Source organism: Klebsiella sp. 10982, from assembly GCF_048589245.1.
GTDB classification, from domain to species: Bacteria; Pseudomonadota; Gammaproteobacteria; order Enterobacterales; family Enterobacteriaceae; genus Klebsiella; species Klebsiella quasivariicola.
In genome coordinates, this window is sequence record NZ_JBMAXV010000003.1 from 224,811 (window position 1) to 270,077 (window position 45,267).

General features: G+C 57.6%; 34 protein-coding genes and 1 tRNA gene (1 of these 35 cut by a window edge). 15 read left to right on the plus strand and 20 right to left on the minus strand.

The genetic code is table 11. The features are described from left to right. Together gyrA and rcsC are read left to right on the plus strand one after the other, a co-directional pair. Positions 1-2,369, plus strand: the 3' portion of a protein-coding gene (gene gyrA, locus ACKLKD_RS04230; protein ID WP_025711606.1) for a DNA topoisomerase (ATP-hydrolyzing) subunit A. The gene continues 265 nt to the left of window position 1, outside the view; the window shows 2,369 of its 2,634 coding nt (coding positions 266-2,634); its start codon lies off the left edge, out of view; the stop codon is at positions 2,367-2,369. A gap of 132 nt (positions 2,370-2,501) precedes the next feature. Then, positions 2,502-5,342: a two-component system sensor histidine kinase RcsC gene (gene rcsC, locus ACKLKD_RS04235; RefSeq protein WP_025711607.1), complete on the plus strand. Its 2,841-nt coding sequence runs from the start codon at positions 2,502-2,504 to the stop codon at positions 5,340-5,342. Positions 5,343-5,387: 45 nt separating this feature from the next. Here rcsC and rcsB read toward each other — a convergent pair whose 3' ends face one another. Together rcsB and rcsD are read right to left on the minus strand one after the other, a co-directional pair. Continuing rightward, positions 5,388-6,038, minus strand: coding sequence for a response regulator transcription factor RcsB (gene rcsB / locus ACKLKD_RS04240; RefSeq protein WP_025711608.1), 651 nt, complete (start codon positions 6,036-6,038; stop codon positions 5,388-5,390). A 15-nt stretch (positions 6,039-6,053) separates the two neighbouring features. Further along, positions 6,054-8,711 (minus strand): phosphotransferase RcsD, encoded by a 2,658-nt coding sequence (rcsD, locus tag ACKLKD_RS04245; RefSeq protein WP_080896923.1) that lies wholly within the window; start codon positions 8,709-8,711, stop codon positions 6,054-6,056. A 770-nt stretch (positions 8,712-9,481) separates the two neighbouring features. Here rcsD and ompK36 point away from each other — a divergent pair. The 6 genes from ompK36 to mgtE all read left to right on the plus strand — a co-directional run bounded on the left by ompK36 (position 9,482) and on the right by mgtE (position 16,852). Further along, complete coding sequence (gene ompK36, locus ACKLKD_RS04250; RefSeq protein ID WP_025711611.1) at positions 9,482-10,600, plus strand: porin OmpK36; 1,119 nt, start codon at positions 9,482-9,484, stop codon at positions 10,598-10,600. A gap of 103 nt (positions 10,601-10,703) precedes the next feature. After that, on the plus strand, positions 10,704-11,756 hold the full coding sequence (gene apbE, locus ACKLKD_RS04255) for an FAD:protein FMN transferase ApbE (RefSeq protein ID WP_025711612.1): 1,053 nt from the start codon (positions 10,704-10,706) through the stop codon (positions 11,754-11,756). Between the two features lie 73 nt (positions 11,757-11,829). Next, positions 11,830-12,894, plus strand: a complete 1,065-nt coding sequence (ada, locus tag ACKLKD_RS04260) for a bifunctional DNA-binding transcriptional regulator/O6-methylguanine-DNA methyltransferase Ada (protein WP_025711613.1) — start codon at positions 11,830-11,832, stop codon at positions 12,892-12,894. Then, positions 12,894-13,547 (plus strand): DNA oxidative demethylase AlkB, encoded by a 654-nt coding sequence (gene alkB, locus ACKLKD_RS04265; protein WP_087806189.1) that lies wholly within the window; start codon positions 12,894-12,896, stop codon positions 13,545-13,547. The genes ada and alkB overlap by 1 nt, the downstream gene beginning before the upstream one ends. Positions 13,548-13,621: 74 nt before the next feature. Further along, positions 13,622-15,265: a multidrug ABC transporter permease/ATP-binding protein gene (locus ACKLKD_RS04270; RefSeq protein WP_025711615.1), complete on the plus strand. Its 1,644-nt coding sequence runs from the start codon at positions 13,622-13,624 to the stop codon at positions 15,263-15,265. A gap of 150 nt (positions 15,266-15,415) precedes the next feature. Then, positions 15,416-16,852: a magnesium transporter gene (gene mgtE / locus ACKLKD_RS04275; RefSeq protein ID WP_080896925.1), complete on the plus strand. Its 1,437-nt coding sequence runs from the start codon at positions 15,416-15,418 to the stop codon at positions 16,850-16,852. Here the strand turns inward: mgtE and ACKLKD_RS04280 are convergent. After that, a complete protein-coding gene (locus ACKLKD_RS04280; protein ID WP_025711618.1) occupies positions 16,815-18,053 on the minus strand; it encodes a SulP family inorganic anion transporter in 1,239 nt (412 codons plus the stop codon). The genes mgtE and ACKLKD_RS04280 overlap by 38 nt on opposite strands. A gap of 280 nt (positions 18,054-18,333) precedes the next feature. On the opposite strand from ACKLKD_RS04280, the gene mqo reads away from it, so the two are divergent. Beyond that, entirely contained in the window at positions 18,334-19,968 is a 1,635-nt protein-coding gene (gene mqo / locus ACKLKD_RS04285; protein ID WP_087806191.1) for a malate dehydrogenase (quinone), read from the plus strand. Between the two features lie 54 nt (positions 19,969-20,022). On the opposite strand, the gene eco is transcribed toward mqo, so the two are convergent. From eco to ACKLKD_RS04310, 5 genes are all read right to left on the minus strand, one after another. Then, positions 20,023-20,514 carry a serine protease inhibitor ecotin gene (gene eco / locus ACKLKD_RS04290; protein ID WP_025711620.1) on the minus strand — a complete coding sequence of 164 codons (492 nt, stop codon included), beginning with the start codon at positions 20,512-20,514 and terminating at the stop codon, positions 20,023-20,025. Positions 20,515-20,663: 149 nt separating this feature from the next. Further along, complete coding sequence (locus ACKLKD_RS04295; protein ID WP_087806193.1) at positions 20,664-21,773, minus strand: AI-2E family transporter; 1,110 nt, start codon at positions 21,771-21,773, stop codon at positions 20,664-20,666. A gap of 192 nt (positions 21,774-21,965) precedes the next feature. Continuing rightward, positions 21,966-22,042: transfer RNA gene (locus ACKLKD_RS04300), tRNA-Pro, on the minus strand. A 76-nt stretch (positions 22,043-22,118) separates the two neighbouring features. Beyond that, on the minus strand, positions 22,119-23,879 hold the full coding sequence (yejM, locus tag ACKLKD_RS04305) for an LPS biosynthesis-modulating metalloenzyme YejM (RefSeq protein ID WP_087806195.1): 1,761 nt from the start codon (positions 23,877-23,879) through the stop codon (positions 22,119-22,121). A gap of 18 nt (positions 23,880-23,897) precedes the next feature. Next, positions 23,898-24,125 (minus strand): YejL family protein, encoded by a 228-nt coding sequence (locus ACKLKD_RS04310; RefSeq protein ID WP_004195346.1) that lies wholly within the window; start codon positions 24,123-24,125, stop codon positions 23,898-23,900. A gap of 186 nt (positions 24,126-24,311) precedes the next feature. On the opposite strand from ACKLKD_RS04310, the gene yejK reads away from it, so the two are divergent. Beyond that, a complete protein-coding gene (gene yejK / locus ACKLKD_RS04315) occupies positions 24,312-25,319 on the plus strand; it encodes a nucleoid-associated protein YejK (RefSeq protein ID WP_025711624.1) in 1,008 nt (335 codons plus the stop codon). A 25-nt stretch (positions 25,320-25,344) separates the two neighbouring features. Here yejK and ACKLKD_RS04320 read toward each other — a convergent pair whose 3' ends face one another. Beyond that, positions 25,345-26,100 (minus strand): DeoR/GlpR family DNA-binding transcription regulator, encoded by a 756-nt coding sequence (locus tag ACKLKD_RS04320; protein WP_087806197.1) that lies wholly within the window; start codon positions 26,098-26,100, stop codon positions 25,345-25,347. An 81-nt stretch (positions 26,101-26,181) separates the two neighbouring features. Between ACKLKD_RS04320 and ACKLKD_RS04325 the strand changes: the two genes are divergently transcribed. Then, entirely contained in the window at positions 26,182-26,778 is a 597-nt protein-coding gene (locus ACKLKD_RS04325) for an NUDIX domain-containing protein (protein ID WP_025711625.1), read from the plus strand. 79 nt (positions 26,779-26,857) lie between these two features. Here ACKLKD_RS04325 and rplY read toward each other — a convergent pair whose 3' ends face one another. Together rplY and ACKLKD_RS04335 are read right to left on the minus strand one after the other, a co-directional pair. Continuing rightward, a complete protein-coding gene (gene rplY, locus ACKLKD_RS04330; protein ID WP_020078271.1) occupies positions 26,858-27,142 on the minus strand; it encodes a 50S ribosomal protein L25 in 285 nt (94 codons plus the stop codon). 136 nt (positions 27,143-27,278) lie between these two features. Further along, entirely contained in the window at positions 27,279-29,036 is a 1,758-nt protein-coding gene (locus ACKLKD_RS04335) for a DEAD/DEAH box helicase (protein ID WP_080896929.1), read from the minus strand. 147 nt (positions 29,037-29,183) lie between these two features. Here ACKLKD_RS04335 and rsuA point away from each other — a divergent pair, with 147 nt between their 5' ends. The 3 genes from rsuA (at position 29,184) to ACKLKD_RS04350 (ending at position 31,771) form a co-directional block, all read left to right on the plus strand. Next, the gene (gene rsuA, locus ACKLKD_RS04340; protein ID WP_025711627.1) at positions 29,184-29,903 is read left to right on the plus strand and encodes a 16S rRNA pseudouridine(516) synthase RsuA; all 720 of its coding nucleotides are present in this window, start codon (positions 29,184-29,186) and stop codon (positions 29,901-29,903) included. After that, positions 29,900-31,096 carry a Bcr/CflA family multidrug efflux MFS transporter gene (locus ACKLKD_RS04345; RefSeq protein ID WP_025711628.1) on the plus strand — a complete coding sequence of 399 codons (1,197 nt, stop codon included), beginning with the start codon at positions 29,900-29,902 and terminating at the stop codon, positions 31,094-31,096. Before rsuA ends, ACKLKD_RS04345 begins: the two co-directional genes overlap by 4 nt. Before the next feature lie 330 nt (positions 31,097-31,426). Beyond that, positions 31,427-31,771 carry a YejG family protein gene (locus ACKLKD_RS04350; protein WP_025711629.1) on the plus strand — a complete coding sequence of 115 codons (345 nt, stop codon included), beginning with the start codon at positions 31,427-31,429 and terminating at the stop codon, positions 31,769-31,771. Between the two features lie 3 nt (positions 31,772-31,774). Here the strand turns inward: ACKLKD_RS04350 and yejF are convergent, their stop codons facing one another. The 9 genes from yejF to ACKLKD_RS04395 all read right to left on the minus strand — a co-directional run bounded on the left by yejF (position 31,775) and on the right by ACKLKD_RS04395 (position 43,428). Further along, complete coding sequence (gene yejF, locus ACKLKD_RS04355) at positions 31,775-33,364, minus strand: microcin C ABC transporter ATP-binding protein YejF (protein ID WP_087806199.1); 1,590 nt, start codon at positions 33,362-33,364, stop codon at positions 31,775-31,777. Between the two features lies 1 nt (position 33,365). Next, positions 33,366-34,391, minus strand: coding sequence for a microcin C ABC transporter permease (locus tag ACKLKD_RS04360; protein WP_080896932.1), 1,026 nt, complete (start codon positions 34,389-34,391; stop codon positions 33,366-33,368). Further along, the gene (locus ACKLKD_RS04365; RefSeq protein ID WP_008804006.1) at positions 34,391-35,485 is read right to left on the minus strand and encodes a microcin C ABC transporter permease YejB; all 1,095 of its coding nucleotides are present in this window, start codon (positions 35,483-35,485) and stop codon (positions 34,391-34,393) included. Before ACKLKD_RS04365 ends, ACKLKD_RS04360 begins: the two co-directional genes overlap by 1 nt. A gap of 9 nt (positions 35,486-35,494) precedes the next feature. Continuing rightward, complete coding sequence (locus ACKLKD_RS04370; RefSeq protein ID WP_087806201.1) at positions 35,495-37,297, minus strand: extracellular solute-binding protein; 1,803 nt, start codon at positions 37,295-37,297, stop codon at positions 35,495-35,497. 68 nt (positions 37,298-37,365) lie between these two features. Continuing rightward, complete coding sequence (locus ACKLKD_RS04375; RefSeq protein WP_087806203.1) at positions 37,366-38,928, minus strand: cyclic di-GMP phosphodiesterase; 1,563 nt, start codon at positions 38,926-38,928, stop codon at positions 37,366-37,368. 188 nt (positions 38,929-39,116) lie between these two features. Beyond that, complete coding sequence (gene mepS / locus ACKLKD_RS04380; protein WP_004201653.1) at positions 39,117-39,686, minus strand: bifunctional murein DD-endopeptidase/murein LD-carboxypeptidase; 570 nt, start codon at positions 39,684-39,686, stop codon at positions 39,117-39,119. Between the two features lie 426 nt (positions 39,687-40,112). Then, positions 40,113-40,826 (minus strand): phosphatase PAP2 family protein, encoded by a 714-nt coding sequence (locus tag ACKLKD_RS04385; RefSeq protein ID WP_025711635.1) that lies wholly within the window; start codon positions 40,824-40,826, stop codon positions 40,113-40,115. Positions 40,827-40,863: 37 nt separating this feature from the next. Then, positions 40,864-41,841, minus strand: coding sequence for a CobW family GTP-binding protein (locus ACKLKD_RS04390; protein ID WP_025711636.1), 978 nt, complete (start codon positions 41,839-41,841; stop codon positions 40,864-40,866). 120 nt (positions 41,842-41,961) lie between these two features. Beyond that, on the minus strand, positions 41,962-43,428 hold the full coding sequence (locus tag ACKLKD_RS04395) for a mannitol dehydrogenase family protein (protein ID WP_080896934.1): 1,467 nt from the start codon (positions 43,426-43,428) through the stop codon (positions 41,962-41,964). Positions 43,429-43,635: 207 nt separating this feature from the next. On the opposite strand from ACKLKD_RS04395, the gene uxuA reads away from it, so the two are divergent. Next, on the plus strand, positions 43,636-44,826 hold the full coding sequence (gene uxuA, locus ACKLKD_RS04400) for a mannonate dehydratase (protein ID WP_025711639.1): 1,191 nt from the start codon (positions 43,636-43,638) through the stop codon (positions 44,824-44,826). The last annotated feature ends 441 nt before the right edge of the window (positions 44,827-45,267 follow it).

Below are 45,267 nucleotides of genomic sequence, written 5' to 3' on the forward strand. Positions count from 1 at the left end.
TCGTGCGTATGGCGCAGCCGTTCTCGCTGCGCTACATGCTGGTGGACGGCCAGGGTAACTTTGGTTCCATCGACGGCGACTCCGCCGCGGCGATGCGTTATACCGAAATTCGTCTGGCGAAAATCGCTCATGAGCTGATGGCCGATCTTGAAAAAGAGACGGTCGATTTCGTCGACAACTATGACGGCACGGAGCGTATTCCGGACGTCATGCCGACCAAAATTCCTAACCTGCTGGTAAACGGCGCCTCCGGGATCGCCGTCGGGATGGCCACCAACATACCGCCGCACAACCTGACGGAAGTGATCAACGGCTGTCTGGCGTACGTTGATGATGAAGACATCAGCATTGAAGGGCTGATGGCGCATATTCCTGGCCCTGATTTCCCGACCGCCGCCATTATCAATGGCCGTCGTGGCATTGAAGAGGCCTACCGCACCGGTCGCGGTAAAGTCTATATTCGCGCGCGCGCGGAAGTGGAAGTGGACGCGAAATCAGGCCGCGAAACCATCATCGTGCACGAAATTCCCTATCAGGTGAACAAAGCGCGCCTGATTGAGAAAATCGCCGAGCTGGTGAAAGAAAAACGCGTGGAAGGTATCAGCGCGCTGCGTGACGAGTCTGATAAAGACGGGATGCGCATCGTGATTGAAGTGAAGCGCGATGCGGTCGGGGAAGTGGTGCTCAACAACCTCTATTCCCAGACCCAGCTGCAGGTCTCTTTCGGTATCAACATGGTTGCTCTGCACCATGGTCAGCCGAAGATCATGAACCTGAAGGACATCATCGCCGCGTTTGTACGTCACCGCCGCGAAGTGGTAACCCGTCGTACGATTTTCGAACTGCGCAAAGCGCGCGACCGGGCGCATATCCTCGAAGCGCTGGCCGTGGCGCTGGCCAACATTGACCCGATTATCGAACTGATCCGTCGCGCGCCGACCCCGGCAGAAGCGAAAGCGGGGCTGGTTGCCCAGGCGTGGGATCTCGGTAACGTCGCGGCGATGCTGGAACGCGCCGGTGACGATGCCGCGCGTCCGGAATGGCTGGAGCCAGAGTTCGGCGTGCGCGACGGGAAATACTACCTGACCGAGCAGCAGGCCCAGGCGATTCTGGATCTGCGTCTGCAGAAACTGACCGGCCTCGAGCACGAAAAACTGCTCGACGAATATAAAGAGCTGCTGGAGCAGATCGCGGAACTGCTGCATATTCTCGGCAGCGCCGACCGTCTGATGGAAGTGATTCGCGAAGAGCTGGAGCTGATCCGCGACCAGTTCGGCGACGAACGTCGTACCGAAATCACCGCCAACAGCGCTGATATCAACATCGAAGATCTGATCAACCAGGAAGACGTGGTGGTCACCCTGTCGCATCAGGGCTATGTGAAGTATCAGCCGCTGACCGACTACGAAGCACAGCGTCGTGGCGGTAAAGGCAAATCAGCGGCACGTATTAAAGAAGAAGACTTTATCGACCGCCTGCTGGTGGCCAACACCCACGACACCATCCTCTGCTTCTCGAGCCGCGGCCGTCTGTACTGGATGAAGGTCTATCAGCTGCCGGAAGCCAGTCGCGGCGCGCGCGGTCGTCCTATCGTCAACCTGCTGCCGCTGGAAGCCGATGAACGCATCACCGCCATCCTGCCGGTTCGCGAGTATGAAGAGGGCGTCAACGTCTTTATGGCGACCGCCAGCGGTACCGTGAAGAAAACCGCGCTGACCGAGTTCAGCCGTCCGCGTTCTGCCGGCATTATCGCCGTCAACCTGAACGAAGGCGATGAGCTGATCGGCGTCGATCTGACCTCTGGCCAGGACGAAGTGATGCTGTTCTCCGCGGCCGGTAAAGTCGTACGCTTTAAAGAAGACGCCGTTCGCGCTATGGGCCGTACCGCCACCGGCGTGCGCGGTATCAAGCTGGCGGAAAACGACAGCGTCGTTTCGCTGATTATTCCACGTGGTGAAGGTGCGATCCTGACGGTGACGCAAAACGGTTACGGTAAACGTACCGCGGCGGCAGAATACCCGACCAAATCGCGTGCCACCCAGGGCGTTATCTCGATTAAAGTCACCGAGCGTAACGGCTCCGTGGTCGGCGCCGTGCAGGTGGATGACTGCGATCAGATCATGATGATCACCGACGCCGGAACGCTGGTGCGTACCCGCGTTTCCGAAGTGAGCATTGTGGGCCGTAACACCCAGGGCGTGATCCTCATCCGTACCGCGGAAGATGAAAACGTGGTGGGTCTGCAGCGCGTCGCTGAGCCAGTGGATGATGAAGAACTGGATGCCATCGACGGTAGCGTAGCGGAAGGCGATGACGATATTGCGCCTGAAGCGGATACCGATGACGATGTCGCGGATGACGAAGAGTAATCGTCCCAGGTAAATGTTCTGAAAGGGCCGGGTATTCTCCCGGCCCTTTTTTGCATTTACATTGCGGCAAAGCCGGTTTACCGCTACCTTAACCCCATTCTGTTGAGTTCCTGACGGCCGAGCATCGCCACATTGAAATATCTTGCCTCTTTTCATACAACCCTGAAGGTTTCACGTTATTTGTTCAGAGCGCTGGCGGTATTGCTGTGGCTCCTGATTGCGTTTGTCTCTGTGTTCTATATTGTCAATGCGCTGCATGAGCGGGAGGCCGAGATCCATCAGGAGCTTAATCTCAATGCCGATCAGGCCCAGCGCTTTATTCAGCGTACGGCGGACGTGATTAAAGAGCTGAAATATGTCGCCGGCAACCGGCTGTCAGCGGGGGAGTCTGCGTCGGCCGGGCAAAGCAGCGATATTGCAGTACCTAACTTTGATCCCCTGTACCCCGATTCTGACTGTAGCGCGATGAGCGCCACCTGGCGTAATTCATTGCAGTCCCTGGCGTGGTTTATGCGCTACTGGCGGGACAATTTTACCGCTGCCTACGATCTGAACCGCATCTTTCTCATCGGTAGCGATAATCTCTGTATGGCCAACTTTGGCCTGCGTGATGTGCCGATTGAGCGCGATCAGGCGCTGAAAGTCCTGCATCAGCGCATCGAGCAATATCGCCATGCGCCACAAAATGAGCGCGGTAATAACCTGTTCTGGATAAGCCAGGGCGTTCGCCCCGGCGTGGGGTATTTTTATGCCCTGACCCCGGTCTATATGGCCAATCGTCTGCAGGCGATGCTCGGCGTTGAACAGACCATCCGCATGGATAGCTTCTTTACGCCCGGCAGTCTGCCGATGAGCGTGACGATCTTTGACGATAATGGCCAACCGCTGATTTCGCTGGCCGGTGCGGAAGGCAAAATTCAGAGCGAAGCGAAGTGGATGCAGGAGCGGATGTGGTTCGGCTACAGCGCGGGCTTCCGCGAGCTGGTGCTGAAAAAAAGCCTGGCGCCGTCCTCCTTGAGCATTGTCTATTCCGTCTCGGTAGACCAGGTGCTGGAGCGGATCCGCATGCTGATCATCAACGCCATCATTCTCAATATTCTGACCGGGGCGCTGCTGTTCGCGCTGGCGCGGATGTATGAGCGGCGTATTTTTATCCCGGCGGAAAATGACGCTCAGCGGCTGGAAGAGCATGAACAGTTCAACCGTAAAATCGTGGCCTCGGCCCCGGTGGGGATCTGTATTCTGCGCACCGTCGACGGCACCAATATTCTCAGTAACGAGCTGGCGCACAACTACCTGAACATGCTGACTCACGAGGACCGGCAGCGGCTGACGCAGATCATCTGCGGCCAGCAGGTTAACTTTGTCGATGTGCTGACCAGCAACCATACCAACCTGCAGATTAGCTTTGTCCATTCGCGTTATCGCAATGAAAACGTGGCGATCTGCGTGCTGGTGGACGTGTCCGCCCGCGTGAAAATGGAGGAGTCGCTGCAGGAGATGGCCCAGGCGGCAGAGCAGGCCAGTCAGTCGAAATCGATGTTCCTGGCCACCGTCAGCCACGAGCTGCGTACCCCGCTATACGGCATCATCGGTAACCTCGATCTGCTGCAGACGAAGGCCCTGCCGAAGGGCGTTGATCGTCTGGTGACGGCGATGAACAACTCCTCCAGCCTGTTGCTGAAAATCATCAGCGATATCCTCGACTTCTCAAAAATCGAGTCCGAGCAGCTGAAGATCGAGCCGCGGGAGTTTTCCCCACGCGAGGTCATGAACCATATCTCCGCTAACTATCTGCCGCTGGTGGTGCGCAAGCAGCTGGGACTGTACTGTTTCATCGAACCAAATGTGCCGGAGCAGATGTCCGGCGACCCGATGCGCCTGCAGCAGGTGATTTCTAACCTGCTGAGCAATGCGATCAAGTTCACCGACACCGGCTGCATTATCCTGCATGTTCAGTGCGCGGGGGATTATCTGCAGATTAGCGTCCGCGATACAGGCGAGGGGATCCCGGCGAAAGAGGTGTTGCGCCTCTTCGATCCCTTCTTCCAGGTGGGGACCGGCGTTCAGCGAAACTTCCAGGGGACCGGCCTTGGCCTGGCGATCTGTGAAAAGCTGATCAGCATGATGGATGGCGATATTGCCGTGGAAACGGAGCCGGGGATGGGCAGCCGCTTTACCATCCGTATTCCTCTGTATGGCGTGCGCAATACCTCGTCCGTATCGGCAGACGGTTTTGCAGGCAAGACCTGCTGGCTGGCGATCCACAATACCTCGCTGGCGATGTTCGTGACGTCGCTGCTGAGCCATCACGGTCTCACGGTACGCCCCCATGCTGGGGAAACGCCGAGCGCTGACGATGTTTTACTGACTGACGATGAAGCGCTGAGCGGCTGGCAGGGAAGGGCGATGGTCATTTTCTGCCGTCGTCATATCGGTATCCCGCAGGAGCGAGCCGCCGGCGAGTGGCTGCACAGCGTGACGACGCCGCATGAGCTGCTGCCGCTGCTGGGCCGTATTTTCCACGTTGCGCTCGCCAGCGCGGAAAACAGCCAGGCGCTGATGGCGCCGGAGGCCCAGGCTGGCAATAACGACGACATGATGATCCTTGTGGTCGACGATCACCCGATCAACCGCCGCCTGCTGGCGGATCAGCTGGGATCGCTTGGTTACCAGTGCGTGACGGCGAATGACGGGGTCGATGCGCTCAATGTTCTCAGCAAGCAGCATATTGATATCGTGCTCAGCGACGTCAACATGCCCAATATGGATGGGTATCGCCTGACGCAGCGCATTCGCCAGCTCGGGTTGACGCTGCCGGTCATCGGCGTAACGGCTAATGCTCTGGCGGAAGAAAAGCAGCGCTGTCTGGAGTCGGGGATGGATAGCTGCCTGTCCAAGCCGGTTACGCTGGATGTGCTGAAGCAAACGCTGACGGTGTATGCGGCGCGCGTGCGTAAAGGGCGGGAATAAAAGAGGCACTCCGTCTCGCCGGCGCGAGACGGAGAAAGCAAGGGATTACTCTTTGTCCGTCGTGCTCAGGGAGACGGAAGAGAGGTAGTTCAGCAGGGCGATGTCGTTTTCGACGCCCAGTTTCATCATCGCCGATTTTTTCTGGCTACTGATGGTTTTGATGCTGCGGTTGAGCTTTTTGGCGATCTCGGTCACCAGGAAGCCTTCGGCGAACAGACGCAGCACTTCGCTCTCTTTTGGCGACAGGCGTTTGTCGCCATAGCCGCTGGCGCTGATTTTTTCCAGCAGGCGGGAGACGCTTTCCGGCGTGAATTTCTTCCCTTTCTGCAATGCGGCCAGCGCTTTTGGCAGATCGGTCGGCGCACCTTGCTTGAGGACGATCCCTTCGATGTCCAGATCCAGCACCGCGCTGAGGATCGCCGGGTTGTTGTTCATGGTCAGAACAATGATCGACAGGTCCGGGAAGTGGCGCTTAATGTATTTGATAAGCGTGATCCCATCGCCGTATTTATCACCGGGCATGGACAGGTCGGTAATCAACACATGCGCGTCCAGCTTCGGTAGATTGTTGATAAGGGCCGTGGAGTCTTCAAACTCGCCAACGACGTTCACCCACTCAATTTGCTCAAGTGACTTACGAATACCGAACAGTACGATCGGATGGTCATCGGCAATAATTACGTTCATAGTGTTCATGTATAAGGCTACCTTCTACAGCAAGCTCTTGACGTAAGTGTCAATGTCGCTGATATATTTTTCTATGCCTTGCGCATCCTTTTCGCGAATCAGATGCTCAAGCGTTTCACATAACTGCTTGCCGGGTATCAGATTAAGCATAGCAAATGCCCCTTTGAGGCGGTGGGCGGTTTGCGCCAGAGCAGCAAAATCACCCGCTTCGATTTCAGTATACAATCTCTGAACATCATCCGGTACCGTATCGGCGAACAGTGCGTAATAGCCGCTGGCATGGAGTTCGGCGTTACTCTCGTTTCCTGAGGTGACGGGTTGAACCGCTTCCTCAGCCAGCTGCTGCTCAATAAGCTGCAGGATAGCCTCCTGCATTGCCGTGCTAATATTAAAGTTGACCCGCAATTGGCCCGGGCCGATCTTGCGTATCCCGACCTCATCATCGCTTAAAAGCAAGCCTGAAGCAGTAAGATTAGACGGATTATCCGTTAAATAAAGATCAAATGCTTGACTTGTCGCCCGGTCGTCCGGCGTGATGCAGGACGCCCCCCAGCTTTCCAGCTGGCGGGTAACAATCCGCCGCACTTCGCTGGAGGTGACATCCAGCAGGACAATCACGTCATCCAGCAGATGTTCGCCCGCCTCTGGCGCCTCTTCGCTGGCCGGCATTTTCAGATGCAGGGTATAGCGGGTTCCCAGCGACTCTCGCGTTTTAATCGTCAGTTGCCCGCCGAGCTTGCGCATCATGCGGTCGCACAGCCAGAAGGTGAGGGCGTTCGCTTTGCCGTACAGGTCGCTCTGGGTCTCGTTGAGATACGGGAAGTGCATATTGTCGATCTCGTTGGTCGAGACGCCATTGCCGGTGTCCAGAATGCGGAAGATCAGTCGATCGCCCGCCGATTCATCCTGGCAAACGTCGAGGGTGATCTTGCCAATAGGCGTGGTGGTGACCGAATACTGGATCAGCAGCACCAGCGTGCGCCGAAGCGCTTCACGGTCGCCGTAGCGCTGCTCGCCGGCCGGGAGCGCATTATTAATTAGCAGCTGCAGACCTTTGCGCTTCATCGCCGGCAGTACCTCCGGCACAACGTCATCGATCAGTTCCTGAACGGAGAACAGCGCCTGGCTGGTTTTCCAGGCATCACTTTCCAGCAAATTAGCGAGCTGAATGTCGTCGACCAGTTTGACCAGCTCATCGGCATGCTGCGCCAGCGTGCGGTGCTCCGCGCTGTTAAGCGCCGCCGCTTCTGCCGCCAGGCTCAGGGCGGGCTGCTTCAGGGCGCTGCCGATGTGCTGCATAAAGGCCGCCCGGCCCTGCTGGTTCTTCTCATACAAGCGCTGGGCCTGCTTGAGCTTTTTATTAACCAGCACTTCGCGGTCCTGGTCGCGGATAATCAGAATTTGGGTGCGCGGCGCCACCTGACTGCGGTACTGGCGGATTTCATACTGTTCATTGTTGACGGTGGCCTGGATCACCCCCTGGTGCTGGTCCGCCATGTTGGTAATGTTCTGCAGATTCAGGTGCGGAAGCAGATGATCGGCAATAGGGTTGCTGATAACCGTGCGGTTGGCTTCCTGATCGTGGACCAGCAGCCCCAGCGGTAGCAAAGAAACAATCTCTTCATTGATAGCGCGCAGCAAACGCAGTTCGCTGTTGGCGGCGGAGGGTAGCCCGGCGCCAGACGAATGGCTGCGTCCTTTATAGTGGCGAAAGGTGGTAAAGCCAAACAGCGCCAGCGCCAGCAGACCAATGTTGAGCAGCAGCGGCAGGAGAATATTTTGCAGCGATTCCAGCAGCATAGTGCTCATCGGTACCCTCCAGAGCAACTGCATACCGGTGGTGCTGATGTCGGTGGCGATTTCGACCTGCATGCCGTTAAAGGTGATCCCGATGTGGTCGGCGCTCTCTTTATCCGGCGTCGTCGCGAGATTTTGCGACGGATCGGGCTCGATACGGAAGCTGTCTATCGTCATGCCCGGTGGGATAAGATCGTTAATCGGCAGGTCAAAAGCGACCACCGTAGCCAGATGCCCGGGCTGGTTGAAGGTGGTGCGAAGGGTAAAGTAGTGCGCGTTCTGCCAGGCGAGATGGCGCAACGGCGAGAAGGTTTCGCGCTCATCAAGCGTATTGGCCTGCAGCAGCATCTCCGCGCGCCGTGACTCCACGACGCTACCGATGGTTGACTCTTTCACGCTTGAGGAGAGGTCCTTTAACGGCAGGGTGGAGACCAGAATCAGGCTATTGTCCAGACCGTTAAGATAATACATCGACCACGGGATGGTCTCCGCGCCCCACAAGATATCGAGATAATCGGACATTTTCTGCGTCATCTCGAGCGTCGAGCTGTCGTGGGAGCCGAAGATCAACGCTTCAGTTTTACGCCGGGGCTTCTCAAGGTAGTAAACGTCCTGCTTTAGCCGCGTCTCCTGCAGGCCACCGCTCGCGGCGTTGGCAGAGGTGGCGGCGATATTGTCATAGATTTGCCAGGTAGCGTAGCGCCAGGCGTCAATACGCTGGTGCAAGGCGTGGGTCACATCAACAACCTGATAGCTTTTCTCTTTCAGCCAGGCATTGACGGCGCTCTGAATCATCACCCCCATCGTCGCCAGCAGGACAATAACCATCAAAATAAAGAAGCGGCTGATGTTGCCGGGGATCAGGGAGAATTTTTTCGGGGTCATCTTGTGACTGAACGACTCATCATTGTTTGTAAACAGGATGTAGCGCCAGAGTAACTGGCAACACAGTAAGTGCCCATGCAGTATAAAGGCTAATGACGCAAATCTACACCACAGAATGGTGTTAGCCCTGTTTTGTCATCCAGGAATTATCTTAGAGACGCGCTGAAAATGAAATCGTCCGGCGAAGGCTGACGGAGGGCGATATTGGCAACGAAGCGGGGGAGAAATCGCACGAAATAACAAGACATTGGCGGAATAAGGGAGATTTACAGACTAATTGATTGATTAATAGTCGTTAGGGAATCATTTGTTGTAGCACAGTTAAATTAAAGTTGTGTAAAGAAGGGTAAAAAAAACCGGATGCGAGGCATCCGGTTGAAATAGGGGTAAACAGACATTCAGAACTGAATGACGGTAATAAATAAAGTTAATGATGATAGCGAGTCATATTTTAGTCGCCAATGATGATTTTGTTTTACCATTCAGTGCTATACGATTAACGAGTTTTATCTAATTGATTATAAACGCCTAAATATTTTTTTTGATTATTGATGCGTATTTCCCTGACCGTTTTGGGGTGAAAAAAGTTCCGCTGAATTTACAAATTGAAACATCTTGTGGGAACATTGAAACATCTTAGAAGTTTTAGTATCATATTCTTGTTGGATTATTCTGCATTTTGCAGCACAATGAAATAGCCGACTGATTAGAAGGGTAATCAGTAAGCAGTGGCATAATAAAAGGCATATAACAAACAGAGGGTTAATAACATGAAAGTTAAAGTACTGTCCCTCCTGGTACCGGCTCTGCTGGTAGCAGGCGCAGCAAATGCGGCTGAAATTTATAACAAAGACGGCAACAAATTAGACCTGTACGGTAAAATCGACGGTCTGCACTACTTCTCTGACGACAAGAGCGTCGACGGCGACCAGACCTACATGCGTGTAGGCGTGAAAGGCGAAACCCAGATCAACGACCAGCTGACCGGTTACGGCCAGTGGGAATACAACGTTCAGGCGAACAACACTGAAAGCTCCAGCGATCAGGCATGGACTCGTCTGGCATTCGCCGGTCTGAAATTTGGCGACGCGGGCTCTTTCGACTACGGTCGTAACTACGGCGTAGTCTACGACGTAACGTCCTGGACCGACGTTCTGCCGGAATTCGGCGGCGACACCTACGGTTCTGACAACTTCCTGCAGTCCCGTGCTAACGGCGTGGCAACCTACCGTAACTCTGACTTCTTCGGTCTGGTTGACGGCCTGAACTTTGCTCTGCAGTATCAGGGTAAAAACGGCAGCGTCAGCGGTGAAGGTACTTCTCCGACCAACAACGGTCGTGGCGCTCTGAAACAGAACGGCGACGGCTTCGGTACCTCTCTGACTTATGACATTTATGATGGCATCAGCGCTGGTTTCGCGTACTCTCATTCCAAACGTAACGGCGATCAGAACCGTTTGGATAAAGGCCGTGGTGACAACGCTGAAACCTACACCGGTGGTCTGAAATACGACGCCAACAACGTTTACCTGGCGACTCAGTACACCCAGACCTACAACGCAACTCGTTTCAGCGGCAACGGAGAGTCTGACTCTATTAGCGGTTTTGCTAACAAAGCACAGAACTTCGAAGTGGTTGCTCAGTACCAGTTCGACTTCGGTCTGCGTCCGTCCGTGGCGTACCTGCAGTCTAAAGGTAAGGACATCGAAGGCTACGGCGACCAGGACCTCCTGAAATATGTTGACGTTGGCGCGACCTACTACTTCAACAAAAACATGTCCACCTATGTTGACTACAAAATCAACCTGCTGGATGAAAACGACTTCACTCGTCGCGCTGGTATCTCTACCGACGACGTGGTTGCACTGGGCCTGGTTTACCAGTTCTAAGTTGCAAGCTGCATAACAAAAAGGCGCCTCTGGCGCCTTTTTTTATGTCTGGTTTAACCTCGCTGGTATACTCTTGTCGCCCTGGTAAGAGGAGCCTCGATTAATGGATATGACTTTCTTTCGCGCCGCGCTGCTGGGCGCCTGCGTTTTGCTTTCTGGCTGCGATTCAGCTACCCCCCCTGCAACCCCGACCTCGACGGCCACTGTGCTGGATGGCAAAACGATGGGCACCTTCTGGCGGGTCAGCGTGATTGGCGTCGATGAAGCAAAAGCCCAGGCATTGCGCACCAGGGTTCAGGCCCAGCTGGATGCCGACGATCGCCTGCTGTCGACCTGGAAAAACGACTCGGCGCTGATGCGTTTCAACCACGCGGCGGATACCCGTCCCTGGCCGGTGAGCGAAGCGATGGCGGATATCGTGACCCTGTCGCTGCGGATTGGCGCCAAAACGCACGGCGCGATGGATATCACCGTGGGGCCGCTGGTCAATCTGTGGGGCTTTGGCCCGGATAAGCAGCCGGTCACCACCCCCGACGCGCAGGCGATTGCCGCAGCGAAAGCACGCACCGGCCTGCAGCATCTGCAGGTTATCAATCAGAGCGGCAGGCAGTTCCTGCAAAAAGATATTCCCGATCTGTTTGTCGATCTCTCCACCGTGGGGGAAGGCTATGCCGCCGATCACCTTGCGCGATTGATGGAGCAGGAGGGGATCTCCCGCTATCTGGTGTCGGTGGGCGGGGCGCTGGTCAGCCGCGGGATGAACGGCGAAGGCAAGCCCTGGCGGGTGGCAATCCAGAAGCCGACCGATCGGGAAAACGCCGTCCAGGCGATTGTCGACATCAATGGCCACGGCATCAGCACCTCCGGCAGCTATCGCAACTATTATGAACTCGATGGCAAACGCATCTCCCACGTTATCGATCCGCAGACCGGGCAGCCGATAACCCATAAACTGGTCTCTGTCACCGTCATTGCGCCAACGGCGCTGGAGGCGGATGGTTGGGATACCGGACTGATGGTGCTGGGGCCGGAAAAAGCGCAGCAGGTGGTGCGCGAGCAGGGGCTGGCGGTCTATATGATCGTTAAAGAGGGTGAGGGGTTTAAAACCTGGATGTCGCCGCAGTTCCGCACTTTCCTCGTCGGCGAGAAAAATTAAAAAGCAAGATTGCGGTTTTTTTGCCGCGGGCTTCGCCGCAGACTGAGGATACACTTACAGCTGGAGACCCGTCATGAAACCGATAGTTATCGATACCGATGACCGCCGCTGGCAGGCGGTCTGCGAACGTGATACCCGGGCCGACGGTCAGTTTGTCTTTGCGGTACTGACTACCGGCATCTGCTGCCGCCCTTCCTGTCGCTCGCGGCGCGCGCGGCGGGAAAACGTGCGCTTTTTTGCCGACGTTGCCTCCGCCGTGGCGGCGGGGTTCCGCCCCTGCAAACGCTGCCAGCCGGATAAAGACGATCCGCAGCAGCAAAGGGTCGACAAAGTGGCGCAGGCCTGCCGGTTACTGGAGCAGGACGCCCCCCTGACCCTTGAGGCGCTGGCCCACCAGCTGGCGGTGAGTCCGTTTCATTTCCACCGTTTGTTTAAATCCGTCACCGGTATGACCCCCAAAGGCTGGCAGCAGGCGTGGCGGGCGCGGCGTCTGCGGGAAGCGCTGGAGCAGGGAAGTACGGTGACCCGCGCCGCGCTGGCCGCTGGTTTTCCCGACAGCAGTAGCTATTATCGCCAGGCCGATGCCGCATTAGGGATGACCGCCAGCCAGTTCCGCCGCGGCGGCGCCACTACCGTGGTGACCTGGACGACGGGCGACTGCACGCTGGGTCGCTGCCTGGTGGCGCACAGCGAACGCGGCGTCTGTGCGGTGCTGCCGGGTGATAACGATGCGGTATTGCTCGACGACCTGCGCCGGCGCTTCCCTAATGCCGAGCTGCGTGAAGGTGACCCTGAGTTTCGCCGCCAGATGGCCGAGATTTTCGCCCACCTTGACGACAGCCGACGGCCGGTATCGCTGCCGCTGGATCTGCAGGGCACCGCATTTCAGCTGCAGGTCTGGCAGGCGCTGCGACAGATCCCGGTGGGCGAGACCCGCAGCTACCGCCAGGTAGCGGAACAGATGGGGCAGCCGCGGGCGGTAAGAGCGGTGGCCGGCGCCTGCGCGGCGAATACGCTGGCGGTGATCGTTCCCTGTCACCGGGTGGTGCGTGAAGATGGCGCCCTGTCAGGTTATCGTTGGGGAATAGAGCGAAAAGCGCAGCTACTGGCGCGCGAGGCCCAACATGAGGAGGAGTAATGCTCGATCTGTTTAGCGATACCCCACCGTGGCAGGAGCCGCTGGCCCCCGGCGCGGTGGTGCTCCGGTGCTTTGCCCGCGAGCGCGCCCCGGCGCTGCTGCAGGCGATTGCCGACGTCGCCCGTCAGTCGCCGTTTCGCCAGATGGTGACGCCTGGCGGGTACACCATGTCGGTCGCTGTGACCAACTGCGGCCCTCTGGGCTGGACCACCGATCGTCACGGCTATCTGTACGCGCCCGTCGATCCGCTAACCGACAATCCCTGGCCGTCGATGCCTGCCGTATTCCGTGAACTGGCGCTTGAGGCCGCCGCGGCCGGCGGCTATCCGGGCTTTTCCCCCGATGCCTGTCTGATTAACCACTATCAGCCGGGCGCCAAACTGTCGTTGCATCAGGATAAGGACGAACAGGATCTGCGGGCGCCGATCGTCTCGGTCTCGTTAGGTCTGCCCGCTGTCTTTCAGTTTGGTGGTCTGCAGCGAAGCGACCCGCTGCAGCGGCTGCTGCTGGAGCATGGCGATGTGGTGGTTTGGGGCGGGGCATCGCGTCTGTTTTATCATGGTATTCAGCCGCTGAAAGCGGGGCATCATCCGGAAACGGGCGACTGTCGTTACAACCTTACCTTTCGTCTGGCGGGGCGTTCCCGCGATTAAAATAAGAATTATTCTTGATGTCACCGTCGAGCCGTTTAAACTGCTCGCTGTTTTGCTTTTGCGGATAGCCTGTTATGGAACTTCTCTCTCTCGTCTGGCGCCAGTATCGCTGGCCGTTTCTGGGCGTTATTGCTCTCAGCCTGCTCAGCGCTGCGTTGGGTATCGGCTTAATCGCTTTCATTAACCTGCGGCTGATCACGACTGTCGATATGTCGCTGCGGGTCCTGCCGGAGTTTCTTGGTCTGCTGGGGCTGCTGATGGCGGTGACCCTGGGCTCGCAGCTGGCGCTGACCACCCTCGGCCACCATTTTGTCTATCGTCTGCGCGGTGAGTTTGTTAAACGCATTCTCGATACCCAGATTGAACAAGTAGAGAAGATCGGCAGTGCGTCGCTGCTTGCCGGGCTGACCAGCGATATCCGCAATATCACCATCGCCTTTGTGCGCCTGCCGGAGCTGGTGCAGGGGATCATTCTCACCTTCGGCTCCGCGGCCTACCTCGCCTGGCTGTCAGGTAAAATGATGCTGGTGACTGCCCTGTGGATGGCGCTCACCATCTGGGGCGGTTTTGTGCTGGTGTCGCGGGTGTACAAACATATGGCCAGCCTGCGCGAAACGGAAGATAAACTGTATCACGACTATCAGACGGTGCTGGAGGGGCGTAAAGAGCTGACCCTCAACCGCGAGCGTGCGGAATATGTCTTTAATCAGCTCTACCTCCCGGACGCCCGGGAGTATCGGCACCATATTGTTCGCGCCGATACCTTCCATCTCAGCGCGGTTAACTGGTCGAATATTATGATGCTTGGCGCCATCGGGCTGGTGTTCTGGATGGCCAACAGCCTCGGCTGGGCTGATACCGCGGTGGCGGCAACCTATTCCCTGACGCTGTTGTTTCTGCGTACGCCACTGCTGTCCGCTGTCGGTGCGCTGCCCACCCTGCTCAGCGCTCAGGTGGCATTTAACAAGCTGCGCCAGTTCTCGCTTGCCCCCTACCAGGCCGACTTTCCCCGGCCGCAGGCGCATCCTGACTGGCAGACGCTGGAGCTGCGCGATGTCACCTTCCATTATCCGGACCAGCGCTTTGCCGTAGGGCCGCTTAATCTGACGCTAAAGCGCGGCGAACTGGTGTTTCTGATTGGCGGCAACGGTAGCGGTAAGTCAACGCTGGCGATGCTCCTGACCGGCCTGTATCAGCCGGTTTCCGGACAGATCCTCGTGGATGGCCAGCCGCTGGCAGCGGAGAAACCGGAGGAGTACCGCAAACTGTTCTCCGCGGTGTTTACCGACGTCTGGCTGTTCGACCGCCTGCTCGGGCCGCAGGGCGAGGAGGCCGATTCGGCGCTGGTGGCAACATGGCTGGATCGTTTGCAAATGACTCACAAGCTGCAGCTGGAGAACGGAAAAATCGCCGACCTGCGGTTGTCGAAAGGGCAGAAGAAGCGTGTGGCGCTCCTGCTGGCGCTGGCCGAGTCCCGGGATATCATTCTGCTGGATGAATGGGCGGCGGATCAGGATCCGCATTTCCGCCGCGAGTTCTATCAGGTCCTGCTGCCGCTGATGAAGCAGATGGGGAAAACCGTCTTCGCCATCAGCCATGACGATCACTACTTCCAGCACGCCGATCGTCTGCTGGAAATGCGTGCCGGCCAGCTCGCCGAACTCACCGGTGAAGAGCGTGAACAGGCCTCCCGCGATGCGGTGGCCCGCACGGCCTGACACTCGCCGTGCGCCCGGGGAAAAGCCCGGGCGCCGCTGAAATTTTCAGCGTCTACATCGCTGACGGTTATTATTTCCCCCTCCTCGCGCTATGCTTAAGGCTTCCGGCCCGCAGGCCGGCTCACTATTCTCAAAAGGATTGCCCGATCGATGTCCGTTTTGCATAAAAAAAGCGCCCGCTTGCGTGACGAAGAGCGCGCCCGTCTGATTTGGCTCTTGAGCACCGATAAAGCGGTGACCTCCGCGCTGCTGGGCAAACTGACGCTGGCCGAACGTTACGATGAAGGGACGCTGGCCGATGACCTGGCGGAAGTCGAGATCCTGGTCTCGCATTTGCCGCCGCCGGATCTCGCCGATGCGCTGGAAGCGCTCCCCTATGACGCCCGCACCGCGCTGTGGTGCCTGGTATCCGACGATAAACGCGGCGAGGTGCTGCTGGAAGCCTCAGAAAATGTCTGGGGCGATCTCATCGATAAAATGAGCGACCACGAGCTGCTGCAGGCCATGCAGCCGCTGGATATCGATGAACAGGTTTATCTGCTGCAGCATCTGCCGCGCAACCTGACCGGGCGGCTGCTGGCGACCCTGCCAGCCGAGAAGCGCGCCCGTATTCGCCAGATCATGCGCTACGCCGACAACAGCGTCGGGTCGATCATGGAGTTTGAGGTGATTACGGTGCGGCCGGAGGCTACCCTGGCGGCGGTGCAGCGCTATCTGCGGCGGCTGGGGAAAATGCCGGAGAACACCGATAAGCTGTTCGTCACTACCCGCAATAAGCTGCTGCTCGGCGAGCTGGAGCTGCAGACCATCCTGCTCAATGATGCGCAAAAGCGGGTGGGGGAGGTGATGGAGGGCGATCCGGTCACCTTTCAGCCGCACGAAGAGGCGGAGAAGGTGGCCCGTACCTTTGAACGTGATGACTTACTCAGTGCCGCCGTTATTGATGCTGACGGCAAGCTGATTGGGCGTCTGACCATCGATGAGATCGTCGATGTGGTCTATGAAGAGACCGATAACGATCTGCGCCGGATGGGCGGCCTGAGCGATGAAGAAGATGTCTTCGCCCCGGTCAGCAAAGCGGTGAAAACCCGCTGGGCGTGGCTGGCGGTCAACCTGTGTACGGCGTTTATCGCTTCCAGGGTCATCGACGGCTTTGAACACACCATCTCGCAGTTAGTGGCGCTGGCCTCGCTGATGCCGATCGTTGCCGGCATCGGCGGCAATACCGGCAATCAGACGATCACCATGATCGTCCGGGCGATGGCGCTGCAGCAGATCCAGCCCGGCAGCTTTACCTTCCTGATCCTGCGTGAAATGGGGGTCGCCCTGATTAACGGCCTGGTGTGGGGCGGGATTATGGGCGCCATCACCTGGTGGCTGTATGACGATCCGCAGCTCGGCGGGGTGATGACGCTGGCCATGATGCTCAACCTGTTAATGGCGGCGATGATGGGCGTGATCATTCCGATGGTCATGGTGAAGCTGGGTCGCGACCCGGCGGTCGGCTCCAGCGTAATGATCACCGCCATTACCGACACCGGCGGCTTCTTTATTTTCCTTGGTCTGGCGACGCTGTTTCTGATGTAGCCGGCGCTGTCGCCCGCAGGCGGCGGGGGATGAGCGCCATGGCGACAATCCCCGCCAGCACGCCGATCGCCAGATTGCTGGTTCCCACCGTCGCGGCGACGGTCACCAGCATCACCAGCGTTTCCGGCCACGGATTACGCGCCAGTTCGCTCGGGCGAATACTGTGCCAGCTAAAGGTTTTCACCGCCACAATCACCATTACGCCTGCCAGCACCGCCATCGGGATCTTTGCCATCACCGGGCTGAGCGCCGTCACCAGCAGGAGCAGCACCAGACCGGCGATAACCGTTGAGAGGCGGCTGCGGGCCTGGCCCATTTCCACGTTAACAATGGTCTGGCCGATCATCGCGCAGCCAGCAATACCGCCATAGCAACCGGCAAGGATATTGGCGATACCCAGCCCGGCGCTTTCCCGCGATTTGTTCGACGGGGTGTGGGTGAGATCATCCACCAGCTTAGCCGTCAGCAGGGACTCCATCAGACCGACAAAGGCGATGCTGAGGGCGCACGGCCAGATAATCTGCAGCGTGGTCAGGTTCAGGGGAACGGTCAGGGCGGTAAACCCCGGCAAGCCGCCGCTCATCGAACCTTCATCACCCACGGTCGGCAGCAGCTGGCCGGTGGTCGCGGTATAGAGGGTGAGGGCGACGATGGCAATCAGCGGCGCCGGGATCGCCTTAATAAAGCGCGGCGCCCACAGGACGATAAGCAGGGTCAGGACAAACAGACCGACGATTAACGGTTGTCGAGTCCAGAAATGCGGCACCTGGGCGAAGAAAATCAGGATCCCGAGGGCATTGACGAACCCGGTCATCACCGCCGGGGGAATAAAGCGCATCAGGCGCGCCATGCCGCACAGGCCAAACAAAATTTGAATAATACCCGCCAGAATGACAGCCGGTAAAATGTACCCCACGCCGTGTTGATGCACCATCGGGCCAATCACCAGCGCCACCGAGCCCGCGGCGGCGGTGACCATTGCCGGGCGTCCGCCGAGGACTGACATCGCCAGGCAGAGTACAACGGAAGCAATCAGGCTCACCTGCGGGTCTACGCCAGCAATGACCGAAAACGAAATCACTTCAGGGATTAAAGCGAGCGCAGTGAGCACCCCGGCCAGGACTTCGCGCGTCAGTAGCGACGGAGAACGCAGGATCGGACGCAGGTTGCCGGACGCGGCGGGTTCAGAAATAGGGGGCATAAAAAAAGTTCGCAGCTTATAAAAAAGGAGGCGCGGTGGCAGGTTCGGCTTCCGTGCGGTCTGTCACAAAACCAGGGATGATAGCGCGGAATCCGCCAGGGTACCAGTACAAAAAGTGATTTGGTGTATACATTTATTAAACATTTTTATAACGGATCTCAAAACAGAACTTAAAATTTAAACAATATTTAAATTTTTGAGCTTCGGTGGTAACGTGAGAGGTGAGAATCGTATCACCTGCGCTAAATAAAAACAGCGAGTAAAGTAAGGCTCAAATCCGATGAATAAAAAGATGGCCGTACCACGCTCACAGGCGGTTGGTCCCAACAGCACTCGGACCGACACCCGCCATGAGCAAGAGACGGATGTATTGTTGATTGGCGGCGGCATTATGAGCGCCACACTGGGAACCTGGCTGCAGGAGCTTGAGCCAGACTGGTCTATTACCATGGTTGAGCAGATGTCCAGCGTGGCAGAAGAGAGCTCAAACGGGTGGAACAATGCGGGTACCGGCCACGCGGCGCTGATGGAGCTGAACTATACGCCGCAGACCGCCAACGGCATCAATATCGACAAAGCGGTCGACATCAACGAAGCCTTCCACATCTCGCGTCAGTTCTGGGCGCATCAGGTGACACGCGGCATCCTGAACAAACCAAAATCTTTTATTAACAGCGTGCCACACATGAGCTTTGTGTGGGGCGAAGATAACGTCAATTTCCTGCGTGCGCGCTATGCGGCGCTACAGCAGAGCGAGTTGTTCCGCGGTATTCGCTATTCTGAAGACCATCAGCAGATCAAAGCTTGGGCGCCGCTGGTGATGGAAGGCCGCGACCCGCTGCAAAAGGTGGCTGCCACTCGCACTGAAGTCGGGACTGACGTCAACTATGGCGAAATCACCCGCCAGCTGATCGCCGGCCTGCAAACGCATGATAATTTCTCCCTGCAGCTGGGCACCGTGGTGCGTCGCTTCAAGCGTAACGCCGACAAGAGCTGGACGGTCACTCTGGCGGATGCTGACAACCGTCGTCAAAAGCGAGTCATTAAAGCGAAATTTATCTTTATCGGCGCCGGCGGCGCGGCGCTGACGCTGCTGCAAGAGACCGGCATTCCACAGGCCAAAGAGTATGCGGGCTTCCCGGTCGGCGGCCAGTTCCTGGTTTGTGAAAATCCGGAGGTGGTGAACCACCATCTGGCGAAGGTTTACGGCCAGGCCGAAGTGGGGGCGCCACCGATGTCGGTGCCGCACATCGATACCCGTATTATCGACGGTAAACGCGTGGTGCTGTTCGGGCCATTCGCCACCTTCTCGACCCGCTTCCTGAAGAACGGTTCATTGTGGGACCTGCTGGCCTCGACGAATACCTCGAATATTCTGCCGATGCTCAACGTCGGCCTGGATAACTTCGATCTGGTGAAATACCTGATTAGTCAGGTGATGCAGAAAGATAAAGATCGTCTGGCCGCGCTATGTGAATACTATCCGGAAGCACGGAAAGAAGACTGGCGGTTGTGGCAGGCCGGTCAGCGCGTGCAGATCATCAAGCGCGATGCGAAGAAAGGTGGGGTACTGCGTCTGGGCACGGAAGTGGTCAGCGATGACGAAGGCACTGTCGCCGCGCTGTTGGGCGCGTCGCCTGGCGCCTCCACCGCGGCGCCTATCATGCTGCAGCTGATGGAGAAAGTGTTCAAAGACAAAGTCAACTCGCCGGAATGGCAGGCCAAGCTGAAGGCGATCATTCCGACTTACGGTATCCGCCTTGATGGCAACCCGGTGGAGATCGAGAAAGCGCTGGCGTGGACCAGTGAAGTGCTGGAGCTGAAATATGAGCCAGCCGGGGCGATGGATGAGGCCCCGCAGGTGGAGCTTAAGCCGCTGAGCGGCGGCAAGCCGATGGCGGATATCGCGCTCTGACAAAAACGGCAGCCTGCGGGCTGCCGTTTTTTATTGTCGGTTTGATGGTTTGCCTTAGCGGACGACGGCGTTGCCGATAGTCTCGTCGGCGCGCCAGATGCGATATTTCACATCGACATTGGTCGGCGTGTATACCACGATCGGCAGTTTGCTGTTGTAGCGCAGCATGGCGTCATCCCCGAGGCCGGCAGTGACAAATTTCTTCTCTTTTTTGCCGTCCGGGCAGGCCATCATGGTGGAGACCGGGCCGCTCAGCTTCTCAAAGACATAGTAGTCATAGCCCCAGCCTTCCAGGGTTTTACTTTCCAGTTCCCCGCCGAGACGATGATGGTTGCAGTCGACTTCCAGCGTCTGGCCGATCATCAGCTCAACCTTGAGCGCCGACTCATCCTGCTGCTGCGGCAACTGAATAACCTGACGCTTCATGCCTTTTTCCGCTTTCGGGAACGGCGCGACTTTTTCCAGCGGCTGGTCTGCGGCCAGAGCGCCGGCAGACATGCAGGCGGCGGTCAGCAGAGAAACGGCTAGCGTAGTGATTTTTTTCACGGTTGATCATCCTTTATTTTCGTTCCTGACTGATACAGCCTATCATTGCTTTGCTGAATGTTAAGTTTTATTTACTAATTTTTTCAAAATGAATAGTGTTATGTACTGGCCAAACCTGGCGCCGCGGTAGCGCTGGCGGACCAGGGAAGCTATTCATTACGGCTATTTTTTGCTTCCTCAATAAACTCTTCGTCAATTTCATCCGTGTTGCCGGCGTGTTCCCGTCCCGACAGCAGGTTCCAGCAGGCGATAAACAAGGCGGCGATCAGCGGGCCGATCACAAAACCGTTGATACCGTAGATTTCCATGCCGCCGAGAGTGGCGATCAGGATCAGGTAGTCCGGCATCCTGGTATCCTTGCCCACCAGCAGCGGACGCAGAATGTTGTCCACCAGGCCAATCACAATCACAAAGAAGCCAACGATAAAGGCCCCCTGCCACAGCTGCCCGGTGGCGAAGAGATAAATCGCCGCCGGTACCCAGATAATGGCCGAGCCTACCGCCGGGATAAGCGACAGGAAGGCCATCAGCGCCCCCCAGAGAATGCTGCCGTCCAGACCGGCAACCCAAAAGGCAAAGCTGCCCAGTGCCCCCTGCGCCAGCGCCACGGCGACGGTGCCTTTCACCGTCGCGCGAGCCACCGCGGCGAATTTTGCGAACAGGTGCTGCTTCACATAGCTCGATAGCGGCAGAGACTCAAGGATCAACAGCACCAGGTAAGGTCCATCCTTCAGCAGGAAAAACAGCAGGTACAGCATAATGCCGAAGCTGACGGTGAAGCCAAAGGTCCCTTTACCAATCATAAAGGCGCTGCCCGCCAGGTATTGACCCCCTTTCAAAGCGGCATCGGAGAGGTGCTGCTGGATCTGCTGTGCGCTATCGAGGTTATGCTCGGCCAGGAAGCTTCTGGCCCAGCCCGGGAGGTGGGCGAACAGGCTGGCGACCACCGTCGGGAACTGGGTGTCGTTATGCTGCAGTTTGCTGTATACCAGATTCAGCTCGTAGGCCAGTGACGACAGAATAATCGCCAGTGGTGTAAACACGATAAGACAGATAATGACGACGGTCATCAGGGCCGCGAGGCCATTGCGTTCGCCGAGGCGGGTACGGATCTTGTTTTTGACCGGATTAAAAATCACCGCGAGGATTGCAGCCCAGAGGATGGCGGAATAATAGGGTGAGAGAACATCGAAAAAGGCCAGGGTCACAATAAAGACGATAAGGATGAAAAATCCTTTTGTAAGTCCATTAACTCTCATGTTATCCGCTCCTGCTTATGAGTCATACATTCGAATAATAGATGCTACGACGTAATTTACCATCAGGATAGTCGCACTCTTAACGATTAACGATGTGACGCAGAAAGGGGGAACCTCAGCGGGCGGGGGACGGCAAACGTCAAAAACAGGCATAAAAAAACCAGCCATTAAGGCTGGTTTCTGTGGAGTTTTTGGTCGGCACGAGAGGATTTGAACCTCCGACCCCCGACACCCCATGACGGTGCGCTACCAGGCTGCGCTACGTGCCGACGCGTGGGGAACAATATTACCCGTTCCCCAGGCGAATGCAAGCGGGGGGCGCGCGATTGATTCATAATTAATCAATCAGTTAGCGATAAAGCGTTTTTCATCGGTCAGGACCTGCAGCAACAGGCTGAGCTGCGGTTTCTGATCTTTGATTTTCTCACCGTCGCGGCTCCAGGTGGTGTAGGTGCCGTTATGGTTGAGGACCACGGTAATGGTCGGGGTGGTGATGGCCAGCGTATCGCCGTTGGCCGCGGTGACCCAGTTCCGACGTCGCGCGGCGCTGAACAGATCTTCACCCTGCGAGTACTCATTGGCCGGCGTCGAAACGTGAAGCAGACGCTGCATCAGCGTGGTCATCACATCTTTGTTATCGGTCAGGGTGGCAATTTCCTGCGCCGGCGTGCCCGGCCAGTGAATCACCAGCGGCACCTGCAGCTGCTCGCGCGACCAGTCAAAGCGATCGCTTTTCGCATTCAGCGCCTTGCCGTGGCCGCCGGTGATGATCACCACCGTATTATCGAGCTTGCCGGCTTCACGCAGCGCGGTCAGCACACGATCGATCTGGGCGTCGACGTCACCTGCCGCCTTGCTGTAACGGCGGACAAAGCCCTGCTGCTGCGTGTCGTCGAGGGTGGTGCCGTTGAGCGAGATCCACGAGAACCAGCGATTCTCATCCTGCGCGTAACGGTCCAGCCAGCCGATCCACTGATTGGCCGTCTGCTCGTCGCTCTGGGTCTTCGCGCTCGGCAGCGAGAAATCGGAGAGCAGCGCCTGGCGATACAGCGGGCTGCTAAACCCATCGGAGGAGAAGAGGCCCAGCTGGTAGCCCTGCTGGTTGAGGGCGGTAATCAGCGCGGCGGGAATACGCGCCGAGAGGACACCGTCCATATAGCCAGGCGAAATACCGTAGAACAAGCCAAACAGGCCGCTGTCGGCGGTATTGCCCGAGCTCATATGCTGGGTAAAGTTAACGTTTTCTTTGGCAAATGCCGCCAGCGCCGGCATGGTCTTTTCAAACCGCGAGTAGTTCAGGTTGTCGACGGTGATCAGCAGCACGTTGTAGCCCGCGCCGAGGTCACGGTAGCGCAGGTTGCTAAGCGGATACTGGACCGATACCGCCTCCGGCGCCCCTTGCTCCACCAGACGACGCTGATAATCCTGGGCGTCGAGCAGGCCATGTTTCTCAAGGAAACGACGGGCGGTCATCGGATAGGAGAGCGGCAGATTCGCCCGCTGCATAGTGATCGGGCGATAGAAATTGGCGTCCGCCCAGATATAGACCAGGTGGCTGCTGACGAACGACAAAAAGAAGAACCAGGCGACCGGGCGGGCGTAATGGCGGCGGCGCGTCAGGCTGCGCAGCTTTTGCCAGCTCCAGGTGGCGAAGAGCATCTCAATCAAAAAGATGACCGGGACGCTGATAAACATCAGCTGCCAGTCGCGCGCCATCTCATTCTGGTCAGGGTTGATGACCAGCTCCCAGACGACCGGGTTTAAGTGCAGATGGAAGCGGGTAAAAACCTCGCTGTCTATCAGCAGCAGCGTCATCCCGGCGGTGGCAAGGATCACCGACAGGAAGCGCATCAGGCGCTGCGAGACCACGATAAAGGTCAACGGAAAGAGGATTAGCACATAGCTGGTAAACACCAGAAAGCTGAAATGCCCGACGAGACTGACGTACGAAAAAAGTCGTCCGGCAAGCGTCGTCGGCCAGTCGGCGACAAAAAGGTAGCGGCTGCCGAGCACCATGGCCAACAACATGTTGAACAGGGCGAACCAGTGCCCCCAGCTAACCATCTGGGAGACTTTTTCTCGGTAGGGCTGACGTAGAGTCACCATATACTGTTGCTGTTATCCTTAATGCGCTGGATCGTCGTTAATCGAAGATTGCAAAGCCTGCGCGAAAGAACGGGCGATGGCCTGACGCTGCGCCGGCGCGACGCTACTGTTGATCAGGTTGGTCACCATATTGCCTAACACCATCAGTGAAAGGTCAACCGGGGCTTTGTGTGATTCCAGGACGTTCGTCAGCTCGCTGAGCAACTGTTCGACCTGTTGATCGCTATAGCGGGAAATTTGCGGCATAAACTCAAAATCTGTTTGTTCGTGAAAGGGCAACATATTACCGTAGCAGCAGCTTTTTTTCCGCATTTTTTCGCCGCGGCGCAAAAGCGTACCGATCGTCGTTGATGACGGCGAAATGGGTCGCGCCAGTTGCGTCAGCAACCCGGCGGTGGTTGAATACCGCCCGGTCTAAAAGGAGAGTTTAACATGAGTCTGGATATCGACCAGATTGCCCTGCATCAGTTAATCAAACGTGATGAACAAAATCTGGAGCTGGTGCTGCGCGAGTCACTGCTGGAGCCGAACGCCACGGTTGTCGAGATGATGGCTGAACTGCACCGGGTCTATAGCGCCAAAAGCAAAGCCTATGGCCTGTTCAATGAAGAGAGCGAACTGGCGCAGGCGCTGCGCCTGCAGCGTCAGGGCGAAGAAGCGTTTCTGGCGTTCAGCCGCGCGGCCACGGGTCGCCTGCGCGATGAGCTGGCGAAATACCCGTTCGCTGAAGGGGGCATTGTGCTCTTCTGCCAGTATCGTTACCTGGCGGTCGAATATCTGCTGGTGGCGGTGCTCAATAACCTGAGCAGTATGCGCGTCAACGAAGAGCTGGATATCCGCTCGACCCATTATCTGGATATTAACCATGCCGATATCGTCGCGCGCATCGATCTCACCGAGTGGGAAACCAACCCGGAATCGACCCGCTACCTGACCTTCCTCAAGGGGCGAGTAGGGCGCAAAGTGGCCGATTTCTTTATGGATTTCCTCGGTGCCAGCGAAGGCCTCAACGCCAAAGCGCAGAACCGTGGCCTGCTGCAGGCGGTGGACGATTTTGCCGCCGATGCGCAGCTTGATAAATCCGAGCGGCAAAATGTACGTCAGCAGGTCTACGCGTACTGCAACGAACAGCTGCAGGCCGGGGAAGAGATTGAACTGGAGTCGCTGTCCAAAGAGCTTGCCGGCGTCAGCGAAAAAAGTTTTCAGGAATTCACCGCCGAGCAGGGCTATGAGCTGGAAGAGAGCTTCCCGGCGGATCGCAGCACCTTACGTCAGCTGACTAAGTTTGCCGGCAGCGGCGGCGGATTGACCATTAACTTCGACGCGATGCTGTTAGGTGAACGCGTATTCTGGGATCCCGCCACCGATACCCTGACCATCAAGGGTACCCCGCCGAATCTGCGCGACCAGCTGCAGCGCCGGACGTCCGGCGGCAACTAAGCGCCGCACTTCGTCGACGCTACCGCTAAACCGGGATAATCTCCACGCCGCTCTGCACCAGCTGCTGGCGCAGCGCGGTGTCAGGTTCCCCATCGACGATAAGCGTACTGGCGATGCTCAGCTCGCCGATGGCAAAGGCCGACGCGGCGTTGAGCTTCTCCCGGGAGGCCATCACCACGGTTTCTGCGGCTCTGGCCGCCAGCGCACGTTTGATACCCGCCTCTTCATAATCACCGGTGGTGAACCCCGCCCGCGGGTGGACGCCGGTCACCCCCATAAAGAACAGATCGGCATTGATCCGCGCCATGCTCGCCAGCGTCTCGGCGCCGACGGCGACAACCGAATGTTTAAACACTTTGCCCCCGAGCAGGATCACCTCGATTCGCGGGTGGTCCACCAGCGCCACGGCAATGCCGGGGCTGTGGGTGACCACCGTGCAGCTGAGATCGGCAGGTAAAAAGCCGATCAGCGCTGCGGTGGTGGTACCGCCATCGACAATCACCACCTGTCCTGGCTGGATCAGGGCGGCGGCGGCGCGGGCCACCGCCTGCTTGGAGGCAATCTGCACGTTTTTGCGCGTTTCAATTGGCGCAATGGCGGCGGATACCGGCAATGCCCCGCCGTGGACCCGCTGCAGTTTTCCCTCCGCCGCCAGCTCGCGCAGATCGCGGCGAATGGAGTCCTCGGAAACGTTAAACCGCTGGCTTAACTCTCCGGACATCACCTGTTTTTCCTCGGCGAGGATCTGGAGGATCTGCTGTTTTCTCTGACTGGCGAGCATCGGTTTTCCTTCTCGGGTGATCTTGTTTCTGCACGATTATGCATGTTATGGTGCCTGCTGTCACCTTAAAGGGGAAATAACATGCAAACACACGCACCGCACGTCCGCCACGTTCGCGAGACGCTGCTCTCTGACAACTGGTACACCCTGAAAAAATACACCTTCGAACTGCTGCGACGGGACGGTCGCTGGCAGGAACAGAGCCGGGAGGCCTATGACCGGGGCAACGGCGCGGTCATTTTACTTTACAACCGGGAAAAGCGGACGGTGGTCCTCACCCGCCAGTTCCGTTTTCCGGTGTTTACTCATGGTCACGACGGATATCTCATTGAGGCGGCCGCCGGGCTGCTGGATAACGCCTCGCCGGAAGCGCGGATCGTTGCCGAAGCGGAAGAGGAGACCGGTTTTCGCGTGACGCGCGTCGAGCCCGTCTTCACCGTCTTTATGAGTCCCGGCTCCGTCACCGAAAAACTCTACTTTTTTATCGCCGAATATCAGGCTGATGACCGGCAGGGTGACGGCGGCGGGCTGGCGGCGGAAGGTGAGGACATTGAAGTGCTGGAGTGGCCGCTGGCGCGGGCGCTGCAGGCCATTCGCGATGGCGAGATCATGGATGCTAAAACGATAATGCTGTTGCAGCATCTGGCACTAAATGCCGATACGCTCCTCGCCGGTTAAGGTCGTGGGCGGCGCAGATAACAAAACGCCCCGGAGCCAAAGACTCCGGGGCGTTTGCCATACAACTTGTTAGCGGCGATTACGCGCGAACGAAGTCGATGTGGGTCAGTTTCGGCTTGAACGCGTGACGCTGAACAGCCTGAACTTTAACTTTCTCTTCTTTGCCATCAACAACCAGGGTCAGAACTTCGCCGTAGAACTCAGCTTTGTCCTGCATGTTCCATACTTTGTCGTGGTCCAGTTCGATAGCAACCGGAGCAGCTTCGCCACCGTAGATGATTGCCGGGAACTTGTTAGCTGCGCGCAGGCGGCGGCTCGCACCCTTACCCTGCTCTTTACGTACTTCTGCGTTGATAGTAAACATTGATGTCTCTCTATATATAAAGCCTGCTACAGGCGACCCAGCAACAGGCGGATTATCTGCTCTGCGAATGCAAAAGCGGGCGGCATTATAGCCGCCAAACGACACCCGGGCAATCAAAACCTCAGCTTTTGGCTGATTAACGCAGCTCGTTGGCGCGACGAAAACGCCCCTGATAATCGAATACTTTTTCCCGCACCTGCCAGTACTGCCCCTTCATCCGGGCGACGACAAAGTCCGGATGGCGCAGCAGCGCCTGCTGGGCCACGATATCCGCTGGCGTTATCCAGCGCAGCGGCACCCCCGGGGTGCGGGTATGCGGGCGGATAAACAGCTGCTCAAAGGCGGTGCGCTGGGCGGGCGTCTGCAGACGGAAGCGCTCACTGACGTCCGCCCCGTCTTCATCGTAGTAGGTGATTTTCAGCCACGGGCCTTTTTCGTCACCGCCGTGCTGTAGCACCATGCCGCTGCAGCGCAGCACCAGCGCATCCTTCAGCTTTAGCGCCGCCTTCAGCATATCGTCCGGGTCGACCAAAATCGTGTCGCACTCCCGGCAGCGGCGGGCGGCGATGTCGTTTTCCGCGTTGCACTGCGGGCAGTTCTTGAAGCGAAAGCGGAAGTCGCACTGTTCGCGGTGGCCGTCATCATCCTCGAACCAGCCCTGACAGCGGCGGCCAAAATGCTCAATCAAGGTACCGTCGGCGGTGGTTTTGCCCCAGAAGGTATTGGCGAAGCCGCAGGCCGGGCAGAAGACCTGCACCGGCACGTTGTCGCTTTTGCCCTTCGGCGTCCCCACCTCCGGGGCGTACAGGTCATGCGGGTTGCCGGCGTAGTCGAGGATCAGGCAGTCGGTTTTCCCCGGCGCCAGGCGCAGGCCGCGGCCAACGATTTGTTGGTAAAGGCTCACCGACTCGGTGGGGCGGAGGATGGCAATCAGGTCGACGTGCGGAGCATCGAAACCGGTGGTCAGCACCGCGACGTTCACCAGATAGCGATACGCCTGCGCTTTAAACGCCTCGATGATCCGATCCCGCTCCGGCCCCGGCGTTTCGCCGGTGATCAGCGCCGCCTGGCCTGCTGGCAGCAGGCCGGTCACTTCCCGGGCGTGTTCTACGGTGGCGGCGAAGATCATCACCCCTTTGCGGTTTTCGGCAAACTCTACGATCTGGCTGACGATATGCGGCGTAATGCGCTGCTGTTTTTTCAGCTCGTGGTTAAGGTCGGCTTCGCTGAACAGGCCGTTGCTCTGTGGCTGCAGGCGGCTGAAATCGTACTGCACCACCGGCATATCGAGGCGTTCCGGCGGCGTCAGGTAGCCATGCTTAATCATATAGCGCAGCGGTAGCTCATAGATGCAGTCGCGGAACAGGGCCTTTTCATCGCCGCGCACCATCCCGTGGTAGTGGAACTGATAGATCCATCCCTTGCCGAGGCGGAATGGGGTCGCCGTCAGGCCGAGCAGCCGGAGCTGGGGATTGACCTGCCGCAGGTGGCCGATGATCTGCTGATACTGGCTGTCGTCGTCATCGCTGATACGGTGGCATTCATCGACGATGAGCAGCGAAAATTCGCTGCGAAACTGGTCAAGATTGCGCGCCACCGACTGCACGCTGCCGAACACCACTTTGCCGTGGCTCTCTTTACGTTGCAGACCGGCGGCAAAGATATCAGCCTCGAGGCCAAGGGCGCAGTATTTCGCATGGTTCTGCGCCACCAGCTCTTTGACGTGGGCCAGCACCAGCACGCGTCCGCGGGCCAGCCGGGCAAGCTCGGCGATCACCAGGCTTTTGCCGGCACCGGTGGGCAGAACAATGGCCGCTGGCTCGGTATGACGACGGAACCAGGCGAGGGTGGCATCGACGGCTTCTTGTTGGTAGGGGCGTAATGTAAAAGTCATGAATTCACGGGGCTAATTAACTCGCGAATAGTATGCCATGAATCTTTTCCCTTGAGTGGTGTTAAGAGCCCGTTATACTAGCCAGTGAAATTCTTCTTTTTCGGGCGAATTGCCCGCTCCAGCACTATTACAGGCTAAAAAAATCTCATGCGACTTGATAAGTTTATCGCTCAGCAACTTGGCGTCAGCCGGGCTATTGCCGGGCGTGAAATCCGCGGCAGCCGCGTTACCGTGGACGGCGACATTGTGAAAGATGCTTCCTTTAAGCTTCAGCCGGAGCACGAGGTGGAGTATGACGGGAACACGCTGACCCAGCAGAACGGCCCGCGTTATTTTATGCTCAACAAGCCGCAGGGGTACGTCTGTTCTACCGACGATCCGGATCATCCGACTATCCTTTATTTCCTCGACGAGCCGGTGGCGCACAAGCTGCACGCCGCCGGGCGCCTGGATATCGATACCACCGGACTGGTGCTGATGACCGACGACGGCCAGTGGTCGCACCGCATTACCTCACCGCGCCACCACTGTGAGAAAACCTATCTGGTAGCGCTGGAAAGCCCGCTGGCGGAAGGGACTGCGGCGCTGTTTGCCAAAGGCGTCCAGCTGCATAACGAAAAAGATCTCACCAAACCGGCGGTACTGGAAGTGATCACCCCGACTGAAGTGCGTCTGACCATCAGCGAAGGCCGCTATCATCAGGTGAAACGGATGTTTGCCGCCGTGGGCAACCACGTGGTTGGCCTGCACCGGGAGCGTATCGGCGATATCCAGCTGGATGATTCGCTGGCGCCGGGTGAATATCGTCCGCTGACGGAAGCGGAAATCGCCAGCGTTGGCGCCCCGCAGCCACGGAGTAAAACGTGACGATCAAGCAGAATTCTTCTCTGGGAATTGTGTTTATTCTTGGCCTGCTGGCCATGCTGATGCCGCTGTCGATCGATATGTATCTGCCGGCGCTGCCGGTGATCGCCGCGCAGTATAACGTCCCGGACGGCAGCGCGCAGATGACCCTCAGCACCTATATCCTGGGCTTTGCGCTGGGTCAGTTGCTGTATGGCCCAATGGCAGACAGCCTCGGTCGTAAGCCGGTGATCCTCGGCGGGACGCTGGTCTTCGCCGCGGCGGCGATGGCCTGCGCGCTGTCGCAGACCATCGATATGCTGATAGCGATGCGCTTCTTCCACGGTCTGGCGGCCGCGGCGGCCAGCGTGGTGATAAACGCCCTGATGCGCGATATTTATCCGAAAGATGAGTTTTCGCGGATGATGTCCTTTGTCATGCTGGTCACGACCATTGCGCCGTTGATGGCGCCGATGGTCGGCGGGGCGGTGCTGGTGTGGTTCAGCTGGCATGCTATCTTCTGGATCCTTGCGCTGGTGGCCCTGCTGGCATCCCTGATGATCGGCTTGTTTATCCGCGAAACGCTGCCGGCGGACAAGCGCCAGCCGTTCCATCTGCGCACCACGCTGGGCAACTTTGCCACTCTGTTCCGTCACAAGCGGGTTCTGAGCTATATGCTGGCGAGCGGCTTTAGCTTCGCCGGCATGTTCTCTTTCCTCAGCGCCGGGCCTTTCGTCTATATCAATATTAACCACGTCGCGCCTCAGCACTTTGGCTACTATTTTGCGCTGAACATTGTTTTCCTGTTCCTGATGACCATGTTCAACAGCCGGTTTGTGCGGCGGGTGGGGGCGTTGCGCATGTTCCGGGCCGGGCTGTGGATCCAGTTTGCCATGGCGGTATGGATGGTGGTTTGCGCGCTGCTGGACGTCGGCTTCTGGTCGCTGGTGATCGGCGTGGCGGCCTTTGTCGGCTGCGTATCGATGGTGTCGTCTAACGCCATGGCGGTGATCCTCGATGAGTTTCCGCATATGGCCGGCACCGCTTCGTCACTGGCCGGAACGTTTCGTTTTGGTATCGGGGCGATCATTGGTGCGCTGCTGTCGATGGCGACGTTTACCACCGCCTGGCCAATGCTGATCTCTATTGCCTTCTGCGCAACCTGTTCTATTTTCTTCTCGCTTTACGCTTCCCGTCGGCGAAAAATCGCACGCTAGGTCACATTTTCAGGGGCGAAATCGCCCCTTTCTTGATGCATGTCAACCGGAATCGGCTTCAGGGTTCTGCGATTTGTTTCTTTTATGTAAAATCAATTAGTGTAAAAAGTCGCATTGTTGCGATAAAAAAGTTGTTTTGGATCACAGAAACGGGTACATATAGCGCCAATCGGCATGCTGGGTTAAAAAATAAAGCGCTGGATAATAAGTGCTTAACCCTGGCCCGTTGCGGCTGTAAACGTTTTCTGCGTCAAGGCAGGACTATTTGTCAACAGTGTGTTAATATTGATGTAAATTTATTGTGAAGCCTTTTGCTTCCGGGGAAACCACGTGAATACACAACAACTCTCTATCGTACACCGTCTGCCGCAGAGCTATCGCTGGCTGGCCGGTTTTGCGGGTTCCAGAGTTGAACCGATTCCGCAAAACGGCGCGCAGAACGAGAACAGTCTCGTTGCCCTGAAGTTGCTGAGTCCGGACGGTGAGAAAGCCTGGCCGGTTATGCATAAGCTCAGCCAGGCGTTAAGCGACATCGAAGTCGACTGTTCAGTCCTTGAGTGCGAAGGCGAACCCTGCCTGTTCGTTAACATGCAGGATGAATTCGCCGCCACCTGTCGTCTGAAAAATTTTGGCGTGGCCATCGCCGAGCCCTTCTCCGGCAACAACCCCTTCTGACCGTCAGCTCAGCGCCAGCAGCTGGCGGGTATATTCGTGCCGGGGTGCGCTGAAGACGGACTGGCACTCGCCCTGTTCCACCACCTCTCCCTGACGCAGCACCATCACCTGATGACACAGCGCCCGCACTACGCGTAAATCATGACTGATAAAAATATAGGCCAGCTGATGCTTTTGCTGTAACGCTTTCAGCAGGTGCAGGATCTGCGCCTGAACGGTTTTATCCAGTGATGAGGTCGGCTCGTCGAGGACGATCAGCTGCGGCTTGACGATCAACGCTCTGGCGATGGCGATACGCTGGCGCTGGCCACCGGAGAAGGCAGCCGGGTAGCGCTGGCGGCTGGCCGGGTCGAGCCCAACCTCCTGCATGGCGAGGATCACCGCCTGTTCGCGTTCGGCTGCCGTCAGCGTCGGCTGATGGACGCGCAATCCTTCCTCAATGATCTGTAGTGCCGTCAGTCGTGGGTTGAGCGACGAGTTCGGATCCTGAAACACCACCTGCATTTGCCGGCGCAGGGGCAGCAGCTGGCGGCGGTTACGTCCCTGAATGGGCTGACCGGCAAAGGTTATCTCACCAGCGGATGGGATCAGACGCAGCAGCGCCAGGCCGGTCGTGCTTTTCCCCGATCCCGATTCCCCCACCAGGCCCAAGGTCTCGCCGGCGCGCAGTTGAAAATGGAGACCGTTGACCACCCGATGCTGATCGACCACCCGGCGCAGGATCCCTTTACGAATGGCGAACGCCACGTTTAAATCGTCCGCCTGCAGCAGCACCGGGGCATCGGGGACCAGCGGCACCGGCTCACCGTCCGGCTCGCTATCCAGCAGGCGCTGAGTGTAGGGATGGGCCGGCGCGCTGAACAGCGCCCGACACTCATTTTGCTCCACACAGCGGCCATTCTGCATCACCGCTACCCGGTCAGCCAGCTGGCGGACAATGCTCAGGTTATGGGTGATAAACAGCAACCCCATATTCAGCTCCTGCTTCAGCTCGCGCAGCAGTTGCAGGATTTGCGCCTGCACCGACACGTCCAGGGCGGTGGTCGGCTCGTCGGCGATCAGCAGCTCCGGGCGCGTCAGCAGCGCCATGGCGATCATCACCCGCTGGCGCTCGCCGCCGGAGAGCTGGTGGGGATAGTCCGCCAGCCGCCGCGGCGCCTGACGGATCCCGACGCGCTCCAGGCAGTCGAGGATTTCTCCCCGCGCCGCCTCTTTGCGCATTCCCCGATGCAAAGACAGCACTTCGTAGAGCTGTTTTTCCAGGGTATGCAGGGGATTGAGCGACACCATCGGCTCCTGAAAGATCATCGCGATCCGGTTGCCGCGCACGCCGCGCAGGGTTGACTCATCAGCATGCAGCAGCGACTGGCCATGAAAGCGGATATCACCGCTGGGGTAGCTGGCCGGCGGCGTGGGGAGCAGCCGCAGCACCGACAGGGCGGAGATGCTTTTTCCGGAGCCGGATTCGCCAACCAGCGCCAGCGTTTCGCCGACCGCGACCTCGAGCGACAGATGGTGCACCACGGTCTGCGTCTCGCCCTGCTGGCGAAAGGCAATTGAAAGATTGTCGATAGCTAACAGCGGGTGGGTCATATTACACCGCCTTACTCGGGTCAAAGGCGTCGCGAACCGCTTCACCGATAAAAATCAACAGCGTCAGCAGTACGGCGACGGAGAGAAACGCGGCAATGCCCAGCCACGGCGCCTGCAAATTGTTTTTTCCCTGCAGCAGCAGCTCGCCGAGAGACGGAGAGCCCAGCGGCAGGCCGAAGCCGAGAAAATCCAGCGACGTTAGCGTGGTAATGGAGCTGCACAAAATAAAAGGCAGGAAGGTGAGGGTGGCCACTATCGCGTTGGGCAGCATATGCCGCAGGATAATTTGCCGGTCGCTGACCCCTAGCGCCTGCGCCGCCCGGATGTAGTCGTAGTTACGGGTACGGAGAAATTCAGCGCGCACCACGCCCACCAGCGTCATCCAGCCAAAAATGACAGTGATCGCCAGCAGCCACCAGAAGCCAGGCTGCACGACACTCGAGAGCAGGATGATCAGAAACAGGGTGGGCATACCGGACCAGACCTCGATAAAGCGCTGCCCCCAGAGATCGATTTTACCGCCGTAGTAACCCTGTATCGCCCCGGCCAGCACCCCGAGCACACTGGAGAACAGGGTCAGCAGCAGGCCGAAGAGCACTGAGATCCGCGTACCATAGAGGATCCGCGCCAGCACATCGCCGCCGTTGGCGTCGGTGCCAAGCCAGTTGCTGGCCGAGGGGGGTGATGGAAAGGGGACTGTGCTGGCAAAATTAATCGTCGTTGCGCCGAAGCGCACCGGCGGCCATAACGCCCAGCCGTGAGTCGCCAGCTGGTGCCTCAGCCACGGATCCTGATAGTCAGCGGCGGTGGCAAACTCACCACCGAACGTTTGCTCGGTGTAGTTTTTTAACACCGGAACGTACAGCTGGCCCTGATACTGCACCAGCAGCGGGCGATCGTTGGCCAGCAGATTGGCGCCGAGGCTGCAGGCGAAGAGAAGTAAAAACAGCCATAGCGACCAGTAGCCGCGGCGGTTGTGGCGAAAGCGCGCCCAGCGGGCCTGATTAACGGGACTGAAAAAAGACATTAGCGGCCCTCAAAATCAATGCGCGGGTCGACCAGCGTATAGCTGATATCGCTGACGATATTCAGCAGCAGGCCAATCAGGGTGAAAATATAGAGCGTGCCGAACATCACCGGATAGTCGCGGGAAACCGTCGCTTCATAGCCCAACAGCCCCAGGCCATTCAACGAGAACATCACTTCGATCAGCAGCGAACCGGTAAAAAACATGCTGATAAAAGTGGCCGGGAAGCCGGCGATCACCAGCAGCATGGCGTTGCGGAACACATGTCCCCAGAGGATCTGTTTCTCACCGACGCCTTTGGCGCGGGCGGTGACCACATACTGTTTGCGGATCTCGTCGAGGAAGCTGTTTTTGGTCAGCATGGTCAGGGCGGCAAAGCCGCCGATCACCGTCGCCAGCACCGGCAGGGTGATGTGCCACAGGTAGTCGAGGATTTTCTGATACCAGGGAAGGGTGTCGAAGTTCGGTGAGACCAGACCGCGCAGCGGGAAGAGGTCGAAATAGCTGCCGCCGGCAAAAATCACGATCAGCAGGATAGCGAACAGAAAAGCGGGGATCGCATAGCCAATAATAATCAGCGTACTGCTCCAGATGTCAAAGCGGCTGCCGTTACTCACGGCTTTGCGGATGCCCAGCGGAATGGAGACCAGATAGATAATCAGCGTGCTCCACAGCCCGAGGCTCACCGAGACCGGCAGGCTGTCTTTGATCAGTTGCAGCACTGAGGCGCTACGAAACAGGCTGTCGCCAAAATCGAAGCGCAGGTAATCGCCCAGCATCTTCAGGTAGCGCTCATGTAGCGGCTTATCGAAACCGTAGCGGTGGGTGATTTCGGCGATGACTTCCGGATCGAGGCCGCGCCCGCCGCGATAGTGCCCCTCGCTGATATTGCCTGCGCCAGTGCGGGCATGGCTGGCGCCCATTCCGCCGTCCCCGGCACCCGGCATCCCGCCATGCTGACCAAACTCTATGGCGGCAATGGCCTGATCGACCGGGCCGCCCGGCGCGATCTGAACAATAAAAAAATTAATGGTGATGATGGCCCACAGAGTGGGGATCACTAACAGTAAACGGCGGATCAGGTAGCTGCCCATGATTTATCCTTAGCGTCTGTCCGCGGGAAGGGTGGCCGCTTTTTTCGCGTCATACCACCAGGTATCGAGGCCGGATGAATAAACAGGACGGGTCGCGGGAAAAGAGAATTTATTCCACCATGCGGTGCGGTCCTGTGCCATATACCACATCGGCAACATGTAGTTATTCCAGGTGAGCACACGGTCGAGCGCCCGTCCCAGGGGGAGCAACTTCTCCTTATTACCCTGCCACTGCAGGATCTGCGCTATCAGTTTATCCACCACCGGGCTTTGCACGCCGGGGGCGTTGTAGCTGGAATGAATGTAGTCGGATGCCCAGGAGATTTGCAGGTCGGTGCCAGGCCAGGGCATGGCGCGCCACAGGCTCGGCATCATGTCGTAATCGCGGCTGCGGCGGCGGTTGCTGTACTGCGAGTTATCGACCTGGCGGATATCCATAACGATCCCCAGACGCTGCAGGTTGTGCTGAAACGGCAGCACCCAGCGGTCATTGCCCCCGGCCGGCATCAGCAGTTCAAAGCGCAGCGGCTTGCCGCTGGCGTTAACCCGGCGCTGGTTCTTCACCGTCCAGCCTGCGGCATTGAGCAGGGCGTCGGCTTTAAGTAAGTTATCGCGGTCGAAGCCATCGCCCCGGGAGACCGGTGGCTGGTAAACCTGGCTGAAAAGCTCGGGCGGGAGTTCATTTTTCATCGGCGTTAGCAGCGCCAGTTCGGCCGCGTCGGGCAGGCCGCGGGCGGCATAGTCGGTATTCTGGAAATAGCTGTTGGCGCGCTGATAGGCGCTGTAAAACAGCGCTTTGTTCATCCATTCAAAATCAAACGCCAGAGTTATGGCCTGCCGCACCCGGCGATCGGCAAAAACCGGGCGCTGAATATTGAACGCCAGCCACTGGGTATCCTGTGCTGAGGTGTTGGCATGCTCATCTTTAATGATGTAGCCGCGGCTGAAGTTGCGACCAACATAGCGGGTGGCCCAGTTCTTGGCGACGGTCTCTTCCCGGCGGTCGACGGCCCCGGCTTTAAAGGCTTCAAAAGCGACGTTATCGTCAAGATAATAGTCATAGCGCAGCGTATCGAAGTTCCAGCGTCCGCGGTTGACCGGCAGGTCGGCCGCCCAGTAGTCGGCGACGCGGGAATAGGTAATGTATTGCCCCATTCGCCAGGCGCTGATGCGGTAGGGTCCGCTGGCCAGCGGCGGTTTTGACAACGGGTCGCTGAGTTTGTGATCGCGCCAGAACGCCTCCGGCATCACCGGCAGGGTCAACAGGCTCAGCATGTTCTCCTTACCGGGCTGGCCGAGGTCAATACGCACGGTCAACGGCGCGATGGCTTTGACGGTAGTGCCTTTATAAAACAGGCGGAACTGCGGCACCCCTTCAGTCATAAACTTATTGAAGGTAAAAGCGACATCGCGGGCGGTGATCGGCGTGCCGTCATGAAAACGGGCGCGCGGGTTGAGGGCGATCTCCATCCATGAATAATCTCCGGCGTAGCGCGCCCGCTCGGCTATCAGCGGATAGTAGCTGCCTGGTTCATCATCCGAGGTGGTGAACAGAGTATCGTAGAGCGCCTCCGTGCGTACGGCAGGATTACCGCGCAGCGCATAACGGTTGAAGTTGTCAAAGGTGCCGATCGCCGCCAGGGTGAGGGTGCCGCCTTTTGGCGCCCGGGGATCGACATAATCAAAATGGCTGAAACCAGCGGCGTATTTGGGTTCACCAATAATCGCGAAGGCGACGCTTTCCTGAATGGTTTGCGCTTTAGCGCTCAGGCTCAATACAGCAAGCAGAATCAGAAAGAGGCGCGCATACATAGGCGGCAGAATATCCTGTCATGGCCAGCCCCCATGGCCGACCTCTGTTCCCGCATCATAAGTGAGACTTAGCGCGTTGTGAAATAGTTCGCGGGTTCATCGTGCGCGGCCGCCAGCGCCGCCAGCGATAGCGGACGACTGATCCAGTATCCCTGCAGGAAATTGACCCCCTGAGCGCGGAGCCACTCTGCCTGTTCCTGGGTCTCCACCCCTTCGGCGACGGTCATTAACTTCAGCCGGCGGCTGAGGGTTAACACGGCGTCAAGCACCGGGGAGGTAACGGTTTCGGTGCCAATCGCCTGTACAAAGCCGCGATCGATTTTCAGGTAATCGAAGTTGTAGCGTTCGAGATAGATCAGCGCGCTATGCCCGGTGCCAAAATCATCAATCGCGATTTCAAAACCCTGTCGGTGAAGCCAGGCAAAGTTAGGAATCGATTTTTCTTTATCAATCATGGCCCGCTCCGTCACCTCCAGCACCACGTGAAAATGATCGGCGGGCAGTGCAGCGGCGAAGCGCAGCATATCGTCGCGGAAGCTATCGGCCTGCAGATGGGCAGGGGAAATATTGAGTCCCAGCTTGACGCCGCGGGGGAGAATTCGCTTGAGGACCGGCCCGTCGCCGGCGATCAGCGCCAGCAGGTGGTGGGTGAGCGGCACGATCATCTGTTGGGTTTCCGCCAGATTAATGAAAACATCGGGCGGGATTTCACCCACCACCGGATGACGCCAGCGCATCAGTACCTCTACGCCGCTGATCTGTAGAGTCTGCGCATTGACCACCGGCTGATAGACAATGTAGAACTGGTTATTTTTGATCCCCAGCAGAATGGATTTGCGCGGATCCGATTTGATCGTTAGCACGTAATAGCAGAGCAGTCCCGCCAGCAGGCCGCAGACCACCCCGAGCAACAGGGCAAACTGGGTATTTTCCGCCAGCCAGCTGTTGGCATACAGGTAGACCTTGAGCGGTAAACCGTCGATCTGTACCTGGCGGATCGGAGTGTTGTGCAGGGCTTGCGGGTCCACCAGCCGGTTACTGAAGGTGGAGATGGCGGTGTGGCCAATCGCTAGCGCAATACCGCTGAAATCGTTTTGCCGTGCGGAATAGAGTATATACGGCGTGAGATTAGCGTTAATCGACACGAAGATGCCACTGTTTGCATCATCGGGTTTGCTTACCCACAGCGCCAGGGCTGCACTCTTCGGCATCATCGGGGTGCCCGGCAAAATCGCCATATCAACGGGCTTGCGGATATCGATAGTCGGGATGAGCTGGCTGAGGGGGGTATTCATCGTCCCGGTCGCGGAGGAGCAAAAGACGACGCCATTTTTTACCAGCAGAAAAGCGCGAACGTTAGGACTGAACGCGGCATGGGAGGTGAGTCCGGAGTCGATATTTTCACAGGGTTGGTCCACCAGCGGCTGCAGGCCGTCAATGGTCTGGCGCAGATTGTGAAAGTAGCTTTTCAGATAGGAGTTGACGTTATTGATAATGACGTCGAAACGCTCTGCCCGGTTATGGTAAATCACCATAAATTGAATGCTACCGGCCAATAACGCGACGATAATCCCCACGCACAGGCTGATTAACCAGGTGTTACGCTGGGGCGAAAAGTAGCGAGTCAGCATAGCCAGATTTTTTCCGTGTTATTGAAGCGCATCAACGGGGTGGAAGTCGTCGTTTTTTTCTTTCCCACTTAAAAGGCATAGCTTATTTTGCGTCGTTGAGAATCCGGTGGCAAAAAAAAACACTGCCGGGGCAGTGTTTTTTTATCCCGCTTCCAGCCAAGGGATAACCGGCGGCGGTAGAGGACAGTTTACGAGCGGCTCAGAACTCGACGCGCTTCGTTATAACGCTTTTTCCAGTACGGCTCATCCATGCTGGAGATGGTCACTCCGCTGCTGGTGGAGGCGTGAACGAACTGGTTGTTGCCGAGGTAGATCCCGACATGGCGGCCAGTAGAGCCGGCACGGAACAGAACCAGATCGCCAGTCCGCAGCTGGGTACGGGAAATCGATTTTCCGGTTTCCTGCTGTTCAGACGTTGAACGTGGCAGTTCCAGACCAAATTGTTCGCGGAAGGTGCGCTGCACAAATGCTGAGCAGTCAATGCCTTTGCGAGTGCTGCCGCCGAGGCGGTAACGCACGCCTTTCCAGCTGGCATACTGATCCATTAAACGGGACTTCACGTCAAGGTTACGGACCATTGTTTCAAATTCATCCTGAGAGGCTTGCAGTGATGATAAATCGCCACTACCCACAGCATGCGTCTCAGAATGCATATTCCTGGCGGTACTTGTTGAACTACACGCGGAAAGCAGAACCGCTACTGCAATCGCGGGGGCTACCCGCAAGATGTATCTCAAAATCGGCTGAGATTTGACCATGCTGTTTATTTTCCCTTGTTGTCCTTAACGACAATGTCGTTATAAAAAATGCCAAACGTGTTAGAGCCTAAATACCCATCCGCAATGAGACAATTCCTTAAGGTTAAATTTGTGCAGTCACGCACAAATTTATTCATGCTCTGAATTAATGTTGCGGAAAAGGCAAAACGAGAACGAGATTACCCTATCAAACGCCGCATGGCGAGCGGTTTTGCGCGATTTCTTATAAGTATTTTGGTGACAAAAAGTGAATCATCGGGAAAGGACAAAATAGCGTCAATAACGGGTAAAAAACAGACAATTCCTTCATTTGTCAGGGGAATAATGTGACAAGAAGATGAACGTTATGTTTAAAAAAAGAACAAATGAAAAAAGGGACCCAAAAGGTCCCCTTATAGGTAATGCGACCAGCCAGCGCCGGAGACATTATTTCGCCGATACTCCGCCGGGCAAGTAGCGATCGAAGAAGGCGATCAATTTATCGCTCAGCGGCGTCATTAACACCCACGGTACGCCAATCAGAACGGCGCTCAGGGAGCCGACGGCAATATCGCTGAACCAGTGGGCGCCAATCATGACGCGTGGGAACGCAAAGACCACCACTATCACCAGCGCCACGGCCAGCGCACGGCAGCCGAAATAGCGCCACATAAAGCTCGCGAAGATCAGCAGCATCATCCCATGGTCGCCCGGGAAGCTGTCTTTCGAGGCATCCTTGGTAGGGAAGTTAACCACATCGCTGACGCGAGTGATATCGTCGAAAAAGAGCGACGGGCTGGCGCGTTGAACCGGCATCAGATGCTGCGCCAGTTGGTTGATGATCACTGCCGCCAGCAGCATCACCAGGCCCATGATAGCGATCTGACGACGTCCGGCCGCCGGTGCTTTAAGCCAGTAGCTGAGCATCAGGCAGCCCATCGCCAGCAGCGAACAGGCGTCGAAGGCGCGATTGTTGATGATCGCCAACAGCCAGGCATAAGCATGACTGACGCTGACGCCATGGTTAAAGAAATGGAAGATCGCGGAGTCGACCGGCAACCACGCGCCATGGTTGGCTGGCAGATACCAGGAGCAAAATAGCGCCACACCCGCGATGTTAAGTAGCAGAATTAAAGGAATTCGGTTTTTCATCATAGCCATTGCGATTTTGTGACAGTCGGCGGCAACCTTAGCCGCCTTAACTTAAACGAAGCCTCAACAGTGAGGACTGCAGTGCGTTCCAGTCGGCTTCATTGGCGGAGATAAGCTCGATCCGGCTATCGGGCGGAGCAACGCTGAGGGTCTCGATATGCAGATCCTCGCCCTGGCGGTTGATCCGCACGCTCCCTTCTGCAATGCGCATCACTCCTTTCACGCGCGCCACGGGCGCCAGCCGGGCCCATTCGAGCAGGCCGATGGTGTCAAAGACCGTTTCCGCGTCGAAGATCCAGCCGCAGGCCTGATAACCCTGGCCGCTATTCAAATGGCGGCGCCAGCGCTGGTGCTCGGGAAGGCTGAGCGCGGCGAGACCGCTGGTTGGGTGAGAATGATGAATATGTTCCGCACTCGCCGGCAGCGGGGCGGTGTTGCGCCGCGGTTCATTGAGCAGAGCGAGGTCGATATTGCCCTGGGTCGCCAATACCTGGCGGCGATCGCCACCCCAGCGCAGCCACCAGTCAGCTAGCGCCCGGGCACTTTCGGGCGTTTCCCGATCGCTTTTATTGGCCACAATAATATCCGCCGCGGCCAGCTGATCGCGGAAGTTGTCATTGTTGACGACTTTCTCATCCAGCAACTGGCGGGGATCGAGGATGCACAGGGTGGCGCGCAGATCGATCCAGGGCTCATATACCGCCGCGGTGAGGATATCGAGGATCTGCTTTGGGTGGCCCAGACCGGTGGGTTCGATCAGCAGCCGATCGGGTTTGCCCTGGCGCAGCAGAGTATTCAGCCCAACCTGCATTGGCAGGCCATTGACGCAGCACATACAGCCGCCGGGGATCTCTTTGAGCAAGGCGCCACTGTCGGCCAGCAGTGCGCCGTCAATCCCGACTTCGCCGAACTCATTCACCAGTACGGCCCATTTTTCATCCGCAGGCTTCTGCGCCAGCAGATGAAGAATTGAGGTCGTCTTACCGCTGCCGAGAAAGCCGGTGATCAAATTGGTTCTGGTCACTCTTTTCTCCAGGATAAATGTAATGTTGTAACAGTTACGTCTATCCTGACGAAAAAAGGGGGAAAAGAGAAGTCCTGAGGCGGACAGAAGAGGATTCTGTCCGCATAAGCGCAAATATTGTTAAGAATTCAACGCACGGGCAACGGCCTCGCGGGCACCGTGCGTCGCCAGCTGTTGCCAGGCGGCGCGGATCCCGGCGACGAACTGCGCGTGCTGTGGCAGATCGCGGCCAAATATCTCTTCCAGTTCCAGCAGGGCATCAACCCGTTGCGGTTCATCGCTCTGCGCGACCCGTTGCTGGATCTTATCAATCAGCGGGTCGCGCACGTCGATTGCCTGACCGGCATCGTCAGTGCCGCTGACGTAGCGCATCCAGCCGGCAACGCCGAGGGCCAGCAGCGGCCAGCGGCTACCGCGCTCAAGATGCACGCGGATGCCGTCGAGCATCCGCTGCGGCAGCTTCTGGCTGCCGTCCATGGCGATTTGCCAGGTGCGGTGTTTGAGCGCCGGATTGCTGAAGCGCGCGATCAGACTGTCGGCATAGGCCAGTAGATCGACGCCGGTAATGGTCAGCGTCGGGGCCTGTTCGTCAAGCATCAGCTGGCGTGCGGCGTGGCGGAAGATGTCATCCCGCATGCAGTCGCTGACGTGAGCATGGCCAGCCAGATAGCCAAGCCAGGCGAGGAAAGAGTGGCTACCGTTGAGCATCCGCAGTTTCATCTGTTCCCACGGCAGCACGTTGTCGGTCATCTGCACGCCTGCCGTCTCCCAGGCGGGGCGCCCGGCGACAAAGTGGTCTTCGACCACCCACTGAATGAAGGGTTCGCAGCTGATGGCGCAGGGATCTTCCACCCCCAGCACGGCGGCGATTTCCGCCAGCGACTCCGGAGTGGCAGCGGGAACAATACGATCCACCATGGTGCCCGGGAAACTGACGTTGTCGGCGATCCAGCTCGCCAGCGCCGGGCTGCGTTTTTCCGCCATGCCGAGGACGGCATTTTTCACCACGTGGCCGTTGTCGGGGATATTATCGCAGGAGAGTACGGTAAAGGGCGGCAGGCCGCGATCCCGGCGGCGGGCCAGCGCTTCGACTAAAATACCAGGAGCTGATTGCGGCAGCGTCGGATTTTCCAGATCGTGAAGGATGCGCGGGTGCATTGGATCCAGCTCGCCGGTCGCCGGATCGATGCAGTAGCCTTTTTCGGTGATGGTCAGCGAGACAATCGCCACCTGCGGCTCGCAAAATTTTTCAATAATCGCCGCCAGTGAATCGAGCCTGGCGTTCAGGCATTCGTGCACTGCGCCGATCACGATAGGCTGGTTACCGTCGGCGCCTTTTTCCAGCACGGTAAACAGGTGGTCCTGTTCGCGAAGCTGGCTCATCAGCGTATCGCCGCTGAACAGACTAATTTCACAGATCCCCCAGTCGCCGCCGACGTTATTCAGCACGCGATCGGTCAGCAGCGCCTGGTGCGCGCGATGAAACGCGCCAAAGCCGAAATGGACAATACGCGAGCGGAGCTGGCTGCGATCGTACTGAGGACGTTGCACGCTCTCCGGTAGCGTAGCGGTTGCAATTGTTGTCATTCTTCACACACCTGTTTAACTGCATATTAACATTGCCAGTCTAAAGTTATATGACAGGAATTTAAATTGGTAAGCCGAAATTATCCGCTGACTGTGAGCTGGATCAATCAATGCGCCGGCACTGTTTGCAGCCTGGTGAGAAACATGTATGGTAGTCGTCATGAGTGTCGCCATTATTGGTATAACAACTTTTGTGAGGACATAGCGATGGAGCAAACCTGGCGGTGGTATGGGCCGAACGATCCGGTATCGCTTGATGATGTACGGCAGGCGGGGGCGACCGGCGTCGTCACCGCGCTGCACCATATTGCAAACGGTCAGGTCTGGCCGGTAGATGAGATTAAAGCGCGTCAGGCGCTGTTAGCAGAAAAAGGGCTGACCTGGTCGGTCGTCGAAAGCATTCCGGTGCACGAGGATATTAAAACCCACAGCGGGGAGTATGCGACCTGGATTGCCAACTATCAGCAGAGCATCCGCAACCTCGCGGCCTGCGGCATCGATACCGTGTGCTACAACTTTATGCCGATCCTCGACTGGACGCGCACCGATCTGGAATATGAACTGCCGGACGGCTCCCGGGCGCTGCGTTTCGATCAGATCGCCTTCGCCGCCTTTGAGCTGCATATCCTCAAACGCCCGCGGGCGGAAGCGGATTACAGCGAAGAAGAGCAGCGTCAGGCTGAGGTCTATTTCAAGGCGATGAGCGAAGCGGATATCGATAAACTGACCCGCAATATCATCGCCGGCCTGCCGGGAGCGGAAGAGGGTTACACCCTTGACCAGTTCCGCGCGCGCCTGGCGGAATATGACCATATTGATAAAGCGCAGCTGCGCGAGAATATGGCCTACTTCCTGCGGGCTATCGTGCCGGTGTGCGAAGAGGTCGGGATCCGCCTGGCGGTGCATCCGGACGATCCGCCGCGGCCGATCCTTGGCCTGCCGCGTATTGTGTCGACCATCGAAGATATGCAATGGCTGAAGGAGACGGTGGACAGCATTAATAATGGCTTCACCATGTGTACCGGATCGTACGGTGTGCGTGCCGATAACGATCTGGTGAAGATGGTGGAGACCTTTGGCGATCGCATCCATTTCACCCATCTGCGATCTACCTGCCGTGAAGCGAACCCGAAAACCTTCCACGAGGCGGCGCACCTCAGCGGCGACGTCAATATGGTGGCGGTGGTGGATGCGATCCTGCGTGAAGAGCAGCGGCGTAAACAGGCCGGCGATCTGCGCCCGATCCCATTCCGCCCGGATCATGGTCATCAGATGCTCGACGATCTGCGTAAGAAAACCAACCCAGGCTATTCGGCGATCGGCCGTCTCAAGGGGATGGCGGAAGTGCGCGGCGTCGAGCTGGCGCTAAAAATGACCAAATACCCTGAACTGCTGTAATCGCGGTAATAGGGATAATAAAAGGGACAGCCAGCGGCTGTCCCTTTTTACTGTCGGGGCGTCAGCCGGGTCGGGTAAGTGAAGCGTCATCACCCGACAAAATAACGGCGCAATGGGGTAGATACTGTGATCGGTTTGCAACAGTGTCGACCCTGGAAAAACCTGTGTTCTCTGTTATTTCCGGGTAGATTGCGCTCCCGATATTTCTTCTGCGTTATGTTACTCATGGTGCAGGGAGCGCACAGGGGGCGGCCAGTCGCCGCCGCCCCCTGTACCCCCGGGCTCCGGCCAGCAAAATCGCCACTGCGTGGTACCTTCGACTTATCCCTGCAGGCTTCGGGTCGGGCCGAGGCAGCGTCCGTGCAAAACACGGCCCTCAGCCCGCATCCATGCGGGCTGCCCCGGCCTTCCGGGAACGTCTCAGCGATGTTGAGGCCGCCA

Excerpts from the sequence above, each read along its gene's own strand:
- rcsB (WP_025711608.1), bottom strand. The coding sequence starts at position 6,038 with ATGAACACTATGAACGTAATTATTGCCGATGACCATCCGATCGTACTG.
- rcsD (WP_080896923.1), bottom strand. The coding sequence starts at position 8,711 with ATGACCCCGAAAAAATTCTCCCTGATCCCCGGCAACATCAGCCGCTTC.
- ompK36 (WP_025711611.1), top strand. The coding sequence starts at position 9,482 with ATGAAAGTTAAAGTACTGTCCCTCCTGGTACCGGCTCTGCTGGTAGCA.
- apbE (WP_025711612.1), top strand. The coding sequence starts at position 10,704 with ATGGATATGACTTTCTTTCGCGCCGCGCTGCTGGGCGCCTGCGTTTTG.
- ada (WP_025711613.1), top strand. The coding sequence starts at position 11,830 with ATGAAACCGATAGTTATCGATACCGATGACCGCCGCTGGCAGGCGGTC.
- alkB (WP_087806189.1), top strand. The coding sequence starts at position 12,894 with ATGCTCGATCTGTTTAGCGATACCCCACCGTGGCAGGAGCCGCTGGCC.
- ACKLKD_RS04270 (WP_025711615.1), top strand. The coding sequence starts at position 13,622 with ATGGAACTTCTCTCTCTCGTCTGGCGCCAGTATCGCTGGCCGTTTCTG.
- mgtE (WP_080896925.1), top strand. The coding sequence starts at position 15,416 with ATGTCCGTTTTGCATAAAAAAAGCGCCCGCTTGCGTGACGAAGAGCGC.
- ACKLKD_RS04280 (WP_025711618.1), bottom strand. The coding sequence starts at position 18,053 with ATGCCCCCTATTTCTGAACCCGCCGCGTCCGGCAACCTGCGTCCGATC.
- mqo (WP_087806191.1), top strand. The coding sequence starts at position 18,334 with ATGAATAAAAAGATGGCCGTACCACGCTCACAGGCGGTTGGTCCCAAC.
- ACKLKD_RS04295 (WP_087806193.1), bottom strand. The coding sequence starts at position 21,773 with ATGAGAGTTAATGGACTTACAAAAGGATTTTTCATCCTTATCGTCTTT.
- yejM (WP_087806195.1), bottom strand. The coding sequence starts at position 23,879 with ATGGTGACTCTACGTCAGCCCTACCGAGAAAAAGTCTCCCAGATGGTT.
- ACKLKD_RS04310 (WP_004195346.1), bottom strand. The coding sequence starts at position 24,125 with ATGCCGCAAATTTCCCGCTATAGCGATCAACAGGTCGAACAGTTGCTC.
- yejK (WP_025711624.1), top strand. The coding sequence starts at position 24,312 with ATGAGTCTGGATATCGACCAGATTGCCCTGCATCAGTTAATCAAACGT.
- ACKLKD_RS04320 (WP_087806197.1), bottom strand. The coding sequence starts at position 26,100 with ATGCTCGCCAGTCAGAGAAAACAGCAGATCCTCCAGATCCTCGCCGAG.
- ACKLKD_RS04325 (WP_025711625.1), top strand. The coding sequence starts at position 26,182 with ATGCAAACACACGCACCGCACGTCCGCCACGTTCGCGAGACGCTGCTC.
- rplY (WP_020078271.1), bottom strand. The coding sequence starts at position 27,142 with ATGTTTACTATCAACGCAGAAGTACGTAAAGAGCAGGGTAAGGGTGCG.
- ACKLKD_RS04335 (WP_080896929.1), bottom strand. The coding sequence starts at position 29,036 with ATGACTTTTACATTACGCCCCTACCAACAAGAAGCCGTCGATGCCACC.
- rsuA (WP_025711627.1), top strand. The coding sequence starts at position 29,184 with ATGCGACTTGATAAGTTTATCGCTCAGCAACTTGGCGTCAGCCGGGCT.
- yejF (WP_087806199.1), bottom strand. The coding sequence starts at position 33,364 with ATGACCCACCCGCTGTTAGCTATCGACAATCTTTCAATTGCCTTTCGC.
- ACKLKD_RS04360 (WP_080896932.1), bottom strand. The coding sequence starts at position 34,391 with ATGTCTTTTTTCAGTCCCGTTAATCAGGCCCGCTGGGCGCGCTTTCGC.
- ACKLKD_RS04365 (WP_008804006.1), bottom strand. The coding sequence starts at position 35,485 with ATGGGCAGCTACCTGATCCGCCGTTTACTGTTAGTGATCCCCACTCTG.
- ACKLKD_RS04370 (WP_087806201.1), bottom strand. The coding sequence starts at position 37,297 with ATGTATGCGCGCCTCTTTCTGATTCTGCTTGCTGTATTGAGCCTGAGC.
- ACKLKD_RS04375 (WP_087806203.1), bottom strand. The coding sequence starts at position 38,928 with ATGCTGACTCGCTACTTTTCGCCCCAGCGTAACACCTGGTTAATCAGC.
- mepS (WP_004201653.1), bottom strand. The coding sequence starts at position 39,686 with ATGGTCAAATCTCAGCCGATTTTGAGATACATCTTGCGGGTAGCCCCC.
- ACKLKD_RS04385 (WP_025711635.1), bottom strand. The coding sequence starts at position 40,826 with ATGGCTATGATGAAAAACCGAATTCCTTTAATTCTGCTACTTAACATC.
- ACKLKD_RS04395 (WP_080896934.1), bottom strand. The coding sequence starts at position 43,428 with ATGACAACAATTGCAACCGCTACGCTACCGGAGAGCGTGCAACGTCCT.
- uxuA (WP_025711639.1), top strand. The coding sequence starts at position 43,636 with ATGGAGCAAACCTGGCGGTGGTATGGGCCGAACGATCCGGTATCGCTT.